This window comes from Rhizobium altiplani (assembly GCF_001542405.1).
Lineage (GTDB): Bacteria > Pseudomonadota > Alphaproteobacteria > Rhizobiales > Rhizobiaceae > Rhizobium > Rhizobium altiplani.
Window position 1 is genome coordinate 112,264 of sequence record NZ_LNCD01000140.1, and the last position, 57,671, is coordinate 169,934.

Here is a 57,671-nt window from a genome sequence, read left to right on the forward strand (position 1 = left end):
CTCGGTTCCGTCGGTGCGGGAGCCGGTGCCACAACCGCGACCGTCAAAGGTGGGCTCGGTTCGGCAAGTGGCGAGACCAGCACCGGCCTGCGGATTGGAGCGATCGTTGCCGTCAATGCGCTTGGCTCGGCGACAGTGGGCGAGGGGCCGCATTTCTGGTCGGCGCCGTTCGAGCAGGGCGGGGAGTTTGGCGGCCTCGGCTTGCCCGCGCCGATCTCACAAGCCGACATCCGCATGCGGCTAAAGGGCATGAACACGATAGCGACAACGATTGGCGCCATCGTTACCGACGCCGAATTGACCAAGCAGGAGGCGCACCGTCTCGCGATCATGGCCCATGACGGTTTCGCCCGCGCCCTGCTGCCGGCGCACCTGCCTTTCGACGGCGACACTGTCTTTGCGGCCTCGACGGGCAGGAGGCCCCGACCGGATTTGCCCGCCTTTTTCGAACTCTGCCATCTCGCCACGATGGTCATGGCACGCGCCATTGCGCGGGGAGTCTTTGAGGCCACCGCACTGCCAGTCGCCGGCGCCCAGCAGGCTTGGCGAGACCGCTACCCTGATTGCGCAAGTTCGTCTAAACAGGGCGCCTAAATCGACGGAGACCCCGAATGCAGATCCCGGCCTTAATTCGCGCCAGGCGGTGTGCGTTTTGGGAGTGACAAGTTGGCTCAGAAAGGTCATCGCCACGACGGCGGGCAGACAGGGGAATAAATTGATGAAGGTTTCGCGTGCGCCGTCGGCGCTGTTGGCTCGGCGATTTTATCTCGGTGCGGCGGTTTCAGTTGGCCTCGTGCTGCTGGGGCAGACCCCCGCGGAAGCCGCCAAGACCACGCTGACCCTTGGCATGACGGTGGAGCCGACCGGCCTTGATCCGACGATCGCAGCCCCTGTTGCGATCGGCCAGGTCACCTGGCAGAACGTTTTCGAAGGCCTTGTAACGATTGACGAGACCGGGAAGATCCAGCCACAGCTCGCCAAGAGCTGGGAGGTTTCCCCGGACGGTCTAACCTATACGTTCAAGCTGCAGAGCGGCGTCAAATTCCATGATGGCGAGGCTTTCGATTCCGCTGCAGCGAAATTTGCGCTCGATCGCGCGCGCGGTGCTGACTCGGTAAACCCGCAAAAGCGCTTCTTCGCCTCGATCACTTCCATAGAGACACCGGACCCGGAAACGCTCGTCCTGCATCTCTCGGCTCCAACAGGCAGTCTCCTCTACTGGCTCGGCTGGCCGGCCTCGGTGATGGTCGGCCCGAAGTCTGCCGCCGGGGATAAGACGACGCCCGTAGGCACCGGCCCGTTCAAGTTCGTGAATTGGGCAAAGGGCGACAAGGTCGAGCTCGCAAGGAACGCCGACTATTGGAGCAAGGACGCCGCGGCAAAGCTCGACAAGGTGACCTTCCGCTTCATCGCCGATCCGCAGGCCCAGGCCGCGGCCTTGAAGTCGGGCGATGTCGACGCCATTCCGGAATTCGCGGCGCCTGAGCTGATGAGTTCGTTTGACGGCGATGCGAAGCTTACGACCAAGATCGGCAATACCGAGCTGAAGGTTGTCGCCGGCATGAACAACGCGAAGAAGCCTTTCGACGACAAACGCGTCCGTCAGGCGTTGATGATGGCGATCGACCGGAAGGCGGTCATTGACGGCGCCTGGTCGGGGCTAGGTACGGCGATCGGCAGCCACTACACGCCGAACGACCCTGGCTACGTCGATCTCACCGGCGCCCTGCCCTATGATCCTGAAAAGGCGAAGGCGCTGCTTGCCGAAGCCGGTTATCCTGATGGTTTCACCTTCACGATCAAGTCGCCGCAAATGGCTTATGCGCCGCGTAGCGCGCAGGTCATGCAGGCGATGCTGGCTGAAATCGGCGTAACCATGAACATCGAACCGACGGAATTCCCGGCCAAGTGGGTGCAGGATGTCATGAAGGACCGCGCCTACGAAATGACGATCGTAGCGCACGCCGAACCGCTCGACATCGACATCTACGCCCGTGATCCGTACTACTTCAACTACAAGAATCCCGCGTTCAACGACCTGATGAAGAAGGTGCAGGAGACCTCGGATCCTGTAGCGCAAGCGAAGATCTTCGGCGACGCCCAGAAGATTCTGGCCGAGGATGTGCCGGCGCTCTATCTCTTCGTCATGCCCAAGCTGGGCGTCTGGGACAAGAAGCTGAAGGGTCTCTGGGAGAATGAACCCATTCCCTCGAACGTCCTTACGAACGTCTCCTGGGAAGACTGATTACGGGCTGATGATATGGTGAGGCGGCGGATCGTACCGGACGTGAAATGATAACGCTTCTGTCTCGTCGCCTTGTCGGTCTGATTGTCACGCTCGCTGTCGTCTCGCTGCTGATTTTTGCGGTGATGGATCTGCTGCCGGGCGATCAGGCCTCCATCATGCTGGGCACGTCAGCCGCACCGGAAACGCTCGCAAGCCTGCGCCACGAGCTTGGGCTCGATGAGCCGCTCCTGTGGCGCTATGGAGAATGGCTCGCTGGCGTATTCCGCGGAAACCTCGGCCAATCCTACACCTACGGTGTGCCGGTTGCCGGCCTGATTCTTGAGAGACTGGCGGTTACGCTTCCGCTGGCGCTGATGGCGATCATGCTTTCCGTCGCCATCGCGATCCCTCTCGGTGCCCTTGCGGCGGCGCATCGAGGCGGATTGCCTGACGCTGTCGCTTCGATATTTTCGCAGATGGGCATCGCCGTTCCGGGCTTCTGGGTGGCTCTACTGCTGATCATGCTGTTTTCGACGGCGCTCGGCTGGATGCCGGCCGGAGGTTTCCCGGGTTGGAACGCCGGCTTCCTGCCAGCCCTCAAAGCGCTTCTTATGCCCGCGGTGGCGCTCGCATTACCGCAAGCGGCGGTCCTGACACGCGTCACGCGGTCTGCCGTTCTGGAAACCCTGCATGAGGATTTCACGAGGACAGCCCTTGCCAAGGGATTGTCGAAGCGGCGCGTCCTGTGGCGGCACTCGGTGCCGAACGCCCTCGTTCCCGTTCTGACGATCCTCGGCCTGCAGTTCACCTTCCTGGTTGCTGGCGCGGTTTTGGTCGAGAATGTCTTCAACCTTCCGGGCCTCGGTCGCCTTGCCTATCAGGCGCTGTCGCAGCGCGACCTCATCGTCATGCAGGATGTCGTCCTGCTCTTTGCCGGGCTCGTTATCGTCATGAACTTCATCGTCGATCTCTCCTATCTGGCGATCGACCCGCGCCTGCGGAAAGGCGTTTGACATGGCGCCGATCGCCTCCAATCCAATAGGCCTCAAGCGCCGGCGATTTGACATTGGCCGGAGAATGAATTTGGTCATCGGCGGCGGTGTCATCACCCTTCTTGTCGCCGTCGCGGTGCTGTCGCTGGTCTGGACGCCGCTGCCACCAGCGAAGATGCAGATCATTCACAAGCTGCAGCCCCCTTTCGCGTTCGGCGTTCTCGGCACGGACCAATTCGGCCGCGATGTCCTCTCGATGCTGATGGTCGGCTGCTGGAATTCCCTTTCCATCGCCGTTGCCGCCGTGGCGATCGGCGGGACGCTCGGTTCGATCGCCGGTATCTCGGCCGCTGCCGTGCGGGGCGTGTTCGAAACGTTGCTGATGCGCGCCTGCGACGTCGTTTTCGCGCTGCCGCCGATTCTTTCGGCGATGATGCTGGGCGCCTTTCTCGGTCCCGGCCGGCTTACTGCGATCGTTGCCATTGCAACGTTCATGATTCCCGTCTTTGCCCGCGTTACGCTTGCCACGGCCCTCCAAGCCTGGAGCCGGGACTACGTGCTCGCTGCCCGCGCAATCGGAAACAGCCGCTTCGCGATCTCCGTCCGCCACGTACTCCCGAACATCATGAGCCAGATCATTGTCCAAGTGACGATCCAGTTGGGCTTGGCCGTGCTGACCGAGGCCGGGCTCAGCTTCCTTGGCCTCGGGATCGCACCACCCGCCCCGACCTGGGGCCGTATGCTGGCCGACGCGCAAACCTACCTGGCGCTCGCGCCATGGCTGGCCATCCTGCCCGGCCTTGCCATCGCACTCTGCGTCTTCGGCTTCAACATGCTTGGCGATGGGCTGCGCGACATGCTCGACCCGCGCGAGACGAGTGCCGTCAGTGTTCGAAACCACAGGTCCGGATGAGAGCGCCATGTCCGAAACCGACTTGACGATCCACGAATTGAGGCGGCGCTTCGCCGATCGAAGCCTGTCTCCGCTTGAATATTGGCTGGCGCTGGAACGACACATTGAAGCGTGGGAGCCTGCCATCTGCGCGCTCTACGCCTATGACCCGGAGGCGGCGCGCAAGCAGGCGCAAGCGTCAAGCGACCGATGGATGAGGGGAGCAACGCTTGGGCTCCTCGATGGCATCCCGGCGACTCTGAAGGAACTGATCGCTACCAAGGGGCAGCCGGTGCCGCTCGGGACCAAGGCGGTCGAACTGCAGCCTGCGACCGAGGATGCGCCGGCCGCGGCCAGGCTGCGCGAGGACGGCGCGGTGCTCTTTGCGAAGACGACGTGCCCGGATTACGGGATGCTTTCCTCGGGTCTTTCCAGCTTCCACCCCCTAAGCCGCAATCCTTGGGATACCACGCAGAATCCCGGAGGATCGAGCGCCGGGGCGTCTGCTGCGGCCGCTGCGGGCTATGGGCCCCTGCACATCGGTACCGACATCGGTGGTTCGGTGCGCTTGCCGGCAGGCTGGACAGGGATCTTCGGCTTCAAGCCGAGCCACGGTCGCATCCCGATCGATCCGTTCTATGTCGGCCGTTGCGCCGGACCGATGACGCGTACCGTCGAAGACGCGGCCAACGCGATGGCGACGCTCTCGCGTCCGGACTGGCGCGATGGCACCAGCCTCCCTCCAGCGGATCTCGATTGGATGGATCTTGAGATCGATGTTCGCGGATTGAAGATTGGGCTGATGCCTGATGCCGGCTGTGGCCTCGCGGTCGAGGACGAGGTGCGGGCGGCCGTTGAGGCTGCCGGCCGACGTTTTGAGGAGGCCGGCGCGATTGTCATCCCTGTTCAGCCTGTTCTGACGCGGGAGATGCTGGACGGGTTGGATAGCTTCTGGCGTGCGCGCTTCTGGGGCGAAATCGAGAAGCTAAGCCGTGAGCGCAGAAAGAGCATCCTCCCCTACATTTACGCCTGGGCCGAGGGCGGCGCTTCCGTAAGCGGCGTGGACGCCGTCAGGGGCTTCAATCAGACGATTGAGATGCGCAGGAGTTGCGGTAGACTGTTCACGAAAGTCGACGCCGTGATTTCGCCAACCAACCCTATCGTCTCCTATCCGGCCGATTGGGCTTCGCCGACGAACGATCCCGCGCGTCCCTTCGAGCACATCTGCTTCACGGTGCCGTGGAACTTGTCCGAGCAGCCCGCCGCCTCGATCAATTGCGGCTTTTCGCGATCAGGGATGCCGATCGGGCTGCAGATCGTCGGCCCCCGCTTCGATGACATGTTTGTCTTGAAGCTGTCGAAGGCTTTCGAAACGTGGACGGGCGGGATCAGGTCATGGCCGAAGCCGCCGGTCAGATGAGCGGGCGGCGATAGCCTGTCGGTTGCTCGTAGAGCCAGCCGATGCGCTTGATGGCATCCTGGAGGTTTTCGCGAGCCACGGTCATTGTATGGCCGTTGGCGTGGATGATCGTTTCCGGATCTTCCAGGATGGCGACGTGCCCCTTCCAGAAGACCAGATCGCCTCGGCGCAGGTCGGCCTGGTCGATCGGCTCGCCAAGGCCCGCCGCCTGCATGTCGGTGTCGCGCGGCACGCTTTGTCCCGTCATCAGCATCGAGAGCTGAACGAGGCCCGAACAGTCGATGCCAAGTCCGGAGCGGCCACCCCAGAGGTAGGGGGTCTCAAGAAACCGGCTTGCGACGTCGACATAGTCGCCACCTTGGGCTTCGCCGATCGGCCGCACGTGCTTTGCGAAGATCGCCGTGCCGTCTTCCAGCATCACATAGTGGTTGCCGCGTGTTTCTGCCTCACCGACAATCCTGACCCGGCTGCCCATGGATAGGATGGATTGGTACGGTTTGCGCAGCTCCGCCTCTTGATAGAGGAAAGTTCGCTGGACCGTGACGACATGTGTCGGCGCAACAAGCACGTCCGAAAGGGCGGTCTCCGGCAGATAGCCGACATAGTTGTCGCCGCTGGCCTTGACCCAGCACCATCCGTCGGCGCGATCGTAGACGGTGACCTCCTCTCCGAGGAGCAGCTCGGTATCGATTCCCTTGGCGAGATCGGGCACGGGCCGCAAACCAATGACCGGCACTGCCACCCGGGCCGGTGTGCCGGCAACGAAGCGCAGGGCTTCCACACGTCCTTCCAGCCCCGCCTCGGCGAGATCCGGTCGGTAGGCATGCAAGCGGCGATCAAGCATCGTCATTGTATCCCTTTCACGGCGTCAGGCGGCGACCTTGGTCGCGCACGAGATCGCCAAGCTTTTCCAGATAGAGCGCCCCTCCGACGGTACGCTTTATCACGACATTTCGCCGGTCGCGTTCGTCGCGCACACGGTCGACCAGACCCATTTCCCCCATTGTATCCAATGCCCGGGTGATGACAGGCTTGGTCACGTTGAGCGTCGCAGCTAGGCCGCGCACGGTATGCGGCGGCGGCACGAGATAGATATGCAGCAGGATCGCCATCTGGCGCAACGTCAAATCGCGATCATCAAGTCTGACCTGATTGAGCGTCACACCATGCCACAGGCCCAATGCCTGCGAAGCCGTCAGTGCGATCGGCATGGCTCCTCCGGAAACTCGTTACGCCCCGCGTTCCATTTTCCGGCACGTGGTCGCGCAACGCAATGGGGCGGCAAATCTGCCGCCCCAAAGGGTGAATAAAATTTTAACGATCGCGTTAACGCACACTTTGCCGGATGTGGTGATAGAGCGCACGAATGGCCTGCGCCTCGCCGCCACCGGGGGAGTGGGGTCGTTCCGATGGCGCCCAGCCGTAGATATCGAAATGCGCCCAGCTCGTGGCGCTGGAAACGAAGCGCTTGAGGAACAGGGCGGCGGTGATTGCACCGGCCATGCCGCCCGCCGGCGCGTTGGTGACGTCGGCAAATTTGGTGCGGATATCTTTTTCATAGCCGGCATAGAGCGGCAGTCGCCACAGGGGATCGTCCGTCTCAAGGCTTGCTTCGGTCAGGTCCTGGGCGAGTTCGGCATCGTCGGTAAAGAAGGGCGGCAGGTCAGGGCCGAGAGCCACGCGCGCCGCACCCGTCAGCGTCGCCATGTCGATCAGGAGGTCGGGCGCTTCCTCATCAGCGTAGGCAAGCGCATCCGCGAGGATCAACCGGCCCTCGGCATCGGTATTGTCGATCTGCACCGTCAGCCCCTTGCGGCTCCGGTAGATGTCACCCGGGCGGAAGGCATTCGACGAGATCGAGTTTTCGACGACGGGAATGATAACCCTGAGATCGACCTTGAGCTTGGCGTCCATGATCATCAGCGCCAGCCCCATGACATTTGCCGCGCCGCCCATGTCCTTCTTCATCAGCAGCATCGAAGACGCCGGCTTGATGTCGAGACCGCCGGTGTCGAAGCAGACACCCTTGCCGACAAGCGTGATCTTGCGGTGACCCTTCTTGCCCCATCGCATTTCGAGCAGGCGCGGCGCATCGGCGCTCGCGCGGCCGACCGTATGGACGAGAGGGAAGTTCTGCCGCAGATCGTCACCGCTGACGACATTGATTTCCGCCTTGTAATGGGCGGCAAGCCCGCGGAAGGCGGCTTCCAGTTCGTTCGGTCCCATGTCGTTAGTCGGCGTGTTGATCAGGTCACGCGCCAGGAAGACGCCGGCAAGCTGTCGCTTGATATCCGCTCCGTCAGCATCGCGCGGGATCATCAGCGTCGGAGCGGACGCCTTCTCCGACTTGTACCGATCGAAGCGATAGCTGCCGAGGCCGAAGCCAAGCGAGAGACGGTTGGCCGTCAGCGGTGCGGTTTCGATGTGCCAGTCGCCGGCCGGCAGCGTGCGCGCAAGCTTACCGGTAATGTAAGGTTGCTCGGACGGATTGGTGCCGAGCCCAAACAACGCGCCCCCGAGATGACCGTCCGCTGTTGGAATGAGCAGCAGTGAGCCGCTTTCGGCCTTGTATCCCGCCTTCTTGGCCCAATCGAGCGCGATCGGGTCGATCGTGCCGGTTTCAATATGTGCCGGTGTAACGGCAAAGATCGGCAGGGTCGAGCCACCCTTGGTGTTGAACGGGGTCGGTCTCTCGATGAACTGATAGGGTGCCATGTGTTTCCTTCGGGGCAAGTCCGGGAATCGCGTCTTAACGGTATGTTAGGGTTAACAGACTATTGCTGGAGTGAAGATTGCGTCAAAGCCTTTCCCTGTTCCGCTTTGAGGTCAGACGCCGATTCGGATCTCAGGGACACATGATGCCTGCTTCGGCCAATACTTCGCTCAAAACCCGAGTTTTTCAGGGCGCTGCGACCGCGCTCGTCGCGCTGGCACTCGCCGGCTGCACGACAACCAAGGATCGGATGACGACGGGATCTGTGCCGACCCTCGCCAAGCCGGTCGAAGCGATGAACGAAGCCGAGTTGCGCAGCTCGTCCGAGCGTGTCGGACAGGCCTACGAAAAGAACCCGCGTGATGCCGTCAACGGCGTGAACTATGCCAACCTCTTGCGCATGCAGGGCCGCGACGCCCAGGCGCTGGCGGTCATGCAGCAGGTTGCCATTGCCAACCCGACTGATCGAACCGTGCTCGCGGCCTACGGAAAGGCCCAGGCTGCCGCCGGTCAACTACAGCAGGCGCTTGATACGATCGGTCGCGCTCAGACGCCGGATCGTCCAGACTGGAAGCTCACATCGGCGGAGGGCGCGATCCTCGATCAGCTCGGCCGCTCTGCCGAAGCGCGCCAGCGCTATCGCGAGGCGCTCGACACCCAGCCGAACGAAGCATCGATCCTGTCGAACCTCGGTATGTCTTATGTGCTGACCGGTGACCTCCGAACGGCCGAGACCTATCTGCGTCAGGCCGCAGGCCAGCCCACCGCCGATAGTCGGGTCCGTCAGAATCTGGCGCTCGTCATTGGCCTTCAAGGCCGGTTCCCGGAAGCGGAAAAGATTGCGCGTGGCGAGCTTTCGCAAGAACAGGCCGACGCCAACGTCGCCTATCTGCGCTCGATGCTGTCACAGCAGAATTCCTGGCAAAAGCTTGCGGCCAAGGATAGCGGTAGCGGTCCCACCGCCACGAACTGACGTTAGCGGCCAGCTAGCCCCGAGGTGACAAGCTGCACGCCGAGGCCGGCCATGACCGTCCCTGCCAAGCGATCGATCCAGGTCTTCGCAGCGAGGTAGAGCCGCCTCGGGTGGCTGGCCGAGAATGCGAGCGCGACGATCGTGTACCAGCCGGCTTCAACGGCAAACACGCCGATCGGCAGCGAAAAAATCAGTCCAAGCGGAATCGTCTTCGGCAGCAGGGCTGCGAAGATACTGGCGTAGACGACGATCGCCTTTGGGTTGCTGAGCTGTGTCAGCAGAGCGGTGGTGAAGCTGCGGGCGAGTGAGCGATGGTCGCTTGCCGCGTCGCCGATATGGATCGGCTCGCGCGCGCCACGCCAGATCTTGAGGGCGATGTAGACGAGATAGGCGCCGCCCGCCACCTTCAGCGCCAGATAAAGCCATCCGAATTGCGCAAGCAGTGCCGTCAGCCCCGCCAGCGCCAACACGCTGAAGGCAACGCCGCCAATGCCCATGCCGAGTGCTGCCGCAAGCCCGTCCAGACGTGAACGCGACATTGCAATGCGTGAAACGAGGACAAAGCTCGGACCGGGGCTCATCGCCCCTATCGAAAGGGCGACAATGATACTCAGGAAGATGCTTACAGACGACATCGTGGGCTCCAGCTGACTCGGAAAACGCCCGACCCTATGCCCAATGCGTGTAGATCGCCAGCCTCGTCGAAATACTAGAAGCGATCCGCGACCTGGATGCCGGCTGGCCCGAGGATGACGGCGACGAGAACCGGCAGGAAGAACAGGATCATCGGCACCGTGAGCTTCGGGGGAAGTGCCGCAGCCTTCTTCTCTGCCTCGTTCATGCGCTCGTCGCGGCCCTCCTGTGCGAGGACGCGCAGCGCCTGTGAAACCGGCGTGCCGTAGCGATCCGCCTGGATCAGGGCCTGGGTGACGGACTGCACCAGTGGGATCTGCGTGCGCAGGCCGAGGTTCTCAAGCGCAACCCGCCGATCGGGAAGGAAGGAAAGCTCGGCGGTCGTCAGAATCATCTCTTCCGCCAGCGCCGGCGAGGCCTCGCCGAGTTCTTCGGATACACGACGCATGGCGGCCTCGATCGAAATACCCGACTCGACGCAGATTAGCATCAGGTCGAGCGCGTCGGGCCAGGCACGCTTGATCGAGTGCTGTCGCTTTGACATGCGATTGGAGATGAAAATGTTCGGTGCATAGAAGCCCACATAGGCGATGCCGAGCGTCACCAGGAAGCGCATCGTCGTTGGCTTTTCGGCCAGATGATCGAGACCAAAGACCCAGAAAACTGCGAGGCCGAAGAACAGGAACGGCAACAGGAAACGCGCGACCAGGAACATGTTCAAGGCATTTTCGGAACGAAACCCGGCTGCCCGGAGCTTGTTCATGGTGTTCTCGTCGACCAGTGCCTCGCGAAGGTTGAACTTCTCCACGATCTGTCGCACTGAGCGGTTGTTCTGGGTACGAAGGGAAGCTTTCCCGGCAGAATCGGTGTTCATCCGCGCGCGTTCGCGAGCGCGAATCTGCTCGCGCTCCGTCGATACGGCCTTCATGCGCTTGTTGAGGTCGCCGCGCTCGAAGAACGGGACAGCGATTGTATACAGGCTGGCGAAGACAGCGATCGCCACGAGCACTGCGATCAGCATGGTGGGGTCTGTCAGTTTGGTCGCGAGGTCAGATGACACGCCTGTTCTCCACTAGATGTCGAAATTGACCATGTTGCGCATGACGAAAATGCCGATCGACATCCAGACCGCCGATATACCCATGATCAGGTGGCCGCGAGGGTCGGTGAAGAGGATCAGCATGTATTCCGGCGATGTCAGATAGACGAGGGTTGCAACGATGAACGGCAGCGCGCCAATGATGACGGCCGACGCCTTTGCTTCCATCGACAGTGCCTTGACCTTCGCCTTCATCTTCTTTCTGTCGCGCAGGACCTTTGCGAGGTTGCCGATGGCTTCAGAAAGGTTGCCGCCTGCCTGCGACTGGATCGCAATAACGATTGCAAAGAAGCTGACCTCCTGCAGAGGCATGAAATTGCTCATACGTGCACAGGCATCGGGTACACTGAGGCCTACCTGCTGCGATTCGACGACGCGGCGAAATTCGCTCTTCACGGGATCCTTGCCCTCATTGGCAATGAGCCGGATGGCATCGTTCAAGGGCAGGCCTGATTTGATCGAGCGTACGATGACGTCGAGAGCGTTGGGAAACTCATCGAGAAACTTGTTTTGCCGCCGCTTGATCAGAAAGCCCAGTACCCAACGCGGCATGCCAAGTCCGGCAATGATCGGCAGACCGAGTACGACCATGACAGGCGCATCGGCAAGGAAGGCAACAAACATCAGCACAAGGCCAGCAATGGCGCTGAACATGTAAAACCGCCCCGGTGTGGTCTTGAGGCCGGCCTGGGTCAGCCGCGACTTCAGCGACAGCTTCCTCTTGGTGTTTTCCTGCTGGCGCTTCTCAAGGTCCTTCAGGTTGTCCTGCACCGATTTCCGGCGCTTCGACATTTCCTGGACGCGGTCGCGGGCTGCCTTGACACCAGCCTTGTCAGCCTCCGCCGAAGCGACGCGGTTGACGCGATTGGCCGACTTCTTTTCGGTTTCCATCTGCGTGAAGAGAAGGCCATAGCAAACGGCGCCAGCCGCAATGGCGGCAAGCGCGACAATGGCCAACACAACAGGATCGAACCCGAACATCTCACTAATCCTTGGATTTCGCTTCCATTTCGTCGAGTGCCGCGGCAAGGCGCTTTTCTTCGTTGAAGTAGCGCGCGCGATCCCAGAAATGCGGCTTGCCGATACCGGTCGACTTGTGCCTGCCGATCAGCTTACCCGACGCATCCTCGCCGTCGATTTCGTAGCGCATCAGGTCCTGGGTGATGATGACGTCGCCTTCCATCCCGATCACCTCGGTGATCTGCGTGATGCGACGCGAGCCGTCGCGCAGGCGGGCCGCCTGGACGATGATGTCGATCGAACCGGAGATGATCTCGCGCACGGTCTTTGCCGGCAGCGTGAAACCGCCCATCGCGATCATCGACTCGATACGACTGAGGCATTCACGCGGCGAGTTCGAGTGGATCGTGCCCATGGAGCCATCGTGACCGGTGTTCATTGCCTGCAACAGGTCAAAAACCTCCGGTCCGCGCACTTCGCCGACGATGATTCGCTCCGGACGCATACGAAGGCAGTTCTTGACGAGATCGCGCATGGTGATCTCGCCTTCGCCTTCGATGTTCGGCGGCCGGGTTTCGAGGCGTACCACGTGCGGCTGCTGCAGCTGCAGTTCTGCCGTGTCTTCGCAAGTGATGACGCGCTCGTCCACGTCGATGTAGCGGGTGAGGCAGTTGAGCAGCGTCGTCTTGCCCGAACCGGTACCGCCCGAAATGACGACGTTGCAGCGGACGCGGCCGATGATCTGGAGAAGCGTCGCTCCCTCAGGCGTGATGGCGCCGAAGCGAACGAGCTGTTCGAGGTTCAGCTTGTCCTTCTTGAACTTACGGATGGTGAGTGCCGGCCCGTCGATCGCGAGCGGAGGCGCAATGACGTTGACACGGGAGCCGTCGGGCAGACGGGCGTCGCAGATCGGACTTGATTCATCGACGCGGCGGCCGACCTGGCTAACGATGCGCTGGCAGATCGACAGCAGCTGTGAGTTGTCGCGGAAGCGGATTTCGGATTCGATGGTCTTGCCGCCGACTTCGATGAAGGTTTGGCCGGCGCCGTTGACCATGATGTCGGCGATATCGTCTCGGGCGAGCAGCGGTTCGAGCGGGCCGTAACCGAGAACGTCGTTGCAGATGTCTTCGAGCAGTTCTTCCTGCTCGGAAATCGACATCGCGAAGTTCTTGATCGTGATGATGTCGTTCACGATGTCGCGGATTTCTTCGCGCGCGCTTTCTCCGTCGAGCTTGGCAAGCTGCGACAGATCGATCGTATCGATCAGCGCCGAGAAGACCTGCGCTTTCGTGTCGTAATATTCATCCGTGCGGGTCGGGCGCTTGCGCTGCGGCGTCTGCATCGGCGGCGGCGGAACCTGCTGGCGCGGGGGCTCGCGCTGCGGCTCGACCAGAATCGCAGGGGCAGACGGGGAGGGCTGTGGAACCGGCGGAGGCGGCGCGATGGTGCCGCCCGCCTTGCCAAAACCCTCGTTTCCGCGTTTTCCGAACATGCCTTATTCCAATCCGATCTTGGCGGGCGTCATTTGCGCTTCAGCAGGCCGAGCAATCCGCCCTTGCGTGCTTTCTTGATGGCAATCCGCCCGGTCACGATGTGCGATATCTGCGAGAATGTTTCCGCCGTCGGTGACTTTGCATCCATCTCCGAAATCATCCGGCCACTGTTGGCCGCGTTGCCGAAGAGGTTGGCATCGAAGGGGATGATCGCGATCGGATCGGTTTCCAGCGGACCGCAGAAATCGGCCGGACTGATCTCCGGCCGCTTCGGCATCCCGACCTGATTGAGGATCAGATGCGGCATCTTGTCGTTGGGCCGCATCTTGCGCAGCGCATCCATCATGTTCTTGGTGTTGCGCAGGTTGGCAAGATCGGGAGAGGCGCAGATGACGACCTCGTCCACGCTGGCCAGCACCGAGCGTGTCCATTCCGACCAGGCATGCGGTACGTCGAGCACGGTGATGGGGGCGTTGCGCTGCAGGACCTCAAGCACGGGCTGGAACGCCTGTCCTTCGAAATCATAGGCGCGGTCGAGAAGGGAAGGGGCCGCAAGCAGCGACAGATGCTCGGAGCACTTCGTCAGCAGGCGATCGAGAAACACTTCGTCCAGGCGTTCCGGCGCATAAACCGCCTCGGCGATGCCCTGGGTCGGGTCCTGGTCGAAATCGATATTGGCCGTGCCGTAGGGCAGGTCGAGGTCGGCCAGGATCGTTTCGGTCGAAAACAGATTGGAGATGCCGAAGGCGCAATTATGGGCGATCGTTGAGGAACCGACGCCGCCCTTGGCGCCGATGAAGGCGATGCTGCGGCCGAGCGGCTCGGCATCAGGGTCGACGAAGATCGTCGCCATTGCCATCATGATATCGGGCATGGCGACGGGCTGGACCATATATTCGGAAATGCCGTTGCGCACGAGTTCACGATAGAGCGCGATGTCGTTATGGTAGCCGATGATGATGACTTTGGTGGACGGGTCGCAAACGGTGGCAAGCGGCGCCAGCTCGTTCAGCACACTTGCTGATACCGTCCTGGTTTCGAGAATGATCAGATTGGGCGTTGGCGCAGTGGCGAACATGTTCGCGGCCGCGGCAATGCCACCGCTGGTGATGCGCAGGCTGACCTTCGACATGCGGCGGTCATGGCTGCAACGCTCCATCACACGCTGCAGTTCTTCGCTTTCGCAGAAGGCGTGGACCGATATGCGGGGCAAGGGCCGCATGTTCTCGAGCTCGGCCATACGAACGGCGTCTTCTGCGTTGCGCAGCTCCGTCGTATTCTTGATCTCGTATTCGACTGTACTCATCGTTCGGTCCTAAACTGATCAGAAGCTGTTGGAGCTGCTGGTGACGTCTTCAATCGTGCTTGTCGTTTCGCGATACTCTTTGATTGCGGCGTTGCGGCGGGCCGCATCAATCGGGGTCATGCCGCGAGGCGCGATCAGGTCTTCCGGGTTTGCCACTTGTGCAGCCAGGTTGTTCTGCGTTGCACAACCAAAATTGTAGTAATTCTGGTTGGTGAAATCGTTGATGATGTCTCTCGGCCATTGACCGCACTGCGACGTCATTGCTGTCGTGCCGACGAAAGTCAGGCGAATGGGCGCTGCGTCACCCGCGCCGGCCGCTCCGTAGGAACTGTTGACGATCTTGGAACTTGCGATGCCGCGGGCGGAAAGCTCAGCGCGTACCTGACCCCGCAGCTGCCGTGCTGCCGCCGCATTCGGCGATCCCTCGGGCGTCAGCAGATAGACCGGCCCGGTTGCCCGCGACGTGTAATTCTGCGCGAAGCCGCGGATCATGTCGCGCTGGGCGATGTTGAGGCGGCGGTCTGTCGACGCGACCGGGATATCGACCGATTGCTCGGCTTCGGCAACCACGATCGGGTGTCGCTGGCGATAGTCGTCGGGAATGCCACCGGTCGTCAGTTGGTCATGGGAGGCACAGCCGGAAAGCAGGGCGGCAGCCACCGCGATAAATGTCAGCAGCGAATTCGAACGGCGGGAATCATGTGCGGTGTTCTGCATGTGGGCCATCGGCTGATCTCTGTGTTGTGCCATTGCTGATCCTGCCGCGCTCATTTGTAGATGAACCCGATGGAGCCATGGAATTGCGCGTCGGCGACGGGCGTTTCACGGCCGCCGTAAACCTTGTTGACGCGATTGAGCAGGAAGGTCGCCGCGTCGTTTTCCGGGCTGAAGTTGTCGTCCGGGCGGCTGAGCTGATCGCGAGCAACCGGGCGAACGAGATAGGGCGTTGCAATGATGACAAGTTCGGTCTCATCACGCTCGACAGTGCGCTGCCGGAACAATGTGCCAAGCAGAGGGATCTTGTTGACGCCCGGCGTGCCGTTCGAGGTCTGCAATACGTTGTCGCGGATCAGCCCAGCAAGCGCGATGGAGCCACCCGAGGGAAGCTCGACGGAGGTCTCGGCCGAGCGGCGCTGGTAGGTTGGCGTTGAGCCGGAAACGGAAGGGGCGGGCTCCGATACGTTCGTCTTGATTTCCAGGCTAATACGACCGGAGGAGAGAACAACCGGCTTGAAGGCGAGATTGATGCCGTAGTTATAAGGAACGATCGTGACGTTGCCGTCATTGTCCGTGGTCGAATACAGCACCTGGCCGCCGGAATTGAAGGTTGCTGCCTGGCCGGAAATCGCCGTCAGTGTCGGCTCGGCCAGCGTCTTCACGACCTTCGCTTGTTCAAGCGCGTTGAGATAGGTCGAGATATCGTATTTTCCGATCGAGCTCTTGAAGAGGGCCGCTAGGCCTCCGCCAACGATCGCGGCGGCGCTGTCGGAGCTCGGGGAGCCGAGCTGGGCAACCGAGAGACCCTTGGAATTGGAAACGAGATTGTTGAAGCCAAGCTGCTTCAGTACCTCTCTGCGAACTTCCGCGATGGTGACCTTCAGCGTGACCTGGTCTTCGCCCTGGATCTGCAGCAGATTGACGACCTGTGAGGTCTGACGGCCCTCGGCGAAAAGGGCCACCGAACCGTCTCCGCCAGAAGCGCTGGCTGTTTCCGTACGCGTTGTTGCTTCGCCACCTTTCAGGAAGGCTTGCGCGAGGTCTGCGGCTTGTGCCGCGTCTTGCGGCGTGCGAACTGTGCCGGTTAGCACGATATTGTCGGACACGATCTCGACTTTGATGCAGGAGTCAGCGATGAAGCGCCGGAGATTGGCCTCCAGGCCGGCGACGTCGCGTTCGATCGCGATATCGAGACTGACGATCTGCTGCCCATCGGCGCCGAAAATGAATATGTTCGTCTGGCCAACCTGCTTGCCGAACAGATAGATACGCCGCGAGCTACGGGTGACCGCGTCGGCCATGGAAGGGTCCGAGACGAGGATGTCATGTGCATCGACCGGAAGGTCAACGACAATCGCCTTCTTCAAACCGAGCTTCAGGCTGCGGTGTGCGCCAGGTCCAGCCTGGGTGATGTTAACGATCCCATCGGAAACCGCGTACGCAGCTCTTGCACCGAGAACAGGAGCGAGAACGCCCGGAGCGGCGCCCGTGAATGCGATCGCAAAGGACAAGCAACCTGCCATCAAGGGCTTTGTGTAGCGCTTCAAATTGCCCATTCCCATTTCCTTTACTCGGCCTTCGGCGCACTGCTGCTGTCTGTGACGATTGAGCCTGATTTGATGACTTGCACGATGGCGCTGCCATTATCGCCGCTGAGGAGGTAGTCAGCAGCGCTCGTATCCTGTTCCTGGGCGTCGGCAACGGAACGCAATGCCAGCGACAGCCGCTCAGCCATTTGCTGGGCAACCGCCAGCACCTTGGTCTGGTCGGGGGTTAGCTCAAGCGTTGCGGTGGTCCCGACCACGGCTTTCGAGCCGTCTTCCTTTTCCTGGATCTGCTGGTCGATCGCGAGTACGCGCACATTGCTGAGCACAGTCTCGGTCAGATATTTGTCGGCTTCCTTCGACTTGCGGACCATGATCACGTCGACGCGGTCATTCGGCAGGATGAAGCCGCCGGCACCTGTCGCGACCGAAATCTCGGTTGCGACGGCACGTTTTCCGGAGGGCAGGAGGGAGGACAGGATGCGGCTGTTCGAATCCGCGATCTTTTCCGCGCGGATGGGCTCGCCCTCGAAAATCGGCAGGCGAACGACAGCGCCCTGCAGGTCTTTCAGGGCATCTGGCTTGTCGGTTTCGGTAATGAAGCCCTGGACGACGCCGCTCTGCGGCCAGGCCATCCAGTGAACGGCTTTATCATCCAATCGTGCGCCGACCGGGAGGTTGGCACCGGAGACAAGTATTTTGACGGTCGGCTCTTTCTCGACGACTGATTTGACCTGGGTGACAACGGAGCCACGACCCGCGAGGCTCATCGCCAGCACGCCAGCAAGGCCGGCCGCAACGACAGCGACTCCTAGTATCAAAAGGCGGGCGGGCTTCATTAATCGTTCCTCAGGGATTCGCAATACCCGAAGAATGGCCTGCAATTGGTATAATTATAGTTAATGAAAGCCTTCGATTTTAAGTTAACGGAGGATTAACTTGGCGTTACTTCAGGCCCTCAATTGCTGCAAGAAAAAGCGGTGAAGAGGGAAAGGCAAAGAAACCGCCAATCGCGATCGCGATGCCATAGGGGATCTTCTTGGCGAGAAGAATGGAACTGGGGACAGGCAGTCCGATGGCGAGGATGATATTGGCCTGTGCACGGATAATGAGGATGACGAACGTCGCGATGCCGCCGATTATGCTGACATAGGCGAGGAACTCGAAGAATGTGGGATTGAACCCAAACCAGAGCGACGTCGCTGCAAGCAATTTTGCGTCACCGCCGCCCATGATGTTGAGGGCGAACAGGACAAAGCAGACGGCGAGAACCAAAAATGCGGCCGCGAGATGTGTGCCTATCACAACAAAGGGCATTCCTGACAGTGTCGCGATTCCCAAAAACGCGACAGCAAGAACTATCGACGCGCGATTGGGGATCTCCATCGTGAGCAGGTCCGAGAACGCTGCGATAGCAAGGCAAAGCGGGAAAATCACAAAGACGGCTGCTGCGATCATTGTACCACCGATATGAAAGACAAAAGGCTCACCCGCCGACGGGTGAGCCTATGTTCGATCGGGCGTCGAGACCCGGTCGGGCCAGTCGCTTGCGGCTTAGGTGGCTGGCGTCGTCGTCGTCGGCGTATTCTTGTCCATCGTGTCGGACAGCGCGTTGAACATCGCGTTCAGTTTGCTGCCCAGTGCGGTTGCGCCGGTGATCAGCGCAACAGAGATAAGCGCTGCGATCAGGCCATATTCAATTGCGGTCGCGCCGGATTCGTCCTTGAGAAAACGGCTAACAAGCTTGGTCATGGTAACTCCTAACTCCAGTTGATGTTCAGCAGTCCGCCAACTGTTGCCGTTGATCGGATTGCAACAATTTAGCGCGGGCCTGTTTCCATCAACTTAAAGAGTTAGGTTACCGTCCGGTAAATTATGACCGATGCCTGAGGATGGTAAGTATTCCCTATCGCAATTGTTAAGAGTTTTATAGAAAAGTCCTGCGCGCCCGGTAGTAAAGGCGTTTGATGCTAGGGAATGTCCTCGTGCCGATATTCGATGGCGGTGAACAGGCTAATGCCCTCGAAGCCCCTGTCGCAATATGGCTCATAAAGCTGGCGTCTTCGATAAACCATAATAGGCTTAAGACTTCATTCACCAATTTTTCTCATGCTGCTTGGTGAAAATCGCCGTAACCCGAGAGAGAATCAAATGTCGCCGAGTGGCAAGAGGATCATCCTGGCCAGCTTTTTTGCCGCCCTCGGCCTTGGCGGATCCGCGCTCGCGCAACAGGACATTCTGCGGGTCTACATGGATCAAGCCCGCGTTCTGAAACTCGATCGTCCAGTGAGCAAGGTCATCGTCGGAAACGCCAAGGTTGCCGACGCAACCGTGGCGGATTCCAAGACGATCGTCCTGACCGGGCGCAGTTTCGGAACAACCAATCTTGTGCTGCTTGATGCGGATGGCAACGCAATACTGGATGAGAGCATCCTGGTGTCGATTGATGAGGCCAACACTGTTCGCGTTTTTCGCCAAACGGAGCGCTCTGTTCTTTCTTGTACTCCGAATTGCGAACAGCATAGCCAACAAGGCACAGAGACCGCAACGGCAAGCCAGCAATAGCTGCTGAGTATCCGCGAATTCCGTTAGACTTCTGATCCGGCTCAACGCACCCAACTTGCTGCCGAACGGTAGCACGATCACGATCAGCCACAGTCATTTCTTTCTCCCCGTGGGAGCACCATGGTAGCGTGCGGCGATTGCTGACACGTCAGCCTCGTTTGCCAAGTCCGCTCGGCCGTTATAAGGCTTGAGAAGTGGCCCGCGACGCGCGGGATGTCAATTTCCTGTCGCTAGGTGGTGCATGGCGCGAGCCTTTCTTTTCGTTCTGGATTCCTTTGGTGTCGGCGGCGCGCCGGATGCGGCAGCCTATGGCGACGAAGGCGCTGACACCCTGGGGCATATCGCGGAATTCTGCGCTGCCGGTGCGGGCGATCGCGAGGGATTGCGCTCAGGACCCCTCCAGCTTCCGAATATGTCGGCTCTTGGCCTGGTCCATCTCGCCAAGGCGGCGTCTGGTAGGTTTCCGGCCGGAATGCCGGTGCCGGAGAAGGTGTACGCGATGTACGGTTCCGCCAGCGAGGTCTCGCGTGGCAAGGACACTCCGTCCGGTCATTGGGAAATCGCCGGAACGCCGGTAACGTTTGGCTGGGGTTACTTTCCGACAGAAGGCGATGCCTTTCCGCCGCAGCTTGTCGAGGCGCTCTGCAGGGCGGCCGACATTCCCGGGATACTCGGCAACTGCCACGCCTCTGGTACCGACATCATTGCCCGCCACGGCGAAGAGCATATCCGGACCGGAAAGCCGATCTGCTACACCTCGTCCGACTCTGTCTTCCAGGTTGCCGCGCATGAGACGCATTTCGGCCTCGACCGGCTCATGACCTTCTGCACGATCGCCCGGGCTCTGCTCGATCATTACAATATCGGCCGCGTCATCGCACGACCATTCGTCGGCGAAACCGCTTCCAAGTTTCAGCGCACCGGAAACCGTCGCGACTTTTCGGTGCCGCCGCCGGAACCGACACTTCTCGACCGGCTGGTCAAGGAAGGGCGCAAGGTCCATGCCATCGGCAAGATCGGCGACATCTTCGCGCATAAGGGCGTCTCGCGAGTGATCAAGGCCAATGGCAATGAGGCTTTGATGGACGCAAGCCTTGCGGCGATGGATTCCGCCGAGGATGGCGAACTGGTTTTCACCAATTTCGTCGATTTCGACATGGTCTACGGCCATCGCCGGGATGTCGCCGGCTATGCCGCAGCGCTTGAAGCCTTTGATGGCAGGCTTCCCGAAGTGGGTGGCAAGTTGAAGCCCGGCGACCTCGTCATTCTGACCGCCGACCACGGCTGCGATCCGACGTGGCGCGGCACCGATCACACGCGCGAGCGCGTGCCGATCATTGCCTATGGGCCGGGACTGCGTTCTCGCGATATTGGCATTCGTACCACCTATGCGGATATCGGCGAGACGATTGCCCGCCATCTGCGCATTCCGGCGGGCGCGCACGGGAGAAGCTTTCTATGACGTCGCATTTGAAGAAAGTCGAGCTGCACTGCCATCTGGAAGGAGCGGCGCCGCCGACGCTCACCGTGGCGCAGGCTCGCAAGTATAACATCGACATCAGCCACTACCTCGCTGGCGGCACCTATGTCTGGCATGATTTCGCGAGCTTTCTGGAGTGTTACGACAAGGTCTCGGAGGCCTACAAGACCGAGGAAGACTACGCACTGCTGACGGAAACCTATCTCGATGAGCTTGCCGCGATCGGTACGATCTACAGCGAGCTGATCGTCTCCCCCGATCACGGCAAGCGGATCGGGCTTGGAGCGGATGCCTACATCGAGGGCGTGTGCGAAGGCGTGCGTCGTGCAAAGGCGAAAAGCGACATCGAGGCACGCCTGATTGTCACCGGAGAGCGTCATTTCGGCCCGGAGAGCGTCATCGGCGCCGCCGAATATGCTGCCAAAGCGAAGAATCCGCTAATCACTGGCTTCAATCTTGCAGGCGAGGAACGGATGGGTCGGGTTGCCGATTATGCGCGCGCCTTCGACATCGCGCGCGATGCAGGCCTCGGCCTTACCATTCACGCCGGCGAGGTGTGCGGTGCGTTCAGCGTCGCCGATGCGCTCGACGTTGTCAGGCCTTCCCGGATCGGCCATGGCGTCCGGGCGATCGAGGACCTTGATCTCGTCAAGCGGCTCGCCGATCTCGGAACGGTGCTGGAGGTATGCCCCGGCTCCAATATTGCGCTGAACGTCTTTCCGGATTTCGCTTCTCATCCGTTGCGAAAGCTCAAGGCGTCAGGTGTTCGCGTGACGATCAGTTCGGACGACCCGCCCTTCTTCCATACTTCGCTGAAGCGCGAGTACGAATTGGCCGCCGACGCCTTCGGTTTCAGCGATGCGGCGATCAACGAGATGACCCGCACGGGAATTGAGGCTGCTTTCGTCGACGAGCCGACGCGACAGGCGCTCTTCGCCCGGATGTAATCCGGCTAGCCCTGGGGATCGATGCTGCAAAATTGCCTCCGCTCTTGCGGTGAAGGCAATTTCCATGGAAGAAACATCCGATAAGAACAACGATAGGAAGGCTCGGCCATGGACGGCGTAACGGTCATCGATCACCCGCTTGTGCAGCACAAACTCACGATCATGCGGCGTAAGGAGACATCGACCGGGAGTTTCCGTCGGCTCCTGCGCGAAATCTCCACCTTGCTCTGCTACGAAGTGACCCGTGATCTCGAACTCACCATGGAGACCATCGAGACGCCCCTGCAGACGATGGAGTCGCCGATCCTGGAAGGCAAGAAGCTCGTCTTTGCTTCGATCCTCCGTGCCGGCAACGGCCTTCTCGAAGGCATGCTCGACCTTGTGCCGTCGGCGCGCGTTTCGCATATCGGCGTCTACCGTGACCATGAAACGCTGCAGCCGGTCGAGTATTACTTCAAGGCTCCCGAGGATATCTCCGAACGCTTGATCATCGTCGTCGACCCGATGCTCGCCACCGGTAACTCGTCGATCGCGGCGATCGACAAGCTCAAGGAGCGCGGCGCCCATAACATTCGCTTCCTCTGCCTTCTTGCCGCGCCCGAGGGCATCAAGAATTTCCGCGAGGCGCATCCAGATGTGCCCGTCTTCACCGCCTCGATCGATAGCCATCTGAACGAGAAGGGCTACATCATGCCTGGTCTCGGCGATGCCGGCGATCGCATGTACGGTACGAAGTAATTCGTCATCTGTTTACCATTCGGATGCAGTCGAAGGTCCGGACACGCGTGCCGGACCATTTGCTTTACCGGCATTAGCAACTTGTCAGCGATTAGGGCGTAGGACGTGTAAGCATGGCCACGCATGACGCGGGGTTTATACAGGAAGGATTTCTGTCCCGATGCTCGTGCGTACCGTCATTTTTGCAAGCGTGGCTGCGGTGCTTGCAACACAGATACCGACCCTCGTGGGAAAACGCAGCGGCGAAGTGGTCGCCTCGGCCAATTTCGTAACCGGCAATGCAGATCAGGGGCGAGCCGCGGCAAGTGGCGGCACAATGCGACTGCGGGCTGATGCTCAAGGCCACTATTCCGGCGATTTCAGAATCAATGGTCGTCAGGTGCAGGGCCTGATCGATACCGGCGCGACCTACGTCGCTCTGAATGAGAGCTTCGCTCGACGCCTGGGTTATACGGGCAACCAGCTTGATTTCCGCTACTCGGTCGACACAGCCAACGGGAAGACGAAGGCAGCGCACGTGACATTGGATCGGGTGGAGATTGGCGGCATCCGCGTGCGTGATGTGGAGGCCTTTGTGCTGAAGGATGGCGCCCTGTCCTCCACGCTCGTCGGCATGAGCTTCCTGCGCAAGCTCGCTTCCTATTCCGTTGCCGATGGATCGCTCAGTTTGAAGCAATAGGCGTCAGGGCGTCGATGGCCGGTTTCTTGCCTCGTCGGCCGTCAGCGCGCTCTCCCGGGTGCCGGAGACAATTATCTCCAGGACCTCGTGCTCGTCGGTGTTCTTGACGTAGCGGTCACCGACATACTCACCGCGCTTGAGGACCATGACGCGATCGCCGACGGCGAAAATGTCGACGAGGCGGTGTGAGATGATGATCTGGGCAACGCCTTGTTTCTTCAGTTCCAGCATGGTTTCGAGCAGCCGCTCGGTCGCCATGACCGAAAGATTGGCGGTCGGCTCGTCGAGAATGACGACGCGCGGCTCGAAGGAGATCGCGCGGGCGATCGCCACGGACTGCTGGCGGCCGCCCGACAGGCTCTCGACCTTCTGATAGACGGAATTCACGTCGACCTTGAGGCGCTTCAACACGTTGTCCGCCTCGGCATACATCTTCCTCCGATCGACGAAGAGGCCTCTGAGAGGCCAGCGGCCGAGAAAAATGTTCTGGCCGACATCCATGTTCCCGCAGAGTGCGAAATCCTGATAGATCATCTCGATCCCTGCATCACGACTCTCATGCGGGCTCTTGAAAGACACCGGTTGCCCCGCCACCAGGATTTCGCCGGAGTCGCGCTGATAGGCGCCTGTGAGGATCTTCATCAGCGTCGACTTGCCGGCAGAGTTGTCCCCGACCAGGCCAAGAATCTCCCCGGGATAGAGCACGAGATCGACTTTGCGGAGCGCTTGCACGGCTCCGAAGGCCTTTTCGATGCCCCGCATTTCCACAATCGGCCGCGAAGGCGTCACGTCAGCCATGGATGGCTTCTCCCGTTCGTGCTGCTGTCGTGAAACGGCCGCGCAGGCGCGCAAAGATATTGGCCTGCCGCACCCATATGTCGATCAGCACTGCCACAATGAGGATGACCCCGATGAAGACATTGATCCAGTGCTGGGGCATGCTGAAGCCTTGGACATTGAGTTGCAGGAGCGCGCGGACAAGCGTTATTACAGCCGCGCCTGCAAGCGAGCCGATCATCGTGCCGTAGCCGCCGAAGATTGATCCGCCGCCGATGATCACGGAGGCGATGGCGTCAAGCTCGCGGAACTGGCCGGCAACCGGGTTGAAGCTGCGGAAATAAGCGACGTTGATGATCCCGGCCATGGTTGCGCAGAACGCGGACAGTACAAGTGCAATGAAGCGAACACGGTTGGTATTGATGCCGGCATAGGCGGCAGCGCGGACATTGCCGCCCGCTGCACAGACCTTCAGCCCAAATGGAGTGTAGGCAAGCACGATGCCAGCGATGAGGGCGACGAAAAACATGAAGATCGTCTGGATGCTGACGACCTCGGCTACCGTACGGATCATCCCCGGGGGCAGCGAAACACCGAAATGCAGGAAAACGTCGTTCACCTTGCGGCCAAGCAGGTTGTAGCCTTCCGGCCAGCCGGTCAGCTGCTGGCCGGCGACAAACCAAGCGGCAAGACCTCGGGCAATGTAGAACATGCCGAGCGTGGCAATGAAGGCGGGCAGCTTGAAGCCGACGGTGATGACGGCATTGACAATGCCGGCAGCCGTCCCCGCAAGCAGACCCATCGCCACGGCAGTGAATGGATCGGCGCCCAGCACCTTGAGGAAATAGGCGGCCGTGCTGCCGGCGAGAGCAAGCACCGAGCCAACGGAGAGATCGATATCACCGGCCGCAATGACATAGGTGAGCCCGACGGTAACGAGCGCCAGCTCTGTGTAGTTGAGCAGGATCGCGAAGGTGTTGGGCAGGTTCCACCAGTAGTCCGGCCTTAGCGCCAGGCCGGTCAGCCAGAGCAGCACCGTCAGGATGATGGCGAGTGCGTCGCGCCGTGCAAGGAACTTGCCGAGCCCCGTGGCCGAGAGCGCCATGTCGGCCGCCATCGCCCCTTTGGTCTGCACGCCTTCCAGAGCGACGCCGCCGGTTTCGTAGGCCGGCGGCGGTGGCCGACCGCGGAGCCAGGCCCAGAACCGGGCCGCGATCTGGCGTCGAATGAGGAAGGGCTCGATCAGCACGGCCACGACCAGAAGCAGCCCCAGGAAGACCATGACGGCACCGGCTGGCAAGGTGAACCTGGCGCCGACGGCAACGCTCTCTCCATCGATGATGACGGTCCGCGTGATCGGCCAACCTTCGCGCAGCACCTTGTCGATCAGCACAACGACTGTCGCGCCAAGGCAGGACCCGAGCACGCGCCCGCGCCCGCCAAGGATCGACGCACCGCCGATGACGACAGATGCGATCACGGTAAGCTCCCAGCCGACGCCGTAAAGAGGGGTGACGCCCTTGTCCTGCGCCGCTGCCAGAAGACCGGAAAGGGTCGCGCAGAGCGACGAGATCAGGTAGGCGCGAATTCGCACCCACTGGGTGTTGATGCCGGCATAGGCTGCGGCCTGCTCGTTGCCGCCGGTCGCGAAGGTCTCATAGCCCCAGCGGGTCTTGGCAAGCACATAGGCGCCGATGACAGCTACGAGGAGGAAGATCGCGATCTGGTTATTGAAGCCGAGAGCGTTGATCTCTCCGAGATGAAAGAAGAGCGGGTAGTCTGCCGCCTTGCCGGAGTAGTAGATCGCTTGGCCATGCGTGAGCGCAAGAACGAAGCCTCGACCGATAAAGAGCATCGTCAGCGTTGCAATGAACGCGGGCACTTTCAGCATCGTCACGAGGACGCCGTTGACGAGGCCAATCACCGTGCCGAGCAGCACACAGAAGATCACCGACTCGATGACGCCGAAGTCGAGAACATCAGACGCAAAGAGCCTCGCAAAAACGACAGCGATCAGGCCGTAGGTCGAGCCGACCGAAAGATCCAGATCCTTGTTGGCGATGACAAAGGTCATTCCGACCGCGATTATCCCGACACGGGACGTGTCGCGAAGTAGCGCCAACAGGGCCTCCGTTGATCCAAAGAAGGCCGGATTGACGATAGCGCCGCCGAGGTAGAGCAAGGCGAGGAAGATCAGCAGCCCAGCCTCCCAGCCGCCGACGAGCTGGGGCGGCGCACGGCCTAGCGATGTCGTCGTGGGCGCCATGGTGTCTGCCGATCAATCTCGCCGTCGCGATACGGGAGGCTTGCACCTCCCGCGTCGATTTCAGGCGTTTCGGAGCGTTAGTTTTCGAAGCGCTTGCCAACCTTTGCGACGTTCTCCTTCGTCACCAACTGGGCACGCGTGTCCAGGTTGGCGGCGGAAATGCCGCGATCGATCTGCAGGTAAAGCTGCATGACAGGCCAGAAGCCCTGCAGGAAGGGTTGCTGTCCCAGCGAACCGGTCAGGTTTCCGGCGGCGATTCCCTCCTGCTGTGCCGGGCCGAGGTCGAACCCGAATGCGCAGAGCTTGCCGGTCTTGCCCATCTGTGCGACGGCCTTGACGAGCGGTGGCGTGAAGACGTTGTTGGCGGTGAAGGCACCGACCACGTCACCACGGGATTCGAAGAGCGAAACAAGCGCGTTGACCGGATCGTTGGGGTTCGTGTCGATGCCGACGTTCTCCGGTCCAGCGTCAACCTTGAAAGCGTCAAGCTTGCCGGCCTCCTTCAATGTTTTGACGATGGCGTTGAAAGCGGAGGTGACCCGGTTGTTGACCTCGATGTTGCCCATCGCAGTTGACGACGGCAACAGAATCGAGCCGCTGGTTGCGCCGCTCGCAATCACACAATTGGCAAGAGCCTCGCCGCCGATTGCCGCGGCCGATGCGTCCTGACCAGTATGGCTGATGGCACTGCGATGCAGGATGGTTGCATCGAATGAGTTGGTTGTGGCGATCGGTATGCCCGCCGCCTCGGCAGCTTTGACGATGTCGTTGTAGGCGCCGACCTGCGGCGTCGTCATAATGATGCCGTCGATCGTCGGATCCTGGACGATCTGGTTGAGGATCTCGATTGCGCGCGCCGGATCGTCAACTGGCGATTCCGAGCCGAGCAGCAGGATCTTGGCGCCGATCATGTTGCCGGCGACGGTTGCGCCGACATAGACGGGATCAAAAAAGCCATTGCCTGCCGTATGAGTCACGATCGCGAAGGTCAAATGACCGTCCGCCGAATGGAAGTTCTTCGTGTTGGGATCTTCCTTGGCAGCTTCGGCAAAATTATAGCCGCCAACTGCTTTCTCGACGCTGCCCGACTGCGCAAATGCATGCGAGACGCCGAGCGATAGTAGCGCCGCTGACACCGCGTACAGCAAAGTCCGCCTCATGATTAGTCCTCCCTTGAGTCAAGGAAGGAAAGCCGTTCGAGCGCAATTTACAGAGAGTGAGGGCCGAAGGCTTCCTCCCATACGCTAATATTCTGCGCAATTCCGATGCAAGTAAACGGCGAACTCATCGTAAGGGCGAAATTGTTTGCCTCCCAAACCTCCCCTGGTTGTTTTTGATGACAAATAGCCGTTGAGGTCGTGGTTACTGGCTCTCAGGGGATGGATGCGCTTCCCTGGGGAAGCCTGCCTCCTTTTCGGAACGCGATCCTTAGCTTGCTGAAAGAGCCACGATGCGCTCGTAAATGACGGCGGGGGTGGCAGGCTGGTGTTCGTCGATCCGGTAATGTTTGGCGAGGGCGGCAACCGCCGCATCTGCTGAATCCGCGCTTGAGGCATGCACAAGCGCGATGGGGTCGCCTTTCTCTACACGCGTGCCAAGCGGCAGAATGTCGGATATCCCGACGCGATGATCGATCCTGTCGGCGGGATGACGCCGTCCGCCGCCGAGGTCGACGACGGTCATGCCGATCTCCCGTACGTCGCAGCCGGAAAGCCAACCGGACCGAGGTGCGGGGACAGGTTTCGTCAGCGGCGCCTCGACGAGGTACTTGTCCGGTGCCTCCAACAGATCCGAGGGGCCGCCGAGGCGGCTGACCATGCGGGCAAAGCTTTCGGCGGCCTTGCCCGTAGAAAGCGCGTCCACGGCTTTTGCCTCACCGTCCTGAAGTGACGACACCACACCTGACTTCGCCAGCATCTCGGCTGCGAAGGCCAGCACGGCAGCCTCCAAGCGGGTGTTCTTCTTTTTGCCCGCTAGAAAATCCAGACAGTTTCGGATCTCGACGGCGTTTCCGGCAGCATCCGCCAGCGGCTGGTTCATGTCGGTAATCAGGGCCGATGTCCTGACGCCTGCACTGTTGGCGACATCGACAAGGGCGCGGGCCAGCATCTCGGCATCGTCAGGCTCGGCCATGAACGCGCCCGTGCCGACCTTGACGTCGAGCACCAGCGTCTGCAGTCCGGCCGCAAGCTTCTTCGAAAGGATCGAGGCGGTGATGAGGGGAATCGAGTCAACGGTCGCCGTCACATCCCGGACAGCGTAAAGCTTGCCGTCGGCTGGAGCGAGGGAGCCGGTTTGGCCGATGATGGCGCAGCCGACATCCTTCACGACCTTGCGGAAAACTGTTGCGTCAGGGGTGATGGTATAGCCAGGAATGGCTTCGAGCTTATCCAGCGTCCCGCCGGTATGGCCGAGACCACGCCCTGATATCATCGGAACGGCGAGGCCGCACGCTGCCGCGATCGGTGCGAGCATCAGGGAAACATTGTCCCCGACGCCGCCTGTCGAGTGCTTGTCGGCAATAGGTCTGTCTATGTCTGCCCAGCTCAGTGTGTCGCCCGAGCGGGCCATTGCCAGCGTCAGCGCCACGACCTCGTCGCGCGACATACCCTTGAACCAGACCGCCATGGCGAAGGCGCCGATCTGCCCCTCGGAGAGCTGACCGGCCACAAGTGCGGCAATGAACGATTGGATATCCTCTTCGGAAAGCGTTCCGCCATTTCGCTTCTGGCGGATGATCTCCTGGGGGATCATCTCAATAGCTCGATGCAGCGGCGGGCGCGGATTGCGTGCCGCTGAGCACGGCAAGAATGTCGTCGAGCAATCCGGATGCGCCGAAGCGGAACGTGGATGGCATCGGCCAGTCCGGCGCCATGATCGTTTCTGCAAGGCTCAGGTAAAGCGCTGCGTCTGCCACCGAACCGATGCCACCCGCCGGCTTGAAGCCGACTTTGCGGCCGCTCTGGCGAATGACCCGCAGCATGATGTCGGCAGCTTCCAGGGTCGCATTGACGGCGACCTTGCCGGTGGAGGTCTTGATGAAGTCGGCACCCGCCTCGATGGCGAGTTCGGAGGCACGACGGATCAGCGCCGCATCCTTTATCTCGCCGGTCTCGAGAATGACCTTCAGCAGGATCGGGTCCTTGCACTCGGCTCGGACCGCCGCGACCATGTCGGTGACAGCCTTGCCGCTACCGGTCATGAATTTGCGATAGGGGATGACGAGGTCGATTTCGTCGGCGCCGTCGGCGATCGCCTCGCGTGTTTCGGCGGCAACGTCGGCCACTTCCATATCGCCCGACGGGAAATTGACCACAGTCGCAATCCGCACCGGATGACCCGTGCCGAGAACTGCGCGAGCGCGGGCAACGAAGCTCGGCCAGATGCAGATCGCCGCCGTGTTGCCATAGGGGGTTTGGGCGCGCGCACACAGCGCGTCGATCTGCGCCTCGGTGCAGTCATCCTTGAGGTTGGTAAGATCGAGGAGGGAGAGGGCGACGGCGGCCGTTTCCTTGCTGGAATGGTTGGTCATTATTCGCGTTCTCCTGCAATCATTTCCTTCAGTATGGCGGCGAGGCGCGCACCGCCGATCGGAGCCATATCCTTGGTCTCCTCATGGCTCAGTTCGCCGCCGGTCATGCCGGCTCCATAGTTGGTGATTACGGACGCCGCCGCAACCCTTAAGCCAAGCATTCGCGCGATAATCACTTCCGGCACGGTCGACATGCCGACGGCATCGGCGCCGAGGATACGGGCCATGCGGATTTCGGCGGGTGTTTCGAAGCTTGGGCCTGAGAACCACATGTAGACGCCTTGCGACAAGGCGATACCGAGCTTCTCCGCAGCATTGCGCATCCTGTCGGCGAGAGCTGCATCATAAGCACTCGTCATGCCGACAAAACGACGATCGCTTTCCTCGCCGATCAGCGGATTCATGCCGGAATAGTTGATGTGATCGCTAATCTGCATCACCGAGCCAGGAGGCATGTCGTCTCGGAGCGACCCTGCGGAATTGGTCAGGACTAGCGTCTCGACGCCTAGACCTTTGAGCACCTCGATCGGCAGCCGCATCGCGCTGGCATCGCCCTTCTCGTAGAAATGGACGCGACCGGACAGCATGATGACGGGCACACCGCCAAGCAAACCCGCGACGACTTCTCCGGCGTGGCCCGAAACCGCGCTAACAGGAAAGCCCGGCAAGTCGTGATAAGGGATGCGATGCGCATCAGTCATCTCGCCGACCAGCGAGCCGAGACCGGAACCAAGCACGATGCCGTAGCGCGGCGAAAGGCCGCCGAGCCTTCCGGCAAGCACGTCGAGAGCGGCACTCATCCGAGTTCGGTCTCGAAGCTGAACGGCAGCAACTCTTCCATGGTCATCGTCTTCTTCACGCCGACCTCATCGCAGAGGTAGATCTTCGTGTCCTTGGAGGCGAACTCCGAGATCTTCTGCCGGCAGCCGCCGCAGGGCGGGCAGAGCGGCAGCTTTTCGGCGATCACGGCCATTTCAACGATCTTCTTGGCGCCGGCCATGATCATGGCGCTGATGGCGGTTGGCTCCGCACACCAGCCTTGCGGGAAAGACAGGTTCTCGATATTGGCGCCGGTGTAGACCTTGCCGTCCTCGGCGCGGATCGCTGCGCCGACGGGGAACTTCGAGTAGGGGGCATGAGCGAAAGCCATGGCACCGCGAGCGGCCTCGAAAAGATCGTGGGACATGTTCTCAGCGTTCCTTCGTATAGGGCACACCACCCGCTTTCGGCGGGATTGCCACGCCGATGAAGCCGGCGAGCAGGATGCAAGTCAGGATATAGGGCAATGCCTGGAAGATCTGTACCGGCACTTCGCCGATCAGCGGAACCTGCTTGCCCTGCATGAAGTTTGCCAGCGCATCGAGGAAGCCGAAGAGCAGGCAGGCGAACATGACGGGCACCGGTCTCCACTTCGCAAAGACCAGTGCCGCAAGTGCAATGTAGCCCTTACCGGCCGACATATCCTTGATGAAGGCAGCCGACTGCGCGATCGACAGATAGGTCCCCGAGAAGCCGCAGAGGATGCCGGCGCACATGACCGCGCGATAGCGCAACCAGCCCACCGAAATGCCGGCCGTATCGACCGCGCCCGGATTTTCGCCGACGGCGCGCAGCCGCAGGCCGAAGCGGGTGCGGTAGAGGATCCACCAAGAAAGCGGAACCGCGAGAAAGGCGAGGTAGGTCAGGATATTGTTGCCTGAGATCACGTTCGCGTAGAGCGGGCCAATGATCGGAACTTCACGGACGGCATCGGCGCCCGGCAGCACGATCGGCGCAAAGCGGGCTTCCTGAGTTAGCTGCGGCGTACGGCCGCCCTGGCCGAACCAGGCGCCCCCAAGGACGATTGTGATACCGGCGACGAAGAAGTTGATCGCAACGCCCGAGATGATCTGGTTGCCGCGATTGGTGATCGAGGCGAAGCCGTGGACGAGGCTGAGCGCCACGGAGCAAATGATGCCAGCACCGAGGCCGAGCCATGCCGAGTCCGTCAGGTAGGCGACGCAGGCTGCCGCAAAGGCAGAGCCGAGCATTTTACCCTCGAGGCCGATATCGAAGATGCCGGCGCGTTCGGAGAACAGACCAGCCAGCGCCGTGAAGATCAGCGGGATCGACAGACGGATCGTGGAGCTCAGAACGCTGATGAAGATGTCATAATAATCCATCGTCCGTTCCCCTTACGCGGCCTTGAACTGTTGATAGACGCGAACCATCGCGGGTCGGAACATGTATTCGAGCGCACCGGCGAAGAGGATAACAAGACCCTGAATGACCAGGATCATTTCGCGCGTGATGTTGGGCATCTCGAAGGAAATCCAATCGCCACCCTGATAGAGGATGCCAAAGAGGATCGCCGAGAAGATGATCCCGACCGGGTGATTTCTCCCCATCAGCGACACGGCGATGCCTACGAAACCGGCGCCGCCCACGAACTCGACCTGCAGGCGGGCCGAGGATCCCATGACCGGGTTCAACGCCATCATGCCGGCAAGCGCCCCCGACAGCAGCATCGCGGTCATGACGATGCGGGCGTACGGGATGCCGGCATAGGCCGCCGCGCTGTGGCTGACGCCAAGGGTGCGCATCTCGAAGCCGAGCTTGGTGCGCCAGATCAGCAGCCAGACGAAATAGGAGGCAACGAGGGCAATGAGGAACGAGACGTTGAACGGTGCTGCGCCGAGCTTGGCACCAAACAGGTTCATCAGCCAGCCGAGTTTCGGCAACTGGCCGCCTTCCAGGAAGGTGCGGGTTTCCGGCGCCATCTTGCCGGGGACGATTAGAACGTGCACCAGCAGATACACCATCAGCGCCGCGCCGATATAGTTGAACATGATGGTGGTGATGACGATGTGGCTGCCGCGCTTTGCCTGCAGGAAGGCGGGGATGAAGGCCCAGGCGGCGCCAAACAGACCGGCACCCACCACGGCCACCGGCATGGTGACATACCAGGGGACATAGTGGTCGAGCGCCAGCGCAACCAACGCGCAGCCGAGACCGCCAAGATACGCCTGCCCTTCCGAACCGATGTTGAACAGGCCAGCATGAATGGCGACCGCAACGGAGAGGCCGGTGAAGATGAAGCTCGTCGCATAATAGAGCGTAAAACCAATGCCTTCGCCGCTGCCGAGTGCGCCCTCGATCAGCAGCGACAGGGCCGCAAGCGGGCTTTCGCCGATCAGCCAGACGACGAAGCCGGAGATCAGGAAGGCGACAAGCAGATTCAACAGCGGAATGAGGCCGTAGTTGATCCAATTTGGAAGTGGAACTGAAGCAGTGCTCATCAAGGCCTCACGCGGCAATGCCGGCCATCATCAGGCCGAGGGTCTGTTCACCGGCATCGGGCGTCTTCTCGCCGACGACATGGCCGGCAAACATGACAAGGATACGGTCTGAAAGGGCGCGGATTTCGTCGAGCTCGACGGAGACGAGCAGGATCGCCTTGCCCGCATCGCGCATCTCGATGATCCGGCGGTGGATGAATTCGATGGCGCCGATATCGACGCCCCGCGTCGGCTGGCCGATGATCAGCGCCGTCGGATCGCGCTCGATTTCGCGGGCGACGACGATCTTCTGCTGGTTGCCACCGGAGAAGTTCGCGGTCTTCAGCCGCGGGTTCGGCGGGCGGATGTCGTATTTTTCGATCTTCTCCATGGCGTCCCTGCGGATCGCGTCGAGATCGAGCAGCGGGCCCTTGCTGTAGCCGGGATTGCGGTGGTAGCCGAGAACGGAATTCTCGTACTCCTCGAACTTCAGCACCAGCCCCATGTGATGCCGGTCCTCGGGGATGTGGGCTAGGCCGAGCTCGCGCAACCGCGCCGGATCGGCTTTGTCGATCGGCTGACCGTCGAGGAAGATCTCGCCGGAATGCGGCTTGCGGATGCCTGCTATCGCCTCCAGCAATTCGGACTGCCCATTGCCGGCGACGCCGGCAATGCCGACGATCTCGCCGGCACGGACGTCGAAGGATACGTTGTCGACCATGATGACGCCGCGGTTGTCCTTGACCGTGAGATTGCGAACCGACAGGATCACCTTACCCGGATTGGCTTCACCCTTCTGCACGCGCAGCAGGACTCGGCGACCGACCATCAGTTCGGCAAGCTCCTCGACCGTGGTTTCGGAGGTCTTGCGGGTCGCCACCATCTCGCCGCGGCGCATGACCGACACCGTGTCGGTGATCGCCATAATCTCGCGCAGCTTGTGGGTGATCAGAATGACGGTCTTGCCCTGGTCGCGAAGGACGCGAAGGATCTTGAAAAGATGGTCCGCTTCAGCAGGTGTCAGCACGCCCGTCGGCTCGTCGAGGATCAGGATTTCGGCGCCGCGGTACATGGCCTTGAGGATCTCGACGCGTTGCTGTAGCCCGACCGGAAGCTCTTCGATCAGCGCATCCGGGTTCACTTCGAGGCCGTAGTCCTTCTCCAGGCGGCGCAGCTCGGCGCGCGCGGAAGAAACGCCCCTGGCGAGCAGCGCGCCGCCTTCGGCGCCAAGCATGACGTTCTCAAGCACGGTAAAATTATCGACCAGCATGAAGTGCTGGTGCACCATCCCGATCCCGGCTGCGATTGCAGCCTGGCTGTCCTTGATGGTGACGGGATTGCCGTTGACGCGGATCTCGCCGCTATCGGCATGGTAGAAACCATAGATGATCGACATCAAGGTCGATTTGCCGGCACCGTTTTCCCCGATGATGCCGTGAATCGTACCCTTGGCGACGGTAAGATTGATGTCCTTGTTGGCGTGAACGGCACCGAATTTCTTGTCGATGCCCACAAGTTCGATAGCGGGCGTGTCTGTCACAGCAGGCTCCAAATACGAAAAGGGCGTATGACGGAGCGACTCCGCCATACGCCCGTCTCAGTCACGGATCACTTCGGGCAAGCATTGTCCGTCGTGTAGTCGTGAACCTTGATGGTTCCCGCAATGATGCCTTCCTTGGCCTTGTCGAGCGCGGCCTGCATGTCAGGCGTGATCAGCGCCTTGTTGTTGTCGTCCATGGCGGCGGCAACGCCGTCTTCCTTGACGCCGAGCGCCAGGACGCCGGCCGTGAACTTGTCGCCCTTGACGTCGCTGAAGCCGTTGTAGACGGCAAGGTCGACGCGCTTGACCATCGAGGTCAGGACGGAGCCCGGATGCAGGTGGTTCTGGTTGCTGTCGACGCCGATCGAGAGCTTCTTGTTGTCAGCGGCCGTCTGCAACACGCCGAGGCCCGTCGCACCTGCTGCCGCGTAGATGACATCAGCGCCCTGATCGATCTGGTTCTTGGTGAGTTCGCCACCACGGACCGGGTCGTTCCAGGCAGCGCCCGTCGTGCCGGTCATGTTCTGGAACACCTCGATATCGGATTTGACGGAGCGTGCGCCCTGCTCGTAGCCGCATTCGAACTTGCGGATCAGCGGGATGTCCATGCCGCCGACGAAGCCGACCTTGCCGGACTTCGATGCGAGGCCTGCGAGAGTGCCAACGAGGAAGGAGCCTTCTTCTTCCTTGTAAACGACCGAACGAACGTTTGGCTTGTCGACGACGGCGTCAACGATGACGAACTTCGTGTCGGGGAATTCAGCTGCGACCTTCTCGATGGCCGAGGTCCAGGCGAAGGAGACGGCAATAACCGGGTTAAAGCCACGGCTTGCGAAGTTGCGGATTGCCTGCTCGCCCTGCGTGTCACCGGTCGGCTCGAAGTCGCGATAGGCGATACCGGTTTCTTTCTTGAACTTCTCAGCGCCATTAAAGGCTGCTTCGTTAAAAGACTTATCGAACTTCCCGCCGGTGCCGTAAACGAGCGCCGGCTTGACGTCCGCGGCCAGCGCCGTCGTGGACATGGCAGCCACGGCCAGGAGAGTCAGAAGGGATTTTTTCATGAGTTGCAGCCCTATTGTTTCTGTTTGTTTGGGTCCTCCCGCAAGCCTGTTTCAGACATGTCTGCGGAACCACCGACCTCCCCCCGGAGGCCTGGCTGGGCGCATCCTTGCATGGCTCAAAAAAAAATTCACGAGAAATTTTTCGACTGGTAAAAATTTGCCGCAATTGCCAAAAATCAGCTCAGGCGGGCTGTTTTTTGCACAAAATCATCGTTGGGTTGCGATTTTTCTAGCCAACCCCGGAACTGGTCGACGCTATTTGTTATGCTGCAAATCGGCCAGCCGCAGGCGATCTTTTGTAGCCTGCCATCCACAACAGCAGCGACAACACCAGGAACACGGCGAATGCTGGCTGAAGCATCAGCCATTGGAAGGCAAGCGTGTAAAAGCGCGGGTGGATATAATAGGCGATGCTCGATTGCAGGCTTTCCAGCGAGGAGGGGCTGAGGTCCTGCCATGCGTCGCCCACGGGGGTAATGACCACGGAAGAGGCGGCAACGGACTGGATGGCATCGACCGTTCCGGCGATGACGGCAACGGCCAGCGCGACAAGACTCGTCAAACGCAAAAGGAAACGCATCGAACTCTCCGGCGATCAAACATGGCAGGCATTTTCCCGGCCAGCCGCGCCATTCGTCAACCTCTACAAAAGATAGTGATGGAGGGGTGGAGCTGCAATGGAGGGCGTTAGCGCACTTTTACCGGAAGAAGTCAAAAAACTGTTAGATTTGGGTTGATCGACAGAAATTCATCGGTATATATCGCGGCCGTTCCGACGATTTGCATCTTCGCCGATGCAGACCGCCAAAGGACAGGTGGCCGAGTGGTTGAAGGCGCACGCCTGGAACGCGTGTGTACGTGAAAGCGTACCGAGGGTTCGAATCCCTCTCTGTCCGCCAAATATCTTCTGAAGATACTTGTTTTTACTAGAATAGTTTCTTTGGCGTCCGTCAGGTCCGCCGTTCAGCCCGCGGCCGGTCCACGGCTGAGTTTGTCGCTACCTGCGTCGACAGAGCTGCCGCTTCGCTAATGCGGACAGAGCGCCTCGCTCCGTTGGAGCAAACGCGTCGCCCCCCGTTAACGTTGAATTCCAGCAGGGCAGAGGGCCACCCAGCGACCACGTTCATGGGCTGCCATCGGAATCAGCTATCTTCTAAGCGCCGTCGGAGCCCGCCGAGGCAACCCTTGCCTCGGTTTCCGAGGAGGCGGTTGAGGCTGACGCCGGCGCTGGAGCTTTGCGACGCTTGATGTATTCCTCGAAGCGCTGAAGAACGACATAGAAGGAAGGCACGAAGAGGACTGCAAGGCAGGTCGAGGCAAGCATGCCGCTGAACACGGAGATGCCGATCGACCGGCGCGCGTTGGCGCCCGCGCCTGTAGCAAGGACCAGCGGAAGCACCCCGAGGATGAAGGCGAAGGATGTCATCAAGATCGGGCGGAAGCGCAGGCGCGCCGCCTCCACGGCTGCTTCCAGGATTTCCATCCCCTGCATCCGTTGCTCGCGGGCATACTCAACGATCAGGATCGCGTTCTTGGAGGCGAGCGCAATCAGCAGGATAACGCCGATCTGGGTATAGAGGTTATTGGCAACGCCGATCGCCATGAGTGCGCCGACCGTACCAAGTAGCGCCAGAGGCACCGCCAGTAGCACAGCGAGGGGCAGGATCCAGCTTTCATATTGACCGGCGAGCACGAAATAGACGAGCAGTATGGCGAGTGCGAAGACGAAGTAGATCTGCGAACCGACGGCCTTTTCCTGGTAGGACATTGCCGTCCAGTCGAAGCCAGCGGTCGGTGGCAGTGTATTGCTGGCGATCTGCTCCATCACGTCGAGCGCCTGGCCGGAGCTAAAGCCCGGCGCCGCCCCGCCAACGATCGTGGCGCTGGGATAGAGGTTGTAGAGACTGATCAGGGACGGGCCCTGCATGGGAGTGACGTCGACCACGGTTCCTAGCGGCACCATGGTGCCGTTGCCCGCCTTGACCATCAGCCTGCGGATGTCCTCAGGGCTGACGCGCGCGTCGGGCGAGGCCTGCACATAGACCTGGAAGGTGCGACCGAATTTGCTGAACTGCGTCACATAGCTGGAGCCCACATAGCCGGAAAGCGCGGAGAAGACCTGGCCGACTTCAATGCCAAGGGTCTCGGCCTTGATCCGATCAACGGTGACCGCCAATTGCGGCACGCCTGCGCGGAAGCTGGTGCTCAGCCGTTGTAGAGCGGACTGGCTGTTGCCGTTGCTGACGATGCTGTTGGCCAGAGATTCGAGGAGGGGGTAGTCGAAATCGCCATTGCGGATCTCCACCTGCATGGTGAAGCCGCTGGCATTGCCGATGCCCTGGATGGGGGGCGGCACGAGCACAAGTGTATTGGCGTTGAGCACCTCCTTCAGCGCGCCGTTCAGATGCTCGTAGATCGACAGTAGGTCCTGCCCCTTCTCCTTCTCGCGCGCGCCCCAATCCTTCAGTACGACATAGGCAACGCCTGCGTTCGGCAGGCTAGCATTGTTATCGAGCACCGAAATGCCGCTGATGGTCAGTACGTTTTCGACCCCCGGTGTCGCCGCGGCGATCGTGCCGACCTGTTGCATGACTTGATCGGTTCGCTCCTTGGAGGCTCCGTCGGGCAACTGAGCACCGATGAGCACATAGCCCTCATCCTCGACCGGCAGGAAGGCGGTCGGCAGGCGGGCCAGACCCCAGCCAGCCACCGCGATTAGCACAAGCGCTATCACGACCATCAGGCCGCTGCGGTGCACCATCCGGCCGATCAGGCCGGCGTAACGGCGCTCGATCGGATCGTAGGCGCGGTTGAAGGCCCGGTAGAAGAAGTTGCGCTGTTCCGGCGGGACGGGTGGCCGCAGCCAAAGGGCACACTGCGTCGGCTTCAGCGTCATGGCGTTGATGGCGCTGATGAGGGCGGTGGCGGCAATTACAAGGGCGAATTGCCGATAGAGCTGCCCGGTTAGACCCGGCAGGAACGCTGCGGGAATGAAGACCGACATCAGCACCAGCGTGATGCCGATCACCGGCCCTAACAACTCATCCATCGCTTTCTCGGCGGCTTCGCGACCCGGCAGGCCCCTCTCGACGTGGCGAGCGACGCCTTCGACGATAACGATGGCGTCGTCGACGACGATGCCGATGGCAAGGACGATGGCAAAGAGGGTCGACAGATTGACGGTGAAGCCGAGGGCGGCCATGGCCGCGAAGGCGCCGATGATCGTCACCGGCACCGTGGTTGCCGGCACAAGCGTCGCCCGCCAGTCCTGCAGGAAAACGAGAATGACGATCAGCACCAGAACACCCGCCTCGATAAGCGTCTTGTAGACTTCGTCGATCGAGGCAGTGACGAACTTTGTGGTGTCGAAGGGCATCTGGTATTGCAATCCCGGCGGAAAGCTCTTGGAGAGCTCGGCCATCTTGACGCCCACCTCCTGGGCGACGGTAAGAGCATTGGCTTCCGGCAGCTGGAATATGCCGATGCCGGTCGCGGGATGACCGTTCTGCATGAAGGTCTGGCTGTAGGTCTGGGCACCCAGCTCGACCCGACCGATGTCCCGGATGCGCGTAATGCGGCCACCGTTCTCGGCATCGACCTTCACGATGATGTTTTCGAAGTCGGGCGCCTCGCTGAGGCGGCCATTGACGTTCAGCGTGTATTGGAAATCCTGGCCGGTCGGCACCGGCGGTATGCCGATCTGGCCGGCCGCCACCTCCTGGCTCTGTTGCTGCACGACGGAGATCACGTCGTTCGGCACAAGGCCCCGTGCCTGCAGAAGGTTGGGATCCATCCAGATGCGCATCGCGTACTGGCCCGCGCCGAAAACCGTGACGCTGCCGACGCCCGGTAGACGCGAGAGCTCGCTTTGCAGGTTGATGACCGCATAGTTGGAGAGGAAGAGACTGTCGAAGCGGTTGTCCGGCGAGGTCAGAGTGACGAAGCCGAGGATGGACGTCGATTTCTTCTGCGTGGTTACACCCTGCAGCTGCACGGCCTGCGGCAGCGACGACATGGCGATTGCCACGCGGTTTTGGACGAGCACCTGCGCCTGGTCTGGATCGGTGCCGATGGCAAAGGTGACGTTCAACGAGTAGGTGCCGTCGCTGGCGCTCGTCGATTGCATGTAGATCATGTCTTGAACGCCGTTCACCTGCTGCTCGATCGGCAACGCGACGGTATCGACAAGGGTCTTGGCGCTGGCGCCGGGATAGCGCGTCGTCACCGATACGGTCGGCGGAACGACGTTCGGATATTGCGCGACGGGCAGCTGGATCAACGCCACGGCGCCGATCAGCACCATGACCAGAGCGAGAACGTTGGCCAGTACCGGGCGCTCGATGAAAAAGCGCGAGATCATGGCTTGGCTGCTTCCGCAGCAGAGGGTGCAGGCGTATCGGTCCGGGGCACGACTGTTGCATGGGGAGCAGAGGTTGCGTCCTCGCCGGGATCCAGTTTGACCTTCTCCGGCGCGACTTTCGCGCCTGGAATTGCCCGCTGAATACCTTCGGCGACCACCCAGTCACCGGGATCGAGACCCTCCTCGATCACCCGTAATCTTCCCTGCCGCTGGCCAGTCTTGACTTGGCGTTGCTCGATGACGTCATCCTTGCCGAGAACCAGCACGTAGCTGCCCTGCTGGTTGGAACCGATCGATTCGTCGCGGACGAATATGCCGCCGTCGCGATGGCCGACCGGGACCCGCACGCGGGCGAAAAAGCCAGGCAGCAGGGCGCGGTCCTTGTTGTCGAGCAAGCCGCGGACCTGCAGCGTACCCGTCGAGGCATCGACCTGTGGCGCCGCATAATCAAGGCGACCCTTATGCGGATAGCCGTCTTCGCCCTGCAGGCCGATCTCGACAGGAACATTCGGAAGGTCGACTTCGCGGAATGTCTTGCCCTGCCGTGCCAAATCCTGCTTGATCGCCAGGACCTGCGGTTCGCTGACGTTGAAATAGACATAAATCGGATCTAGCTGGACGATCGTGGCAAGCTTGGTCGGTCCGGCAACGCCGACAAGCGCGCCGACATCCACGAGATGAGCGCTCACCACGCCGTCGAAAGGCGCCAGAACACGGGTATAGCCGAGATTGATCTCCGCCAGTTGCAGGCTCGCCTGGGCGTTGAGGATGTTCGCGTTCGCTTCATCATAGGCGGCCGTCGCGGTGTCCACATTGGTCTGGGTGGTGGCCTGCTGCTTTATGAGCGCGAGCTGTCGTTGGTACTCCTGCTGACGCCCGACCTGGGAGGCTTTCGCGGAAGTCAGCGATGCCTGCGCCTGATCGCGCTGCGCCGTATAGGTATTGCTCTGGATCGAGAAGAGCTGATCACCCTGTTTGACCGATGCGCCATCACGGTAGTCGATCGTGTCGAGGAACCCTTGGACGCGTGCCTCGATGTCGACGCTGTTAAAGGCAGCGGTATTGCCGGTCAGCTCGAAATAGGTGGTTACCGGCTGCACTAGCGGCTGGGCCACATGGACCACCGGCGGCGGTGGCGGAACGTATTCGTTCTTGCTGCCGTCACACGCGGATAGCGCTGCCGTTGCAGCAAGCGTGATCGATAATTGTAGGCTTCGATACAATTTACCACGCATTTTGCCGCCTCAACCGCTTCAACGCCTCAGCTGTAATGCACGTGCGCCTCGCCTATGAACGACCCGTATCTCCCCCGGCGAAGTAAACACTAATATTCCTGTAGATCGCTGAAGTTGCAATAGCTTAAACACGGCGGCTGCTTAGGCGTGCCCAGGAGTGCTGCCTAGCCGGTTGCACTGCCGTCTCGCCTGGCCACCTTGTCCACCCAAAAGAAGCCATCCAGTCCCGACACGATCGAAGGGGGTGAAAGTGGGAGAGTCGCAGCCGTACCCAAGGGTGATGAGCATCAATCACATTCGAAAGCCGGCTCCAGTAGAAAATACTTGCATCAACCGACCGGTCAGTCAATTATGGGCCGAACGCGGGAGGAAATCCGCATCGAGACTATGTTCTACCGTCACCGGTCGCCGCTGGAAGCGGCATTGCCGGCCGCTTGGGCGTGGCTTCTGGCGGAGATGGCCGGCAGGGGGTGGAGGCATATCCAGCGCCCGCGACGGGTAACTTGATACGATCCCATGCAAGCCATCTGCAAAGGCCAGGGAGGGCATGATGCAGTCACTGATAACACCAGTCCATAAACCGGTTCCGGTGGAAATTCTGCAGGCGGAGCTGCGCAAGGTTTGCGGTGCCTTCGATCTCGAGCCGATGGGCCGCGACGGTACCATGGCCGGTGATGTTGCGAGCCGCCGCATCGGCTACTTCGAGACGGCCGTGGTCGGGCTCGACGCGCGCCATGTCAGCCGCAGCACCCGCTCGATCCGGCAGGACCCGGGCGAGCATCTCTTCCTTCTGATCCAGGACGAGGGCCACTGCCGCGTCGAGCAGAGCGAAAAGACGGCCACACTTTTGCCCGGCGATATGTTCCTTGTCGATTCCGTACTGCCGTCCTCCTTTGTCTATGACGGCGTACGCTCCAGCCAGGTGTCGCTGCACATGCCGCGCCACGAAATGCTGCACCGCTTTGGCAAGGAATGCACCGGTGGCGTCGCGATCAGCCGCGACGACCCGCTGTGGGTCGCCATGCGCGCGGTGCTGACGAAAATGCTCGCCGAGCCGGGGGCGACGACGCAGCTCGGCGAAGCCTTCTTCTGCCTGATGGGCGCGTATCTCCAGGGTATCAGGACCCAGAACAAAGCGCGGCCGGCCGAAACGCTGCTGTCGCGGGCGCTCGCCCTGATCGATCGCCACTGCGCCGATCCTGGTTTCGGCCCGAGCGAACTTGCCCGCCGCCTCAATGTCTCCGAACGCATGCTGCAGCGGCATTTCCAGACGCTCGGCGAGACGCCCGGCCACCGGCTGCTCGGTCGCCGGCTGGAGCTTGCGCGGGCGCGCCTTGGCGCGCCGCAGCAAGGCCAGGGCGGACAGGGAATCGCGGGCATCGCCTTCGATGCCGGCTTTAACGACCTTTCCTACTTCTACCGCGAGTTCCGCAAAAAATACGGCATCACGCCGGGCGCAGTTGTCCGCAGCCCTGTCGAGCGCTGCCATTGACGGATTTGTCCAATGCGCTGGACGGCCCCGTCCAAGTGGGGCTCGAGCACTTCGTATAGGCTATCCCGCCAATAGTCCTGCATGAGGTGGGCTTGAAGGGAGGAGGCGATCATGACGCTGCACAGCGCGACGATCAACGGTAAGCCGGTCAACGGCCAAAAGGCTTTCAGCGTATTGAACCCGGCGACGGGCGAGGAAGTGGGTCGCGCGCCGAACATGGGTGCGGCCGAGCTTGACGCCGCCGTCGCCGCCGCCAAGGCCGCGTTTCCGGCTTGGTCGGCCAAGAGCGACGAAGAATTGCAGGCCGCCTGTGCCGCCGTCACCGCCCGCATCGAAGCGCATGCCGGAGAACTCGCGGAACTTCTGACCCGCGAACAGGGCAAGCCGCTGAACGGCCTGGGCTCGCGCTGGGAACTCGGCGGCACGGTCGCCTGGGCCGGCTACACGACCGGGCTTTCGCTGCCCGTCAAGGTGCTTCAGGACAACGAGCAGGGCCGCGTGGAGCTGCACCGCAAGCCCCTCGGTGTCGTGGGTTCCATCACGCCATGGAACTTCCCTGTCATGATCGCGATCTGGCATATCATGCCGGCGCTGCGCACCGGCAACACGGTGGTTGTCAAGCCGTCGCCGCTGACCCCACTTTCGACGCTGCGCCTCGTCGAGATCATGAACGAAGTGCTGCCGGCCGGCGTGCTCAACGTCGTTACCGGCGACGATACGGGCGAATTCAACCTCGGCGGCGCCATGGCAGCCCATTCGGACATCCGCAAAATCGTCTTCACCGGCTCCTGCGCCACCGGCCAGAAGGTCATGCGCTCGGCTGCCGAGACGATGAAGCGCCTGACGCTGGAACTTGGCGGCAACGACGCCGGCATCGTGCTGCCGGACGCCGATCCGGCGGCAATCGCCGAAGGTCTGTTCTGGGGCGCCTTCATCAACAACGGCCAGACCTGCGCCGCCATGAAGCGCCTCTACGTGCATGAATCCATCCACGACGCCGTCTGCGAGGCGCTGGTCGCCTATGCGAAGAATATCCCGGTCGGCAACGGCCTTGAAGAAACGAGCGTTCTCGGGCCGATCCAGAACCGCATGCAGTTCGACAAGGTGAGCCGCCTCGTCGCCGACGCCAAGGGCCGCGGCAAGGTGCTGCTCGGTGGCGAAGCGGGCGAGGGCCTGTTCTTCCCGCCGACCATCGTCTCGGGCCTTTCGAACGGCGATGCGCTGGTCGACGAGGAGCAGTTCGGCCCGGCGCTGCCGGTGATCAAGTATTCGGACATCGAGGACGCGATCCGTATGGCCAATGACAGCCCGAACGGCCTCGGCGGCTCGGTCTGGTCCTCCGACCTCGCCGCCGCCAAGAAGGTCGCGGCTCGCATGGAATGCGGTTCGGTCTGGATCAACAAGCATGGCGCAATCCAGCCGAACGCGCCCTTCGGCGGCGTCAAGGCCTCCGGCTTCGGCGTCGAGTTCGCCGTAGAGGGGCTAGAGGAATACACGGACATCCAGGTGGTGTTCGCTTGAGCATGCAAGTCCTGAGATAACTAGGGAGGAGATTATGACAATGAAGCGATATCTGGCTTCGGCCAGCCTCGTGCTGGCGCTTGGCGCGCCCGCTGCCTTCGCCCATCCGCTGGATGGCCTGACGGCGGAGGAATACCAGAAGATCAACAAGATCCTGCGCGACGAGAAGGTGGTGGACGACAATACGCTCTACCCGCTGATCGAGCTTAAGGAGCCGGCCAAGGCCGACGTGCTTTCCTGGAAGGACGGCGACAAGCCGCTCGACCGCGAGGCGAAGGTACAGCTGACGAGCCCGCAGGGCTTCAAGGAAGCCGTCGTCAACATCACCACCGGCAAGGTCGAAAGCACGACGCCGATCAAGGGCCAGCCGATGGTCCTCTTCACCGAATTCATGGACGCGCTGGCCGGCGCGCTGCAGAATCCGGACATGGTGGCGGGCCTGAAGAAGCGCGGCCTGACGCCGGAGCAGGCCTTCTGCCTGCCGCTGACGGCCGGCAACTTCTTCACCGAGGAATACAAGAATTCCCGCCTGATGAAGGTGCCCTGCTATCGTGTGCCGGATGGCTCCAACTACTACGCAAAGCCGATTGAAGGTCTCTTCGCCGTCTACGACATCGGCAAGAAGAAAGTGCTGAAGGTCATAGACAACGGTGCCATCGAAGGCCCGAAGGACAATTGGGGCTATACCGAGAAGGAAGTGGAGGCTCGCGAGCCGCTGCGCCCGAAGATGAACATGGCCACGCTCTCCCAGGAAGGCGGCCCGAACTACAAGATCACAGGCAGCCATCTCGAATGGGACCTGTGGCGCTTCAACTTCCGCGTCGACAAGCGTCCGGGCCTGGTGCTTTCCAACCTCGACGTCAAGGACGGCGACAAGTGGCGTTCGGTTATCTACCAGTCGCACCTGTCGGAAGTCTTCGTGCCCTACATGGACCCGACCGAAGGCTGGTACTGGCGCACCTACATGGATAGCGGGGAATACGGTTTCGGCCTGTTCCTGAGCCCGCTGCGCGCCGGCGTCGACTGCCCGAGCTACGCTACCTTCCTGCCGGCGACGATTGCCGACGACAAGGGCAATCCACTGACGATCCCGGATGCGATCTGCGTTTTCGAGCGCTCGATCGGTGATCCGGCCTGGCGTCACTTCGAGGTCTTCGCCCAGACGCCCGAAAAGCCGCTTCCGGCTGAAGGCCGCCCGGCCACCGAGCTGGTCGTGCGTACGGCTTCTGAAGTCGGCAACTACGACTACCTGATGGACTATCGCCTGCAGCAGGACGGCCAGATCCGCATCATGATCGGCGCAACCGGCCTTGATGCGGTGAAGGGTGTCGCATCGACCTCGATGAACGATCCGACCGCCGCTGCGGACACCGCCCACGGCACGCTGATCGCGCCCAACCTTGTGGCCGCCAACCACGACCACTACTTCAACTTCCGCATCGACTTCGACGTCGACCAGCCGGCCAACCACTTCGGCACCATGGACATCGTTCCCTCCAAGGTGGATCCGAAGAACCCGCGCCGGTCGATGTGGGAAGTGCAGCACACCATGCCGAAGACGGAAATGGAAGCTCGCTATCAGCTCTCGGCGATGAAGCCGCGCTATTTCATGATCTCCGATCCGTCCCGCGAAGGCTATCTCGGCCAGGAACCGGGCTGGATGGTCCATCACGGCGACGTGGCCTACGGTCCCTTCGATTTCGCCAAGGACCCGCCGATGAAGCGCAATGCCTACATCGAGTACTCGGTTTGGAATACGGTCTACAATGCGGACCAGCAGTATGCCGGCGGCAAGTTTGCCATGCAGAGCGACGGCTCCGACACGCTGCCGGAATGGGTGAAGGCGAACAAGCCCCTGATGGGCAAGGATGTCGTGACCTGGTTCACTGCAGGCTTCCACCACATCCCGCGCATGGAAGACTGGCCGGTCATGTCAACCGAGTGGAAGACCATCCACATCGAGCCGCACAACTTCTTCGCCCACAACCCGGCGCTGACGATCCGCAACGTTCCGCCTGCGATCCAGAACGCCCAACAGTAAGCGAACATACGATGACGAAGGGGCGCCCACTGGGCGCCCCTTTTACTCTGCCTTGCCCATTCACCGAGTACGATCCTTGTGATGGATCGAACCGCAGTCTTGAGCTTGCCAATCGGCGCGACACTGCGATGTCGCGCGCATGACATATTCAGTGTCCAGCGACGAGCCCCGCCGCAGCGGTCTTCTTGGGTTGCCGCAGCAGCAAGACGACAGGCGTCATCGCGATGATCATAACGCCCATCAACCAGAAGCAATCGCTATAGGTCATAACAAGCGCGTTGCGTTCGATGAGGCTCGAAAGCTGCGATATTGCGCGAAGCTTTGCCGTGGCCGCATCGATGCCTTGGCTGACCCCGCTCACCGCAAGGCGCGCCTGCCCGGCGATCGAATTTGCCGTGAGCGCCTCGCGTATGGTGTCCGAATGGGCAGCGCTGCGCTGGTCGATGACGACGCCGCTCAAGGCGAGGCCCATCGAGCCCCCGAGATTGCGGGCCATGCTGTAGATACCGGCGCCGTCGGCCGCATTTTCGCGACCGATAGCGGCCATGGAAACCTGATTGAGCGGCATAGCAGCCAGGATCTGTCCCACGCCCCGCAGCAATTGCGAGATGGTGAAATCACCTCCGGCGCTATCCGGACTAAGCCCGATGTCGACGAAGCAGCTTGCCGCGAAGAAGACCAGGCCGAGCGCGACCATGATCCGCGCGTCGAAACGGCCGACGACACGGGGAAGGACCGGAACGAGCAACAGCACTGGAACTGCGGACAGAGCCATGATGCCGCCCGCCTGTCTTGGATTGTATCCGGCGATCGTGCTCAGGAACTGTGGAAGGATGAAGGTCGCGCCGTAGGTGGCTGCCCCCACGGCGAGGGCGATCAACGTAGCGCTGGCGAAGGCACCATTCCGGAGCAGGGAGAGCTTGATGACCGGGTCGGCACTGGTCTTCTGAGTCACGAACAGCACGACGAACCCGAGGAGCGAGGCGAGGCTCAGCTGGACGATCATCGGAGACTCGAACCAGGCTTCGCGCTGCCCCTCTTCGAACACGACCGTCAGGCAGCTGAACGCCAGCGTCATGCCCGCGATTCCCCACCAATCCGCCTTGGCCAACAGCCCAAGGTTTGGACTTTGGCGCGGCAGGCCGACAAGCAGCAGAATGGCGAGCGCGATGCCGACAGGCAAATTGAGGAAGAAGCACCATCTCCAGGTGATCTCTTCGGCGAGATATCCTCCCAGCACCGGTCCGAGGATCGGCCCGATGAGCACGATGACGCCGAAGATGCTCATTCCGACAGGCATCTGGCGGGGCGGCAGCCGGGTTCTGACGATAACCTGCGCGGTCGGTATCAAGGCTCCGCCGAAAAATCCTTGCCCGACGCGCCCGATGATCATCGCGAGCAGGCTGTCGGACAGGCCGCAGAACATGGAGAATAGAACGAATGCCGTGGTCGTCACCAGAAGCAATGTTCGCAGCCCCAACAGACGCGTGAACCATGCGGTCAGGGGGATCATGATGACCTCGGCAACGAGGTATCCCGTGCCTATCCAGGTCCCCTCTGTGCCGCTGGCTCCGATGGCTCCCTGGATTTGCGGCAGCGCGGTGTTGGTGATCGAGATGTCGAGCGTGGCCATCAGCGCGCCGATCGCGCCGGCGACGACGGCGACCCAGTCGGTGAGGCTCGCGGCATCCGGCTGAGGCGCAGTCGCCTGGACCGATATCGATTGCGCGCTCATTGCACCGACGCCACCTTGTCGAAGGTCGAGACCTTGGTGTTGACCGAGACTTCAATGGAGAGGCCGGGCAGCAGCGGAGGCATCTTCTGGCCCGTCTCCAGCTTGATGCGGACGGGAACGCGCTGGACGATCTTGGTGAAGTTGCCTGTCGCGTTCTCCGGAGGCAGCAGGGCGAACTGCGCGCCTGTTCCCGGCGCGAAGCTGTCGACGACACCTGTGACCTTGAAATTGGGATAGGCGTCGATCGTGACCGTGGCAGGCTGGCCCGCGTGCATGCCCCCGATCTGCGTTTCTTTGAAGTTGGCCACAAGGTAGATGTCGTCGGTTGGAACGACCGTCATCAGCTGCGTGCCCGGCTGGACGAATTGTCCGACCTGGACCGTGCGATCGCCGATCCTGCCGGAGATTGCACTGCGAAGCACCGTGTCGTCGAGATCAATCTCTGCCTTGCCGAGGCTTTCTTGGGCGGCGACCAGTTGCGCATGGGCCTGTTCGACCTGCGCCTTCAGGGCGGTCGTCTGCTGCCGGGCCGCATCAAGGACAGCCTGCTTCAGCCGAACAACGGATTTCGCCTGCTCGAGCGCGCTCCTCGCCTGCTCGCCCTTGTGCTGGCTCTCGATGCCGCGGGCGGCGAGGGGCGACGTCCGGTCGAGGTCCTTCTGGGCGAGTTCGGCATTCTCGGTCGCGTTTTCGAGGTCGGCCGCAGCCTGTGCAATCACAGAGTCCTGCTGCTTGATGTCGGCCTTGCTCTTGGCGACGTCCGCCTGGCGGGCGTTGACGGTGGCCTTGGCCTCGCGGACCGCCATTTCGTAGCGGCGGGGATCGATCTTGACGAGCGGCTGGCCCGCCGTGACCGTCTGGTTATCGGAGACATATACCTCCGCGATCTGCCCCGAAAGCACGGGGGCCATCGAGACCTGATCGGCGCGAAGATAAGCATTGTCGGTGCTCTCGATAAAGCGTCCGTTCTTATGCCAGTCGTAGCCATAATAACCGCCGCCGATGGCGACAATGGCTCCAATGGTGGCCAGCGCATATCGCGCGCGGCTGCGCTTCGTTTGTATTTTTGCTTCCGGCAAGGAAGCGGTTTTCGGTGAGACAATAGCGTCCATGGTCGAGTCGCTTGGTGTTCGTTGAATTGCGTGAATTATTACACGCGTAAGAATTCTGTCAACTGGAAGAATTTTTACGGATGGAATAAATTTTATCGTCATGGTATTGTCCGCTGGACAGGGAGTGATTGATGACGAGTTTGAGACGACGCAATGCCGAGAGCGGCTACCCAAGGGGTGACGAAACCAAGGCGAGGATCATCAAGACGGCAATCTCGTTGTTCGGTGAGAACGGATTTGCTGGCGTTTCCGCCCGGGAGATCGCCAGCGCGGCAGGCGTGCCGGCACCGTCCTTGCAGTATTATTTCGAGAACAAGGAAGGTCTTTACGAGGCCTGCATCGCGGACATTCATGCCTCCGCTTGGGAAGCTATCGGACCTGTCACGTGTGAGGTCGAGGAACTCCTCACGGCCAAAGCGGACGCGGACAAGGTCATCGACGGTTATTGCAGAATTCTGGAGGCTCTCGCGGATTTTCTGTTCGCGATGCCGGATGCGGCCAGCCGCGCGTTGTTCGTGGCCCAGCATCGTTCGCCGTCAAATTCGCCGACCAATAAATCGAGCGGCAAAAGTGCCACGGGCAGGCGAATTCAGGAGTGTTGCGCTGCCATCGTCGCTCGCGTCTCCAGAAATCGTCTTACCGACGAGGAGATCGGCATGGTGTGTACCACGATCAACGGGCAGCTGATTATCGTCCATCTTGCTCGGGAGCATGTGGAAGACATGATGGGGTGGCAGGAGATCACACCCGAGAGGATCGAGGCCCTGAAATCGGTCGTGAGAAAACACACAACCGTCATCCTGAATTCCTATCGATCATGACGTCTTGAGGGAACCTGGGCACGGACACGGCGGGGCAAGCGTGCACGCCAATCTTCCGTTTGCTCGTCCCCGTTCTTGGTCACCAGAATAAGCCCCTTCGGCCTCAAGCAGTGCCCTGAGTTCACGGCGCAACATCGGACCCGTCGCTCCCTTGAGGCGAGGAAGGGGAGAGCCACCAATAATTGGCTGCCAACAGGGCTACAAATGCCCGAACGCTTAAGACAATGTCGATGACGTTCAAGTCAGGCTTGAGCATTTTGCGGGCCACGACAAACGCGAGCAGCTCCAGTATCGCCCTGAGGTCGTGAGTGACGAGCGTGCGGACGAGTTCTATGGCGATCACCAGCAACAACACCCGATAGATCAACTCATAGAATGTGTCCGTCTGCCCCCAACTCATCGCTAAAAGAGTTTGGGCGCTGCTCAGGCCAAAAACGGCGACCCCGCCAAGGATCACCAGCGCCAGGATGCGCTCTAGCCAGGTCGCTATCGTCTTGAAGCTGTTCGATATGCGATCGTTCGCGTCCATCGTTGAAGCATCCTCTTGTCGGTACAGCAGTCGCGAGACCTGGAAGCCCGTCACGATCAGCGTCACGGCGTTCTTGATATCGGTCGCTCCGCGTCATTTCCTCCCAGCGGCTATCGGGCCGGCATAATTGGCCTAAGCACCGAGCGTTGTCTTTACCCTTTCCCGAGTATAGGGCAGATCGTAAAGGCGCTTGCCTGTCGCGTGCTTGAAGGCGTTGGCAATGGCTCCCCCCGTCGGTCCTTGGGCGGCTTCCGCGACACCGAGATAAGGCTGGCCGGGATTGTCGACAACATGCACCTCGATGCTGTCCGGAACCGCGCTGAAGCGCAGGATCGGATAGGCCGACCAGTCGGGGCTGGTGATCCGTGTATTGTTGAAATGCACCGCCTCGTAGAGTGTCCAGCTCATCGATTGCAGGATGCCGCCCTCGGTTTGGTTGACGATGGCGTCTGGTGCAACGGCCTCGCCGCAATCGACGGCGGATACGACGTGCGAAATCTGGATGATGCCCGTCTCGGCATCGACCTCTGCTTCGAGCGCGATGGCCAGATAGGCGGCATGGTTCTTGTATTTCGCGAAGGCGAAGCCACGTCCCGTGCCCGCCGGTAGCGGATCATTGTTCCAGTCGAACTTGTCGGCTGTGACCTCGATCACTTTCCGGGCCCGTGGGTCCTTCATGTTCCGGAGCCGGAACTCGACGGGGTCAGCCCCGGCTGCTTCGGCAAGCTCGTCCATGAAGCTCTCGATGGAGAAGACGTTGCAATAGGCACCAAGTCCGCGAAGCGCCGAGACGCGGACCGGCATGTCGGCCAGGAAATGCCAGTTCACGCGCTGGTTCGGGACGTCGTAGAGCGGAATGGCGTTGCGATCGCCATTGCCGAGCGGCGATATCTGCAGCTTGGCCGCATCCGGCGGGAAGTGCTTGGCCATCAGTCTCCCGGCGATCAGCGAGCCGGCAGAACCCGGACGCGTACCGTGGTTGTTGCTCCACAGATCGTAGTGCCAGTTGACGATGGTTCCCTTTTCATCGAGCGTCGCGTTGGCGCGGGTCAGCATGGCCGGACCGTAGGGTTCCCACAGATGCTCCTGATCGCGCATCCATTGCACACGCACCGGACGGCCGGGAAGGGTGGTGGCGATCAACGCCGCATCGGCCGCGGCATCGTCGGCGCCGTTATGACCGTAGCAGCCCGAGCCTTCCGTATGGATGCAGCGCACCTTGTCCTCCGGCATGCCGACCATTTGCGCGATCGCCTTGCGGTCCGGATAGACGCCCTGGGTATGCGTCCAGACAGTCAGCGCATCGTCCTTGAAAACGGCGACTGCCGCGGAAGGGCCGATGGAGCCGTGCATCTGGTAGGCACGGGTGAACTGAGCCGAGAGCGTCTTGACGCCCGCGGCTGTGTCCGCGCCGACCGACGTGACGGTGCCGACCTCGCGGACGTTGGCTTCGAGCCATGCGGGAATCCGCTCCTGGTCCGGAAGCACGGCCTGTTCCTGCCATTTTGCGATGGCGGTCATGGCGCGCATCGCCTTGACCGCTTGGAACTCCTGCTCGGCCACGACGGCAAGGAAATCACCGTCGCGCACAATGGCGATCACGCCGGGCATGGTCCTGATCTTGGTTTCGTCCAGCTCGACAAGCTTGGCCGAATAGCTCGGCGGCCGCACGACGCGGGCATGCACCATGCCTTCGGGACGCATGTCCTGCACATAGGCTTCGCCGCCAGTCACCTTGCCGGGAATGTCGACGCGGGCAAAAGGTTTGCCGATGGCGTGATAGCTGTCGGGCGACTTGATCTTGGTATTGGGGTCGGCGTCGATGTGCAGCATCTGCTCGGAGACCAGTTCCCCGTAGCCGACCGAAGCACCGTTCGGGGCGATAACTTTTCCATTTTCCGCCTTTAGTTGATCGGCCGGGACGCCGAGCTTGCCGCTCGCCTGGGTAGTCAGGATCTGGCGGACCTGAGCGGCCGCATAGCGGATCGCAGTGCCGCTGTTCTGGATCGTCTGACTGCCGGCCGTATAGCCCTCATTCGGTGTGATTGCCGTATCGGCGGTGATCAGATGGATCTCCCTCGGCGCTACCTCAAGTTCTTCGGCAGCGATCTGGCGCAGCGAGGTTTTCGTACCCTGGCCAAGTTCGGCCTTGCCGGTGAAGACGGTAATCGTACCGTCCGCATCGATGCGGATCCAGGCATCCAGCGACGGTGTGTCGGCGAGGCTGCCCTGCAGCTTTGCCGGCGGCTTGGGCGCGGTTGGCACCTCGCCTTCCTGAGCGGAAGCTTCGAGCGGGATGGTGAAGCTGACGACCAGGGCGCCGGTGCCGGCGAGGAAGGTCCGGCGGGTGATGTCGAAAGTGGGGACGTTCATCGTCTTCCTCCTCAACCAGCTGAAACCGGGGTGGCGGAGGCCGATTTCATCAGCTCGCGCGCCCGCTGGACGGATTTCAATATCCGCATATGCGTGCCGCAGCGACAGAGATTGGGTTCCAGCGCCGTGCGGATATCGGCATCGGTGGCGTCCGGTTTCGATTCCAGGAGCGCCTGCGCCCGCATCATCATGCCAGCGATGCAATAGCCACATTGCGCCGACTGTTCCGCGATGAAGGCCCGCTGCATCGGTCCGGGATTGTCGATCGTGCCGAGGCCCTCGACCGTCTTGATCCGCCGGCCTTCGAGCAACATGATGGGGGTGAGGCAGGAGAAGACTGCCTTGCCGTCGACCATGACCGTGCAGGCGCCGCACTGGCCCATTCCGCAGCCGAACTTGGCTGCATTCAGCTTGAGGTCGTTGCGCAGCACATAAAGGAGCGGTGTGGAGGGATCAGCCTCGACCTCGTGGACCGCGCCATTAACGTTGAGCTTCATCATTGGTCTTGCGCTCCTATATCATCGGGGCCGCGCTCAATGCCGTCGGACGGCCGGACGCTGACCTGGAACTTTCCACTTCTGGTATCGGCCGCGCGCGCCGCGACGTCCGGCCAGGCAGGCTGGCCGGCAAAGGTCTCGCGCAGATAGGCAAGCAAATCGGTCAGCTGTTCGTCGGTCATCGCCGCGGCGAAGCCCGGCATGATCGCACTCTGGCGGCCACTTGCCGCCGGCAGGCCGAAGAGCACCATGTTGATCGCATTGTGCGCGTCGGGCGCATTGATCGTGCTGCTCAGGTGAAAATTGATCCCGCCGAAAGGAAGGGGGCGGCTCCCGTCATGACAGGTGGCGCAGGCGGCCTGATAGATCGCCGCGCCACGGCCGGCGGGCGTATCGGTTGGAGCGCTGGCAAGCACGAGATCCTCGCCGATCTTCTTGCGGATCTGCTCGCCCCTTTGCTGGCGTTCTGGCGAGGGTGTGCCCATCAGCGCGGCGACATAGGTGGCGATCGTTTTGACGTCGGAATCCGGAAGCAATCCGACATTGCCGGTCACCTCGCCCATCGGGCCGTTGGTGACGCCATGGTCGGCATGCCAGCCCTGGCGCAGATAGGCAAAGAGACTGTCTTGCGTCCACGGGATCGGGGCCGGCGAACTGGGGTTGAGCGCTGGCGCGCTCCAGCCTTCCGCCTGACCACCGGCGAGATGCATGCCCGCCCTCTCGGCGCCGAACATGTTGCGCGGCGTGTGGCAGGCGCCGCAATGGCCGAGGCCGTTGACGAGATAGGCGCCGCGGTTCCATTCCTCGCTCTCGGAGGCGACCTTCTGGAAGGGGCCTTCGTTGAAGAAGAGCAGCTTCCAGCCGGCGAGCACGAGGCGAATGTTCAGCGGGAACGGCAGTTCGTTTGCCGGCGGCGACTGCTTGACCGGCGGTCGGGTCATCAGGAAGGCATAAAGCGCCTTGTTGTCCTCATCGGAAACGAGCGTGAAGTGATCGAACGGGAAGGCAGGATAGAGATGCTTGCCATCGCGGCTGACGCCTTCGCGCATGGCACGGTTGAAGGCCGCCTCCGACCAGGTGCCAATGCCGGTTTCCGGATCGGGCGTAATATTGCTGGAATAGATGGTGCCGAATGGGGTCGGCAGGGCGAAACTGCCAGCGAAGGAACGGCCACCCGGTTGCGTATGACAGGCTGTACAGTTGCCGACCGCGGCCAGCATCGCGCCCTTGTGGATTAGCGCCTGATCGAAGGATGTGCGATCCGGCGGCCTGATCGGCGCTATCGCGGATTTCCAGGCAATTGCAAAGAAACCCGCACAGGCAACGATCACAACACCCAGCAGGCCGAATAGGAAATGTTTCAATCTCACTTAATGCTCCTCGGCTCCCCTTATGGCAGAAAGCGCAGCCGCAGGAAAAAGCCCATCTTCAGGATAAGATGATGAAAACATTCATGATATTGTATCTTTCAGGGAATATATGTCGCGCTTGACATCCGTCAATTCACGCGTGTGTGACCGCTCAGATACGTGAAACTGCGTGAAATCGCGTGGTGAGTATTATCCTGAAAACATCTGAGCGCCGGCTCGGGTATGCTCTCCAATTCCATGCAAGCCGAAGTTCAATTCGCTCCTTCGTGGAGCTTCCCTAATTGATTTTCGCGGTTGTCCGCGACCTCACGGCACAACAGTCAAATAACCGGGCCGCCGTCGCCAGCCTCGCCTTCTTCATTCGACTAACCGGACGCTGATCCATGGAACTCCGTGGCAGATCACCGGTATAGAGCTGCGACGATGGCGTTAGGCCGGTTGCTGAAATGGATGTATGCAGAAGAAGAGCTGTTCTGCTGGAGCGTTACAAGCGCTGGTTCGCCGCTTTGACGAACGCGTCAAATATTCGAGAGCCAGGGTGGTCTGCGGGATCAAACAATTCCGGATGCCACTGTACCCCCATCGCGAAAGATAGCGAGGGTACCTCAATCGCTTCGACAACGCCGTCCAAGCCACGGGCAGTAGCAACGACACTGTCGGACAGCTCTACGATTGCTTCCCTGTGGAAGGTGTTTACGCTGAATGTCTCGGCAGCAAAGATATCAGCCATTCTTGTGCCGGCTTGGATGGTTACCTCATGGAGCGGACTGCCGCGGTCATGATTGATCGCACCCGACCAGGAGGAGTGCACATCCGAAACCATGCGACAACCATGTAGGCACCCGAGCATCTGCATCCCATTGCAAACGCCGAGCACTGGTTTATCGCGGGCAAGGAACCCCTTCATCAGCGCTATCTCGACTGCGAGACGATCAGAGATCGGGTAGCGAGACTGATCGCCGTCGACGTACCACTGTTTCGGAAAGTTGATGCGCCCTCCGACACTTAAGAACCCATCGAATTCATCAACCACTTGGTCTACGAGGTCTGGCACGTAGGGAATGCCGTATGGAAATCCCCCTGCACGATCAATGGCTGCAAAGTAGCGTTTCGAAATATCATACCGGTCACCACCAGCACTGGTGTTTTCGTCCATGATGACGGCGATCGTGGGTCTGCGCTTCATTGATTTGCTACCTTGATCCATCCGGGAATCGCGCGGGATTTCTATCAAGTCGTATCAGCGCGTGCCGTGCCAGTCACCCTTTCGACGGACGCTCGACGTGGCTTCGTCATATTGCGTTTTTGAATCTCGATTCCGGTAGCGCGGATCGCGCCAGGCATCCCAGGTGCCGACGACAGAAAGGCAATTATCGAGGTGCAAGTCTTGCGAACTCTGCACCAAGAGATCACGCAAAGGGTTCGGTCGGGCCCTTCGCCGGCTTCGTGAACCACTCAGCTCCGGTCTCGGTCATGTGGATGTGGTCTTCGAGCCGGATGCCGAAGCGACCGGGGAAGACGATCATCGGTTCGTTGGAGAAGCACATGCCGGATTCCAGCCGGGTGGCGTTGCCGCGAACGATATAGGGCTCTTCGTGGATTTCCATCCCGAGACCATGTCCGGCGCGGTGCGGCAGGCCGGGTAGGGCGTAATCCGGACCGAGGCCATGTTCGGCCAGTACACGGCGGGCGGCATCGTCGAGACTGCCGCAAGAAGCGCCAAGGCGGGCGGCCTCGAACACCGCCTGCTGGGCCTCCCGCTCGATTGCCCAGGCGGCAGCGAATTCCGTCGTGGGCTCCTCCAGCACGTAGGTTCGGGTGAGATCCGAATGATAGCCGTCGAGCCGGCAACCCGTATCGACGAGAACCACGTCGCCCGGTGCATAGATATGGTCACCATCGGCGCCATGAGGAAGCGACGTCGCTAGTCCGAAGGAAACGATGCAGAAGCTTGATCCGCCCTCGGCGCCCAGTGCGCGGTGCTGTTCGTCGATATGACGCACGACTTCCGAAGACCTGACGCCCGGCTTGATGAAGGAATGCGCGCGGCGATGCACCTCCAGCGTCAGGCCCATGGCATACTGGATAAGAGCGATTTCGGTCTGGGACTTCCTGAGCCGCAGGTCGCGGATCAGTCGTCCGCCGTCGACGAGCCGGTCGGCGCCGAAGGCGCCGGCAAGCTGGTGGTAGATGAACAGCGGCAGGGCATCGTCGAGCGCCAGTCTGGCATTTGCCGGCAGCAGCGAGGCGATCAGCGCCGCGGTCGCTTCATCTTCCTGCCAAATGACGATTTCACCCGGCAGACGCGGCAGGCTCTCGACCCTGCTCTTTTCGAAGCCCGGCGCGATGTAGCGGACACCCTTTGGCGTCACCAATGCGCCAAGCAATCGTTCGCTCGGGTGCCAGTCGAGGCCCGTGAAATAGCGGAGGCTCTCCGTCGAGCCGAGCAGGCAGCCGTCAAGAGCTTTATCTTCGAGTGCGGCCTGCAGGCGCGCGAGGCGCTGGCGCCGTTCGTCATCGGTGATCTTCGCAACGGGATGGGACCAGGACATATCGGAGTTTCCTTGTTCGCGGAGCCGGATGGTGAGCCGCCTATACGATCATGTCGTCAGATTGTCGACAGTGATCCACCCGATTCATTCGATGCGAAGCTGCAGTTCGGTGGTCAAGTGGCACCCTGCGGCCGCGGGTTCAATGCGTGCTGTCGCTGTCCGCTGTTCACCGACGTGCATACAAAAAAGGCCCTGCCGTGACGGCAAGGCCTCATTTTG

50 protein-coding genes and 1 tRNA gene (1 of these 51 running past the window's edge) are annotated in these 57,671 nt (G+C 61.1%); 16 read left to right on the forward strand and 35 right to left on the reverse strand.

Features of this window, described 5'->3' with window-relative positions; all coding sequences use genetic code 11:
- From AS026_RS35635 to AS026_RS35655, 5 genes are all read left to right on the forward strand, one after another.
- Nucleotides 1-594 carry the 3' portion of a P1 family peptidase gene (locus AS026_RS35635; RefSeq protein WP_062375597.1) on the forward strand. Its footprint begins 432 nt before the window's first position, so the window shows 594 of its 1,026 coding nt (coding positions 433-1,026); the start codon falls outside the window, past its left edge; its stop codon occupies nt 592-594.
- Nucleotides 595-715: 121 nt separating this feature from the next.
- Nucleotides 716-2,245, forward strand: a complete 1,530-nt coding sequence (locus AS026_RS35640) for an ABC transporter substrate-binding protein (RefSeq protein WP_205634505.1) — start codon at nt 716-718, stop codon at nt 2,243-2,245.
- 47 nt (nt 2,246-2,292) lie between these two features.
- Nucleotides 2,293-3,240: an ABC transporter permease gene (locus tag AS026_RS35645; protein ID WP_062375606.1), complete on the forward strand. Its 948-nt coding sequence runs from the start codon at nt 2,293-2,295 to the stop codon at nt 3,238-3,240.
- 1 nt (nt 3,241) lies between these two features.
- Nucleotides 3,242-4,132 carry an ABC transporter permease gene (locus AS026_RS35650; protein ID WP_062375609.1) on the forward strand — a complete coding sequence of 297 codons (891 nt, stop codon included), beginning with the start codon at nt 3,242-3,244 and terminating at the stop codon, nt 4,130-4,132.
- Between the two features lie 7 nt (nt 4,133-4,139).
- On the forward strand, nt 4,140-5,531 hold the full coding sequence (locus tag AS026_RS35655) for an amidase (protein WP_062375611.1): 1,392 nt from the start codon (nt 4,140-4,142) through the stop codon (nt 5,529-5,531).
- On the opposite strand, the gene AS026_RS35660 is transcribed toward AS026_RS35655, so the two are convergent.
- The 3 genes from AS026_RS35660 to AS026_RS35670 all read right to left on the reverse strand — a co-directional run bounded on the left by AS026_RS35660 (nt 5,524) and on the right by AS026_RS35670 (nt 8,246).
- A complete protein-coding gene (locus AS026_RS35660) occupies nt 5,524-6,381 on the reverse strand; it encodes a C40 family peptidase (RefSeq protein WP_062375615.1) in 858 nt (285 codons plus the stop codon). The genes AS026_RS35655 and AS026_RS35660 overlap by 8 nt on opposite strands.
- Before the next feature lie 10 nt (nt 6,382-6,391).
- Nucleotides 6,392-6,742: a MarR family winged helix-turn-helix transcriptional regulator gene (locus AS026_RS35665; RefSeq protein ID WP_062375618.1), complete on the reverse strand. Its 351-nt coding sequence runs from the start codon at nt 6,740-6,742 to the stop codon at nt 6,392-6,394.
- 115 nt (nt 6,743-6,857) lie between these two features.
- Entirely contained in the window at nt 6,858-8,246 is a 1,389-nt protein-coding gene (locus tag AS026_RS35670; protein ID WP_062375621.1) for a leucyl aminopeptidase family protein, read from the reverse strand.
- A 143-nt stretch (nt 8,247-8,389) separates the two neighbouring features.
- Here AS026_RS35670 and AS026_RS35675 point away from each other — a divergent pair, with 143 nt between their 5' ends.
- Nucleotides 8,390-9,217 (forward strand): tetratricopeptide repeat protein, encoded by an 828-nt coding sequence (locus AS026_RS35675; protein WP_025659781.1) that lies wholly within the window; start codon nt 8,390-8,392, stop codon nt 9,215-9,217.
- Nucleotides 9,218-9,219: 2 nt separating this feature from the next.
- On the opposite strand, the gene AS026_RS35680 is transcribed toward AS026_RS35675, so the two are convergent.
- From AS026_RS35680 to AS026_RS35725, 10 genes are all read right to left on the reverse strand, one after another.
- Nucleotides 9,220-9,852, reverse strand: a complete 633-nt coding sequence (locus AS026_RS35680; RefSeq protein WP_062375625.1) for a LysE family translocator — start codon at nt 9,850-9,852, stop codon at nt 9,220-9,222.
- A gap of 74 nt (nt 9,853-9,926) precedes the next feature.
- Nucleotides 9,927-10,910, reverse strand: coding sequence for a type II secretion system F family protein (locus AS026_RS35685; protein WP_062375629.1), 984 nt, complete (start codon nt 10,908-10,910; stop codon nt 9,927-9,929).
- Nucleotides 10,911-10,922: 12 nt separating this feature from the next.
- Nucleotides 10,923-11,930, reverse strand: coding sequence for a type II secretion system F family protein (locus AS026_RS35690; RefSeq protein ID WP_062375633.1), 1,008 nt, complete (start codon nt 11,928-11,930; stop codon nt 10,923-10,925).
- Between the two features lie 4 nt (nt 11,931-11,934).
- Nucleotides 11,935-13,404: a TadA family conjugal transfer-associated ATPase gene (locus tag AS026_RS35695; protein ID WP_025659782.1), complete on the reverse strand. Its 1,470-nt coding sequence runs from the start codon at nt 13,402-13,404 to the stop codon at nt 11,935-11,937.
- A 29-nt stretch (nt 13,405-13,433) separates the two neighbouring features.
- Nucleotides 13,434-14,711 carry a CpaE/TadZ family protein gene (locus AS026_RS35700; protein ID WP_062375637.1) on the reverse strand — a complete coding sequence of 426 codons (1,278 nt, stop codon included), beginning with the start codon at nt 14,709-14,711 and terminating at the stop codon, nt 13,434-13,436.
- Between the two features lie 18 nt (nt 14,712-14,729).
- The gene (locus AS026_RS35705) at nt 14,730-15,461 is read right to left on the reverse strand and encodes a CpaD family pilus assembly protein (RefSeq protein ID WP_062375640.1); all 732 of its coding nucleotides are present in this window, start codon (nt 15,459-15,461) and stop codon (nt 14,730-14,732) included.
- Between the two features lie 17 nt (nt 15,462-15,478).
- Nucleotides 15,479-16,990: a type II and III secretion system protein family protein gene (locus AS026_RS35710; RefSeq protein WP_425349842.1), complete on the reverse strand. Its 1,512-nt coding sequence runs from the start codon at nt 16,988-16,990 to the stop codon at nt 15,479-15,481.
- A gap of 5 nt (nt 16,991-16,995) precedes the next feature.
- Nucleotides 16,996-17,811, reverse strand: coding sequence for a Flp pilus assembly protein CpaB (cpaB, locus tag AS026_RS35715; RefSeq protein WP_062375648.1), 816 nt, complete (start codon nt 17,809-17,811; stop codon nt 16,996-16,998).
- Nucleotides 17,812-17,917: 106 nt separating this feature from the next.
- Nucleotides 17,918-18,430, reverse strand: a complete 513-nt coding sequence (locus tag AS026_RS35720; RefSeq protein WP_062375652.1) for an A24 family peptidase — start codon at nt 18,428-18,430, stop codon at nt 17,918-17,920.
- A 96-nt stretch (nt 18,431-18,526) separates the two neighbouring features.
- A complete protein-coding gene (locus AS026_RS35725; protein WP_062375656.1) occupies nt 18,527-18,724 on the reverse strand; it encodes a Flp family type IVb pilin in 198 nt (65 codons plus the stop codon).
- 399 nt (nt 18,725-19,123) lie between these two features.
- Here AS026_RS35725 and AS026_RS35730 point away from each other — a divergent pair, with 399 nt between their 5' ends.
- The 5 genes from AS026_RS35730 to AS026_RS35750 all read left to right on the forward strand — a co-directional run bounded on the left by AS026_RS35730 (nt 19,124) and on the right by AS026_RS35750 (nt 23,381).
- Complete coding sequence (locus tag AS026_RS35730; RefSeq protein WP_018855315.1) at nt 19,124-19,537, forward strand: pilus assembly protein N-terminal domain-containing protein; 414 nt, start codon at nt 19,124-19,126, stop codon at nt 19,535-19,537.
- Between the two features lie 241 nt (nt 19,538-19,778).
- Complete coding sequence (locus AS026_RS35735; RefSeq protein ID WP_062375660.1) at nt 19,779-20,999, forward strand: phosphopentomutase; 1,221 nt, start codon at nt 19,779-19,781, stop codon at nt 20,997-20,999.
- On the forward strand, nt 20,996-21,964 hold the full coding sequence (locus AS026_RS35740; RefSeq protein ID WP_062375665.1) for an adenosine deaminase: 969 nt from the start codon (nt 20,996-20,998) through the stop codon (nt 21,962-21,964). Before AS026_RS35735 ends, AS026_RS35740 begins: the two co-directional genes overlap by 4 nt.
- A gap of 108 nt (nt 21,965-22,072) precedes the next feature.
- Nucleotides 22,073-22,702: a uracil phosphoribosyltransferase gene (gene upp / locus AS026_RS35745; RefSeq protein ID WP_018855312.1), complete on the forward strand. Its 630-nt coding sequence runs from the start codon at nt 22,073-22,075 to the stop codon at nt 22,700-22,702.
- Nucleotides 22,703-22,862: 160 nt separating this feature from the next.
- Entirely contained in the window at nt 22,863-23,381 is a 519-nt protein-coding gene (locus AS026_RS35750; protein WP_062375670.1) for a TIGR02281 family clan AA aspartic protease, read from the forward strand.
- Between the two features lie 3 nt (nt 23,382-23,384).
- Here AS026_RS35750 and AS026_RS35755 read toward each other — a convergent pair whose 3' ends face one another.
- From AS026_RS35755 to AS026_RS35810, 12 genes are all read right to left on the reverse strand, one after another.
- On the reverse strand, nt 23,385-24,179 hold the full coding sequence (locus AS026_RS35755) for an ATP-binding cassette domain-containing protein (protein WP_025659792.1): 795 nt from the start codon (nt 24,177-24,179) through the stop codon (nt 23,385-23,387).
- Nucleotides 24,172-26,424, reverse strand: coding sequence for an ABC transporter permease (locus AS026_RS35760; RefSeq protein ID WP_062375674.1), 2,253 nt, complete (start codon nt 26,422-26,424; stop codon nt 24,172-24,174). Before AS026_RS35760 ends, AS026_RS35755 begins: the two co-directional genes overlap by 8 nt.
- 77 nt (nt 26,425-26,501) lie before the next feature.
- Nucleotides 26,502-27,584 carry a substrate-binding domain-containing protein gene (locus tag AS026_RS35765; protein ID WP_018855308.1) on the reverse strand — a complete coding sequence of 361 codons (1,083 nt, stop codon included), beginning with the start codon at nt 27,582-27,584 and terminating at the stop codon, nt 26,502-26,504.
- 268 nt (nt 27,585-27,852) lie between these two features.
- Nucleotides 27,853-29,178, reverse strand: coding sequence for a thymidine phosphorylase (deoA, locus tag AS026_RS35770; RefSeq protein WP_018855307.1), 1,326 nt, complete (start codon nt 29,176-29,178; stop codon nt 27,853-27,855).
- Between the two features lies 1 nt (nt 29,179).
- Nucleotides 29,180-29,956 carry a deoxyribose-phosphate aldolase gene (gene deoC, locus AS026_RS35775; protein WP_062375677.1) on the reverse strand — a complete coding sequence of 259 codons (777 nt, stop codon included), beginning with the start codon at nt 29,954-29,956 and terminating at the stop codon, nt 29,180-29,182.
- Nucleotides 29,956-30,756, reverse strand: a complete 801-nt coding sequence (locus AS026_RS35780) for a purine-nucleoside phosphorylase (RefSeq protein ID WP_018855305.1) — start codon at nt 30,754-30,756, stop codon at nt 29,956-29,958. The genes deoC and AS026_RS35780 overlap by 1 nt, the downstream gene beginning before the upstream one ends.
- On the reverse strand, nt 30,753-31,142 hold the full coding sequence (locus AS026_RS35785; protein ID WP_062375681.1) for a cytidine deaminase: 390 nt from the start codon (nt 31,140-31,142) through the stop codon (nt 30,753-30,755). The genes AS026_RS35780 and AS026_RS35785 overlap by 4 nt, the downstream gene beginning before the upstream one ends.
- Before the next feature lie 4 nt (nt 31,143-31,146).
- Nucleotides 31,147-32,118 (reverse strand): ABC transporter permease, encoded by a 972-nt coding sequence (locus AS026_RS35790; RefSeq protein ID WP_025659797.1) that lies wholly within the window; start codon nt 32,116-32,118, stop codon nt 31,147-31,149.
- A gap of 12 nt (nt 32,119-32,130) precedes the next feature.
- Nucleotides 32,131-33,234, reverse strand: coding sequence for an ABC transporter permease (locus AS026_RS35795; protein WP_018855302.1), 1,104 nt, complete (start codon nt 33,232-33,234; stop codon nt 32,131-32,133).
- Between the two features lie 7 nt (nt 33,235-33,241).
- The gene (locus AS026_RS35800; RefSeq protein WP_025659799.1) at nt 33,242-34,753 is read right to left on the reverse strand and encodes an ABC transporter ATP-binding protein; all 1,512 of its coding nucleotides are present in this window, start codon (nt 34,751-34,753) and stop codon (nt 33,242-33,244) included.
- A 68-nt stretch (nt 34,754-34,821) separates the two neighbouring features.
- Nucleotides 34,822-35,814: a BMP family lipoprotein gene (locus AS026_RS35805; RefSeq protein WP_018855300.1), complete on the reverse strand. Its 993-nt coding sequence runs from the start codon at nt 35,812-35,814 to the stop codon at nt 34,822-34,824.
- Nucleotides 35,815-36,076: 262 nt separating this feature from the next.
- Complete coding sequence (locus AS026_RS35810; RefSeq protein ID WP_025659800.1) at nt 36,077-36,394, reverse strand: hypothetical protein; 318 nt, start codon at nt 36,392-36,394, stop codon at nt 36,077-36,079.
- A gap of 229 nt (nt 36,395-36,623) precedes the next feature.
- Between AS026_RS35810 and AS026_RS35815 the strand changes: the two genes are divergently transcribed.
- A tRNA-Ser gene (locus AS026_RS35815) sits at nt 36,624-36,713 on the forward strand.
- 254 nt (nt 36,714-36,967) lie between these two features.
- Here the strand turns inward: AS026_RS35815 and AS026_RS35820 are convergent.
- Nucleotides 36,968-40,174 (reverse strand): efflux RND transporter permease subunit, encoded by a 3,207-nt coding sequence (locus AS026_RS35820; protein WP_062375685.1) that lies wholly within the window; start codon nt 40,172-40,174, stop codon nt 36,968-36,970.
- Nucleotides 40,171-41,409, reverse strand: coding sequence for an efflux RND transporter periplasmic adaptor subunit (locus AS026_RS35825; RefSeq protein WP_025659802.1), 1,239 nt, complete (start codon nt 41,407-41,409; stop codon nt 40,171-40,173). Before AS026_RS35825 ends, AS026_RS35820 begins: the two co-directional genes overlap by 4 nt.
- 550 nt (nt 41,410-41,959) lie before the next feature.
- Between AS026_RS35825 and AS026_RS35830 the strand changes: the two genes are divergently transcribed.
- The 3 genes from AS026_RS35830 to AS026_RS35840 all read left to right on the forward strand — a co-directional run bounded on the left by AS026_RS35830 (nt 41,960) and on the right by AS026_RS35840 (nt 46,463).
- On the forward strand, nt 41,960-42,901 hold the full coding sequence (locus AS026_RS35830) for a helix-turn-helix domain-containing protein (RefSeq protein ID WP_062375688.1): 942 nt from the start codon (nt 41,960-41,962) through the stop codon (nt 42,899-42,901).
- Between the two features lie 111 nt (nt 42,902-43,012).
- Entirely contained in the window at nt 43,013-44,422 is a 1,410-nt protein-coding gene (locus AS026_RS35835; protein ID WP_062375692.1) for an aldehyde dehydrogenase family protein, read from the forward strand.
- Nucleotides 44,423-44,462: 40 nt separating this feature from the next.
- Entirely contained in the window at nt 44,463-46,463 is a 2,001-nt protein-coding gene (locus tag AS026_RS35840) for a copper amine oxidase (protein ID WP_037215007.1), read from the forward strand.
- Nucleotides 46,464-46,611: 148 nt separating this feature from the next.
- On the opposite strand, the gene AS026_RS35845 is transcribed toward AS026_RS35840, so the two are convergent.
- Together AS026_RS35845 and AS026_RS35850 are read right to left on the reverse strand one after the other, a co-directional pair.
- Nucleotides 46,612-48,198: a DHA2 family efflux MFS transporter permease subunit gene (locus tag AS026_RS35845; RefSeq protein WP_062375696.1), complete on the reverse strand. Its 1,587-nt coding sequence runs from the start codon at nt 48,196-48,198 to the stop codon at nt 46,612-46,614.
- On the reverse strand, nt 48,195-49,310 hold the full coding sequence (locus AS026_RS35850; protein ID WP_062375700.1) for an HlyD family secretion protein: 1,116 nt from the start codon (nt 49,308-49,310) through the stop codon (nt 48,195-48,197). Before AS026_RS35850 ends, AS026_RS35845 begins: the two co-directional genes overlap by 4 nt.
- Nucleotides 49,311-49,441: 131 nt before the next feature.
- Here AS026_RS35850 and AS026_RS35855 point away from each other — a divergent pair, with 131 nt between their 5' ends.
- The gene (locus AS026_RS35855; RefSeq protein ID WP_018116700.1) at nt 49,442-50,131 is read left to right on the forward strand and encodes a TetR/AcrR family transcriptional regulator; all 690 of its coding nucleotides are present in this window, start codon (nt 49,442-49,444) and stop codon (nt 50,129-50,131) included.
- A 121-nt stretch (nt 50,132-50,252) separates the two neighbouring features.
- Here AS026_RS35855 and AS026_RS35860 read toward each other — a convergent pair whose 3' ends face one another.
- The 6 genes from AS026_RS35860 to AS026_RS35885 all read right to left on the reverse strand — a co-directional run bounded on the left by AS026_RS35860 (nt 50,253) and on the right by AS026_RS35885 (nt 57,452).
- Nucleotides 50,253-50,726, reverse strand: coding sequence for a hypothetical protein (locus AS026_RS35860; RefSeq protein WP_062375704.1), 474 nt, complete (start codon nt 50,724-50,726; stop codon nt 50,253-50,255).
- Between the two features lie 66 nt (nt 50,727-50,792).
- Complete coding sequence (locus AS026_RS35865) at nt 50,793-53,033, reverse strand: xanthine dehydrogenase family protein molybdopterin-binding subunit (protein WP_062375707.1); 2,241 nt, start codon at nt 53,031-53,033, stop codon at nt 50,793-50,795.
- An 11-nt stretch (nt 53,034-53,044) separates the two neighbouring features.
- The gene (locus AS026_RS35870; protein ID WP_062375711.1) at nt 53,045-53,533 is read right to left on the reverse strand and encodes a (2Fe-2S)-binding protein; all 489 of its coding nucleotides are present in this window, start codon (nt 53,531-53,533) and stop codon (nt 53,045-53,047) included.
- Nucleotides 53,530-54,900, reverse strand: coding sequence for a c-type cytochrome (locus tag AS026_RS35875; RefSeq protein WP_062375716.1), 1,371 nt, complete (start codon nt 54,898-54,900; stop codon nt 53,530-53,532). The genes AS026_RS35870 and AS026_RS35875 overlap by 4 nt, the downstream gene beginning before the upstream one ends.
- A gap of 484 nt (nt 54,901-55,384) precedes the next feature.
- Nucleotides 55,385-56,107 (reverse strand): gamma-glutamyl-gamma-aminobutyrate hydrolase family protein, encoded by a 723-nt coding sequence (locus tag AS026_RS35880; protein ID WP_062375721.1) that lies wholly within the window; start codon nt 56,105-56,107, stop codon nt 55,385-55,387.
- A gap of 202 nt (nt 56,108-56,309) precedes the next feature.
- On the reverse strand, nt 56,310-57,452 hold the full coding sequence (locus AS026_RS35885; RefSeq protein ID WP_062375726.1) for a M24 family metallopeptidase: 1,143 nt from the start codon (nt 57,450-57,452) through the stop codon (nt 56,310-56,312).
- Nucleotides 57,453-57,671: the final 219 nt, after the last annotated feature.

What these genes read in the sequence shown, in the direction of transcription:
- AS026_RS35695 (WP_025659782.1), bottom strand. Translation starts at nt 13,404, where the DNA reads ATGTTCGGAAAACGCGGAAACGAGGGTTTTGGCAAGGCGGGCGGCACC.
- AS026_RS35650 (WP_062375609.1), top strand. Translation starts at nt 3,242, where the DNA reads ATGGCGCCGATCGCCTCCAATCCAATAGGCCTCAAGCGCCGGCGATTT.
- AS026_RS35780 (WP_018855305.1), bottom strand. Translation starts at nt 30,756, where the DNA reads ATGAGTGCCGCTCTCGACGTGCTTGCCGGAAGGCTCGGCGGCCTTTCG.
- AS026_RS35835 (WP_062375692.1), top strand. Translation starts at nt 43,013, where the DNA reads ATGACGCTGCACAGCGCGACGATCAACGGTAAGCCGGTCAACGGCCAA.
- AS026_RS35645 (WP_062375606.1), top strand. Translation starts at nt 2,293, where the DNA reads ATGATAACGCTTCTGTCTCGTCGCCTTGTCGGTCTGATTGTCACGCTC.
- AS026_RS35810 (WP_025659800.1), bottom strand. Translation starts at nt 36,394, where the DNA reads ATGCGTTTCCTTTTGCGTTTGACGAGTCTTGTCGCGCTGGCCGTTGCC.
- deoA (WP_018855307.1), bottom strand. Translation starts at nt 29,178, where the DNA reads ATGATCCCCCAGGAGATCATCCGCCAGAAGCGAAATGGCGGAACGCTT.
- AS026_RS35670 (WP_062375621.1), bottom strand. Translation starts at nt 8,246, where the DNA reads ATGGCACCCTATCAGTTCATCGAGAGACCGACCCCGTTCAACACCAAG.
- AS026_RS35730 (WP_018855315.1), top strand. Translation starts at nt 19,124, where the DNA reads ATGTCGCCGAGTGGCAAGAGGATCATCCTGGCCAGCTTTTTTGCCGCC.
- AS026_RS35740 (WP_062375665.1), top strand. Translation starts at nt 20,996, where the DNA reads ATGACGTCGCATTTGAAGAAAGTCGAGCTGCACTGCCATCTGGAAGGA.
- AS026_RS35830 (WP_062375688.1), top strand. Translation starts at nt 41,960, where the DNA reads ATGCAGTCACTGATAACACCAGTCCATAAACCGGTTCCGGTGGAAATT.
- AS026_RS35735 (WP_062375660.1), top strand. Translation starts at nt 19,779, where the DNA reads ATGGCGCGAGCCTTTCTTTTCGTTCTGGATTCCTTTGGTGTCGGCGGC.
- AS026_RS35840 (WP_037215007.1), top strand. Translation starts at nt 44,463, where the DNA reads ATGAAGCGATATCTGGCTTCGGCCAGCCTCGTGCTGGCGCTTGGCGCG.
- AS026_RS35720 (WP_062375652.1), bottom strand. Translation starts at nt 18,430, where the DNA reads ATGATCGCAGCAGCCGTCTTTGTGATTTTCCCGCTTTGCCTTGCTATC.
- AS026_RS35865 (WP_062375707.1), bottom strand. Translation starts at nt 53,033, where the DNA reads ATGAACGTCCCCACTTTCGACATCACCCGCCGGACCTTCCTCGCCGGC.
- AS026_RS35705 (WP_062375640.1), bottom strand. Translation starts at nt 15,461, where the DNA reads ATGGCACAACACAGAGATCAGCCGATGGCCCACATGCAGAACACCGCA.
- AS026_RS35675 (WP_025659781.1), top strand. Translation starts at nt 8,390, where the DNA reads ATGCCTGCTTCGGCCAATACTTCGCTCAAAACCCGAGTTTTTCAGGGC.
- AS026_RS35880 (WP_062375721.1), bottom strand. Translation starts at nt 56,107, where the DNA reads ATGGATCAAGGTAGCAAATCAATGAAGCGCAGACCCACGATCGCCGTC.
- AS026_RS35750 (WP_062375670.1), top strand. Translation starts at nt 22,863, where the DNA reads ATGCTCGTGCGTACCGTCATTTTTGCAAGCGTGGCTGCGGTGCTTGCA.
- upp (WP_018855312.1), top strand. Translation starts at nt 22,073, where the DNA reads ATGGACGGCGTAACGGTCATCGATCACCCGCTTGTGCAGCACAAACTC.
- AS026_RS35660 (WP_062375615.1), bottom strand. Translation starts at nt 6,381, where the DNA reads ATGACGATGCTTGATCGCCGCTTGCATGCCTACCGACCGGATCTCGCC.
- AS026_RS35690 (WP_062375633.1), bottom strand. Translation starts at nt 11,930, where the DNA reads ATGTTCGGGTTCGATCCTGTTGTGTTGGCCATTGTCGCGCTTGCCGCC.
- AS026_RS35665 (WP_062375618.1), bottom strand. Translation starts at nt 6,742, where the DNA reads ATGCCGATCGCACTGACGGCTTCGCAGGCATTGGGCCTGTGGCATGGT.
- AS026_RS35870 (WP_062375711.1), bottom strand. Translation starts at nt 53,533, where the DNA reads ATGATGAAGCTCAACGTTAATGGCGCGGTCCACGAGGTCGAGGCTGAT.
- AS026_RS35885 (WP_062375726.1), bottom strand. Translation starts at nt 57,452, where the DNA reads ATGTCCTGGTCCCATCCCGTTGCGAAGATCACCGATGACGAACGGCGC.
- AS026_RS35655 (WP_062375611.1), top strand. Translation starts at nt 4,140, where the DNA reads ATGTCCGAAACCGACTTGACGATCCACGAATTGAGGCGGCGCTTCGCC.
- AS026_RS35795 (WP_018855302.1), bottom strand. Translation starts at nt 33,234, where the DNA reads ATGAGCACTGCTTCAGTTCCACTTCCAAATTGGATCAACTACGGCCTC.
- AS026_RS35725 (WP_062375656.1), bottom strand. Translation starts at nt 18,724, where the DNA reads ATGACCAAGCTTGTTAGCCGTTTTCTCAAGGACGAATCCGGCGCGACC.
- AS026_RS35765 (WP_018855308.1), bottom strand. Translation starts at nt 27,584, where the DNA reads ATGAGGCGGACTTTGCTGTACGCGGTGTCAGCGGCGCTACTATCGCTC.
- AS026_RS35855 (WP_018116700.1), top strand. Translation starts at nt 49,442, where the DNA reads ATGACGAGTTTGAGACGACGCAATGCCGAGAGCGGCTACCCAAGGGGT.
- AS026_RS35710 (WP_425349842.1), bottom strand. Translation starts at nt 16,990, where the DNA reads ATGGGAATGGGCAATTTGAAGCGCTACACAAAGCCCTTGATGGCAGGT.
- AS026_RS35820 (WP_062375685.1), bottom strand. Translation starts at nt 40,174, where the DNA reads ATGATCTCGCGCTTTTTCATCGAGCGCCCGGTACTGGCCAACGTTCTC.
- cpaB (WP_062375648.1), bottom strand. Translation starts at nt 17,811, where the DNA reads ATGAAGCCCGCCCGCCTTTTGATACTAGGAGTCGCTGTCGTTGCGGCC.
- AS026_RS35785 (WP_062375681.1), bottom strand. Translation starts at nt 31,142, where the DNA reads ATGTCCCACGATCTTTTCGAGGCCGCTCGCGGTGCCATGGCTTTCGCT.
- AS026_RS35790 (WP_025659797.1), bottom strand. Translation starts at nt 32,118, where the DNA reads ATGGATTATTATGACATCTTCATCAGCGTTCTGAGCTCCACGATCCGT.
- AS026_RS35805 (WP_018855300.1), bottom strand. Translation starts at nt 35,814, where the DNA reads ATGAAAAAATCCCTTCTGACTCTCCTGGCCGTGGCTGCCATGTCCACG.
- AS026_RS35825 (WP_025659802.1), bottom strand. Translation starts at nt 41,409, where the DNA reads ATGCGTGGTAAATTGTATCGAAGCCTACAATTATCGATCACGCTTGCT.
- AS026_RS35760 (WP_062375674.1), bottom strand. Translation starts at nt 26,424, where the DNA reads ATGGCGCCCACGACGACATCGCTAGGCCGTGCGCCGCCCCAGCTCGTC.
- deoC (WP_062375677.1), bottom strand. Translation starts at nt 29,956, where the DNA reads ATGACCAACCATTCCAGCAAGGAAACGGCCGCCGTCGCCCTCTCCCTC.
- AS026_RS35845 (WP_062375696.1), bottom strand. Translation starts at nt 48,198, where the DNA reads ATGAGCGCGCAATCGATATCGGTCCAGGCGACTGCGCCTCAGCCGGAT.
- AS026_RS35755 (WP_025659792.1), bottom strand. Translation starts at nt 24,179, where the DNA reads ATGGCTGACGTGACGCCTTCGCGGCCGATTGTGGAAATGCGGGGCATC.
- AS026_RS35850 (WP_062375700.1), bottom strand. Translation starts at nt 49,310, where the DNA reads ATGGACGCTATTGTCTCACCGAAAACCGCTTCCTTGCCGGAAGCAAAA.
- AS026_RS35680 (WP_062375625.1), bottom strand. Translation starts at nt 9,852, where the DNA reads ATGTCGTCTGTAAGCATCTTCCTGAGTATCATTGTCGCCCTTTCGATA.
- AS026_RS35700 (WP_062375637.1), bottom strand. Translation starts at nt 14,711, where the DNA reads ATGAGTACAGTCGAATACGAGATCAAGAATACGACGGAGCTGCGCAAC.